The organism is Vagococcus lutrae (assembly GCF_003987555.1).
Classification (GTDB): domain Bacteria; phylum Bacillota; class Bacilli; order Lactobacillales; family Vagococcaceae; genus Vagococcus_A; species Vagococcus_A lutrae.
This window is the reverse complement of record NZ_NGJW01000005.1, coordinates 57672-114684: the sequence shown is the minus strand read 5'-3', so window position 1 is coordinate 114684 and position 57013 is coordinate 57672. Positions and strand designations below refer to the sequence as shown.

Annotated in this window: 66 protein-coding genes (1 of these 66 running past the window's edge); 52 read left to right on the top strand and 14 right to left on the bottom strand. The window is 38.7% G+C overall.

Going from position 1 to position 57013, the window contains the following annotated elements:
- From mnmE to rpmH, 5 genes are all read right to left on the bottom strand, one after another.
- On the bottom strand, nt 1-703 hold the 5' portion of the coding sequence (gene mnmE / locus CBF33_RS05155) for a tRNA uridine-5-carboxymethylaminomethyl(34) synthesis GTPase MnmE (protein ID WP_126762189.1). It extends 689 nt beyond the left edge of the window; the window shows 703 of its 1392 coding nt (coding positions 1-703); it begins with the start codon at nt 701-703; the stop codon falls past the left edge of the window.
- 172 nt (nt 704-875) lie between these two features.
- The gene (gene jag, locus CBF33_RS05150; RefSeq protein ID WP_126762187.1) at nt 876-1610 is read right to left on the bottom strand and encodes an RNA-binding cell elongation regulator Jag/EloR; all 735 of its coding nucleotides are present in this window, start codon (nt 1608-1610) and stop codon (nt 876-878) included.
- Between the two features lie 28 nt (nt 1611-1638).
- Complete coding sequence (locus CBF33_RS05145) at nt 1639-2463, bottom strand: YidC/Oxa1 family membrane protein insertase (protein WP_023606903.1); 825 nt, start codon at nt 2461-2463, stop codon at nt 1639-1641.
- 18 nt (nt 2464-2481) lie between these two features.
- Entirely contained in the window at nt 2482-2829 is a 348-nt protein-coding gene (rnpA, locus tag CBF33_RS05140) for a ribonuclease P protein component (RefSeq protein WP_023606904.1), read from the bottom strand.
- A 139-nt stretch (nt 2830-2968) separates the two neighbouring features.
- Nucleotides 2969-3103, bottom strand: coding sequence for a 50S ribosomal protein L34 (gene rpmH / locus CBF33_RS05135; RefSeq protein WP_023606905.1), 135 nt, complete (start codon nt 3101-3103; stop codon nt 2969-2971).
- 588 nt (nt 3104-3691) lie between these two features.
- On the opposite strand from rpmH, the gene dnaA reads away from it, so the two are divergent.
- From dnaA to dnaB, 11 genes are all read left to right on the top strand, one after another.
- On the top strand, nt 3692-5035 hold the full coding sequence (dnaA, locus tag CBF33_RS05130) for a chromosomal replication initiator protein DnaA (RefSeq protein ID WP_023606906.1): 1344 nt from the start codon (nt 3692-3694) through the stop codon (nt 5033-5035).
- Between the two features lie 165 nt (nt 5036-5200).
- Complete coding sequence (gene dnaN, locus CBF33_RS05125; protein WP_126762245.1) at nt 5201-6331, top strand: DNA polymerase III subunit beta; 1131 nt, start codon at nt 5201-5203, stop codon at nt 6329-6331.
- Nucleotides 6332-6522: 191 nt separating this feature from the next.
- On the top strand, nt 6523-6774 hold the full coding sequence (gene yaaA, locus CBF33_RS05120) for a S4 domain-containing protein YaaA (RefSeq protein ID WP_023606923.1): 252 nt from the start codon (nt 6523-6525) through the stop codon (nt 6772-6774).
- Nucleotides 6771-7901, top strand: a complete 1131-nt coding sequence (gene recF, locus CBF33_RS05115; protein ID WP_126762185.1) for a DNA replication/repair protein RecF — start codon at nt 6771-6773, stop codon at nt 7899-7901. Before yaaA ends, recF begins: the two co-directional genes overlap by 4 nt.
- A complete protein-coding gene (gyrB, locus tag CBF33_RS05110) occupies nt 7898-9853 on the top strand; it encodes a DNA topoisomerase (ATP-hydrolyzing) subunit B (protein WP_126762183.1) in 1956 nt (651 codons plus the stop codon). Before recF ends, gyrB begins: the two co-directional genes overlap by 4 nt.
- Before the next feature lie 23 nt (nt 9854-9876).
- Nucleotides 9877-12354, top strand: coding sequence for a DNA gyrase subunit A (gene gyrA / locus CBF33_RS05105; protein WP_126762181.1), 2478 nt, complete (start codon nt 9877-9879; stop codon nt 12352-12354).
- Between the two features lie 170 nt (nt 12355-12524).
- The gene (gene rpsF / locus CBF33_RS05100; protein WP_126762178.1) at nt 12525-12824 is read left to right on the top strand and encodes a 30S ribosomal protein S6; all 300 of its coding nucleotides are present in this window, start codon (nt 12525-12527) and stop codon (nt 12822-12824) included.
- A gap of 42 nt (nt 12825-12866) precedes the next feature.
- Nucleotides 12867-13370 (top strand): single-stranded DNA-binding protein, encoded by a 504-nt coding sequence (gene ssb, locus CBF33_RS05095; RefSeq protein ID WP_126762176.1) that lies wholly within the window; start codon nt 12867-12869, stop codon nt 13368-13370.
- Nucleotides 13371-13391: 21 nt separating this feature from the next.
- A complete protein-coding gene (rpsR, locus tag CBF33_RS05090) occupies nt 13392-13631 on the top strand; it encodes a 30S ribosomal protein S18 (protein ID WP_126762174.1) in 240 nt (79 codons plus the stop codon).
- 144 nt (nt 13632-13775) lie between these two features.
- The gene (gene rplI, locus CBF33_RS05085; protein ID WP_126762172.1) at nt 13776-14228 is read left to right on the top strand and encodes a 50S ribosomal protein L9; all 453 of its coding nucleotides are present in this window, start codon (nt 13776-13778) and stop codon (nt 14226-14228) included.
- 29 nt (nt 14229-14257) lie between these two features.
- On the top strand, nt 14258-15619 hold the full coding sequence (gene dnaB / locus CBF33_RS05080; RefSeq protein WP_126762170.1) for a replicative DNA helicase: 1362 nt from the start codon (nt 14258-14260) through the stop codon (nt 15617-15619).
- Nucleotides 15620-15691: 72 nt separating this feature from the next.
- On the opposite strand, the gene CBF33_RS05075 is transcribed toward dnaB, so the two are convergent.
- The 4 genes from CBF33_RS05075 to CBF33_RS05060 form a co-directional block, all read right to left on the bottom strand.
- On the bottom strand, nt 15692-17311 hold the full coding sequence (locus tag CBF33_RS05075) for an ABC-F family ATP-binding cassette domain-containing protein (RefSeq protein ID WP_023606932.1): 1620 nt from the start codon (nt 17309-17311) through the stop codon (nt 15692-15694).
- A gap of 140 nt (nt 17312-17451) precedes the next feature.
- Nucleotides 17452-18438: a polyprenyl synthetase family protein gene (locus tag CBF33_RS05070; RefSeq protein ID WP_126762168.1), complete on the bottom strand. Its 987-nt coding sequence runs from the start codon at nt 18436-18438 to the stop codon at nt 17452-17454.
- A 23-nt stretch (nt 18439-18461) separates the two neighbouring features.
- A complete protein-coding gene (locus CBF33_RS05065) occupies nt 18462-19007 on the bottom strand; it encodes a Gx transporter family protein (protein ID WP_023606934.1) in 546 nt (181 codons plus the stop codon).
- An 82-nt stretch (nt 19008-19089) separates the two neighbouring features.
- Nucleotides 19090-20982: an NAD(P)/FAD-dependent oxidoreductase gene (locus CBF33_RS05060; RefSeq protein ID WP_126762166.1), complete on the bottom strand. Its 1893-nt coding sequence runs from the start codon at nt 20980-20982 to the stop codon at nt 19090-19092.
- Between the two features lie 260 nt (nt 20983-21242).
- On the opposite strand from CBF33_RS05060, the gene pplA reads away from it, so the two are divergent.
- The 3 genes from pplA to menA all read left to right on the top strand — a co-directional run bounded on the left by pplA (nt 21243) and on the right by menA (nt 24364).
- Complete coding sequence (gene pplA, locus CBF33_RS05055; RefSeq protein ID WP_126762164.1) at nt 21243-22172, top strand: extracellular electron transfer flavoprotein PplA; 930 nt, start codon at nt 21243-21245, stop codon at nt 22170-22172.
- Between the two features lie 124 nt (nt 22173-22296).
- Nucleotides 22297-23406 (top strand): FAD:protein FMN transferase, encoded by a 1110-nt coding sequence (locus CBF33_RS05050; RefSeq protein ID WP_170167753.1) that lies wholly within the window; start codon nt 22297-22299, stop codon nt 23404-23406.
- A gap of 16 nt (nt 23407-23422) precedes the next feature.
- Nucleotides 23423-24364 (top strand): 1,4-dihydroxy-2-naphthoate polyprenyltransferase, encoded by a 942-nt coding sequence (menA, locus tag CBF33_RS05045; RefSeq protein WP_126762162.1) that lies wholly within the window; start codon nt 23423-23425, stop codon nt 24362-24364.
- A gap of 34 nt (nt 24365-24398) precedes the next feature.
- Here menA and CBF33_RS05040 read toward each other — a convergent pair whose 3' ends face one another.
- From CBF33_RS05040 to CBF33_RS05025, 4 genes are all read right to left on the bottom strand, one after another.
- A complete protein-coding gene (locus tag CBF33_RS05040) occupies nt 24399-25370 on the bottom strand; it encodes a biotin--[acetyl-CoA-carboxylase] ligase (protein ID WP_126762160.1) in 972 nt (323 codons plus the stop codon).
- A 61-nt stretch (nt 25371-25431) separates the two neighbouring features.
- Complete coding sequence (locus CBF33_RS05035; protein ID WP_126762158.1) at nt 25432-26238, bottom strand: ABC transporter ATP-binding protein; 807 nt, start codon at nt 26236-26238, stop codon at nt 25432-25434.
- Nucleotides 26235-27155: an ABC transporter permease gene (locus CBF33_RS05030; RefSeq protein ID WP_237662107.1), complete on the bottom strand. Its 921-nt coding sequence runs from the start codon at nt 27153-27155 to the stop codon at nt 26235-26237. The genes CBF33_RS05035 and CBF33_RS05030 overlap by 4 nt, the downstream gene beginning before the upstream one ends.
- 13 nt (nt 27156-27168) lie before the next feature.
- Nucleotides 27169-28137, bottom strand: coding sequence for an ABC transporter substrate-binding protein (locus CBF33_RS05025; RefSeq protein WP_126762238.1), 969 nt, complete (start codon nt 28135-28137; stop codon nt 27169-27171).
- A gap of 524 nt (nt 28138-28661) precedes the next feature.
- On the opposite strand from CBF33_RS05025, the gene CBF33_RS05020 reads away from it, so the two are divergent.
- The 10 genes from CBF33_RS05020 (at nt 28662) to deoD (ending at nt 39117) form a co-directional block, all read left to right on the top strand.
- Entirely contained in the window at nt 28662-29684 is a 1023-nt protein-coding gene (locus CBF33_RS05020) for a LacI family DNA-binding transcriptional regulator (protein WP_126762156.1), read from the top strand.
- Nucleotides 29685-29816: 132 nt separating this feature from the next.
- Nucleotides 29817-31118 carry a pyrimidine-nucleoside phosphorylase gene (locus CBF33_RS05015; protein ID WP_126762154.1) on the top strand — a complete coding sequence of 434 codons (1302 nt, stop codon included), beginning with the start codon at nt 29817-29819 and terminating at the stop codon, nt 31116-31118.
- 8 nt (nt 31119-31126) lie between these two features.
- Complete coding sequence (locus CBF33_RS05010; RefSeq protein ID WP_126762152.1) at nt 31127-31528, top strand: cytidine deaminase; 402 nt, start codon at nt 31127-31129, stop codon at nt 31526-31528.
- 66 nt (nt 31529-31594) lie between these two features.
- Entirely contained in the window at nt 31595-32674 is a 1080-nt protein-coding gene (locus CBF33_RS05005) for a BMP family lipoprotein (RefSeq protein WP_126762149.1), read from the top strand.
- A 77-nt stretch (nt 32675-32751) separates the two neighbouring features.
- Nucleotides 32752-34296, top strand: a complete 1545-nt coding sequence (locus tag CBF33_RS05000) for an ABC transporter ATP-binding protein (RefSeq protein ID WP_126762236.1) — start codon at nt 32752-32754, stop codon at nt 34294-34296.
- Nucleotides 34289-35347, top strand: a complete 1059-nt coding sequence (locus CBF33_RS04995; protein ID WP_126762147.1) for an ABC transporter permease — start codon at nt 34289-34291, stop codon at nt 35345-35347. Before CBF33_RS05000 ends, CBF33_RS04995 begins: the two co-directional genes overlap by 8 nt.
- Nucleotide 35348: 1 nt before the next feature.
- The gene (locus CBF33_RS04990) at nt 35349-36302 is read left to right on the top strand and encodes an ABC transporter permease (RefSeq protein WP_126762145.1); all 954 of its coding nucleotides are present in this window, start codon (nt 35349-35351) and stop codon (nt 36300-36302) included.
- An 83-nt stretch (nt 36303-36385) separates the two neighbouring features.
- On the top strand, nt 36386-37552 hold the full coding sequence (gene deoB, locus CBF33_RS04985) for a phosphopentomutase (RefSeq protein ID WP_126762143.1): 1167 nt from the start codon (nt 36386-36388) through the stop codon (nt 37550-37552).
- Between the two features lie 18 nt (nt 37553-37570).
- Complete coding sequence (locus CBF33_RS04980; RefSeq protein ID WP_126762141.1) at nt 37571-38392, top strand: purine-nucleoside phosphorylase; 822 nt, start codon at nt 37571-37573, stop codon at nt 38390-38392.
- A gap of 17 nt (nt 38393-38409) precedes the next feature.
- Nucleotides 38410-39117: a purine-nucleoside phosphorylase gene (deoD, locus tag CBF33_RS04975; RefSeq protein ID WP_126762139.1), complete on the top strand. Its 708-nt coding sequence runs from the start codon at nt 38410-38412 to the stop codon at nt 39115-39117.
- 90 nt (nt 39118-39207) lie between these two features.
- Here the strand turns inward: deoD and rpiA are convergent, their stop codons facing one another.
- A complete protein-coding gene (rpiA, locus tag CBF33_RS04970) occupies nt 39208-39888 on the bottom strand; it encodes a ribose-5-phosphate isomerase RpiA (protein ID WP_126762137.1) in 681 nt (226 codons plus the stop codon).
- 317 nt (nt 39889-40205) lie between these two features.
- Between rpiA and rpsL the strand changes: the two genes are divergently transcribed.
- From rpsL to CBF33_RS04830, 28 genes are all read left to right on the top strand, one after another.
- Nucleotides 40206-40622, top strand: coding sequence for a 30S ribosomal protein S12 (gene rpsL, locus CBF33_RS04965; protein ID WP_126762135.1), 417 nt, complete (start codon nt 40206-40208; stop codon nt 40620-40622).
- A 61-nt stretch (nt 40623-40683) separates the two neighbouring features.
- A complete protein-coding gene (gene rpsG / locus CBF33_RS04960) occupies nt 40684-41154 on the top strand; it encodes a 30S ribosomal protein S7 (protein WP_023606955.1) in 471 nt (156 codons plus the stop codon).
- A gap of 92 nt (nt 41155-41246) precedes the next feature.
- Nucleotides 41247-43337 (top strand): elongation factor G, encoded by a 2091-nt coding sequence (gene fusA / locus CBF33_RS04955; protein WP_126762133.1) that lies wholly within the window; start codon nt 41247-41249, stop codon nt 43335-43337.
- A gap of 122 nt (nt 43338-43459) precedes the next feature.
- Entirely contained in the window at nt 43460-44647 is a 1188-nt protein-coding gene (gene tuf, locus CBF33_RS04950) for an elongation factor Tu (protein WP_023606957.1), read from the top strand.
- Between the two features lie 148 nt (nt 44648-44795).
- Entirely contained in the window at nt 44796-45557 is a 762-nt protein-coding gene (locus CBF33_RS04945) for a hypothetical protein (RefSeq protein ID WP_126762131.1), read from the top strand.
- Nucleotides 45558-45779: 222 nt separating this feature from the next.
- Complete coding sequence (rpsJ, locus tag CBF33_RS04940; protein WP_023606959.1) at nt 45780-46088, top strand: 30S ribosomal protein S10; 309 nt, start codon at nt 45780-45782, stop codon at nt 46086-46088.
- A 24-nt stretch (nt 46089-46112) separates the two neighbouring features.
- On the top strand, nt 46113-46742 hold the full coding sequence (rplC, locus tag CBF33_RS04935; RefSeq protein WP_023606960.1) for a 50S ribosomal protein L3: 630 nt from the start codon (nt 46113-46115) through the stop codon (nt 46740-46742).
- A 24-nt stretch (nt 46743-46766) separates the two neighbouring features.
- On the top strand, nt 46767-47390 hold the full coding sequence (rplD, locus tag CBF33_RS04930; RefSeq protein WP_023606961.1) for a 50S ribosomal protein L4: 624 nt from the start codon (nt 46767-46769) through the stop codon (nt 47388-47390).
- Nucleotides 47390-47677 carry a 50S ribosomal protein L23 gene (gene rplW, locus CBF33_RS04925; RefSeq protein WP_023606962.1) on the top strand — a complete coding sequence of 96 codons (288 nt, stop codon included), beginning with the start codon at nt 47390-47392 and terminating at the stop codon, nt 47675-47677. Before rplD ends, rplW begins: the two co-directional genes overlap by 1 nt.
- Nucleotides 47678-47717: 40 nt before the next feature.
- Complete coding sequence (gene rplB / locus CBF33_RS04920; protein ID WP_023606963.1) at nt 47718-48548, top strand: 50S ribosomal protein L2; 831 nt, start codon at nt 47718-47720, stop codon at nt 48546-48548.
- A gap of 50 nt (nt 48549-48598) precedes the next feature.
- A complete protein-coding gene (gene rpsS, locus CBF33_RS04915) occupies nt 48599-48877 on the top strand; it encodes a 30S ribosomal protein S19 (protein WP_023606964.1) in 279 nt (92 codons plus the stop codon).
- Nucleotides 48878-48899: 22 nt separating this feature from the next.
- The gene (rplV, locus tag CBF33_RS04910; protein ID WP_023606965.1) at nt 48900-49247 is read left to right on the top strand and encodes a 50S ribosomal protein L22; all 348 of its coding nucleotides are present in this window, start codon (nt 48900-48902) and stop codon (nt 49245-49247) included.
- Nucleotides 49248-49259: 12 nt separating this feature from the next.
- Nucleotides 49260-49916, top strand: coding sequence for a 30S ribosomal protein S3 (gene rpsC / locus CBF33_RS04905; RefSeq protein ID WP_126762129.1), 657 nt, complete (start codon nt 49260-49262; stop codon nt 49914-49916).
- 2 nt (nt 49917-49918) lie between these two features.
- Complete coding sequence (rplP, locus tag CBF33_RS04900) at nt 49919-50353, top strand: 50S ribosomal protein L16 (RefSeq protein ID WP_023606967.1); 435 nt, start codon at nt 49919-49921, stop codon at nt 50351-50353.
- The gene (gene rpmC, locus CBF33_RS04895) at nt 50343-50531 is read left to right on the top strand and encodes a 50S ribosomal protein L29 (protein ID WP_023606968.1); all 189 of its coding nucleotides are present in this window, start codon (nt 50343-50345) and stop codon (nt 50529-50531) included. The genes rplP and rpmC overlap by 11 nt, the downstream gene beginning before the upstream one ends.
- A gap of 23 nt (nt 50532-50554) precedes the next feature.
- A complete protein-coding gene (gene rpsQ, locus CBF33_RS04890) occupies nt 50555-50818 on the top strand; it encodes a 30S ribosomal protein S17 (RefSeq protein ID WP_023606969.1) in 264 nt (87 codons plus the stop codon).
- A 53-nt stretch (nt 50819-50871) separates the two neighbouring features.
- The gene (rplN, locus tag CBF33_RS04885) at nt 50872-51240 is read left to right on the top strand and encodes a 50S ribosomal protein L14 (RefSeq protein WP_023606970.1); all 369 of its coding nucleotides are present in this window, start codon (nt 50872-50874) and stop codon (nt 51238-51240) included.
- A gap of 33 nt (nt 51241-51273) precedes the next feature.
- Nucleotides 51274-51585, top strand: a complete 312-nt coding sequence (gene rplX, locus CBF33_RS04880) for a 50S ribosomal protein L24 (protein WP_023606971.1) — start codon at nt 51274-51276, stop codon at nt 51583-51585.
- A gap of 26 nt (nt 51586-51611) precedes the next feature.
- Entirely contained in the window at nt 51612-52151 is a 540-nt protein-coding gene (gene rplE / locus CBF33_RS04875) for a 50S ribosomal protein L5 (protein ID WP_023606972.1), read from the top strand.
- 18 nt (nt 52152-52169) lie between these two features.
- Nucleotides 52170-52355 (top strand): type Z 30S ribosomal protein S14, encoded by a 186-nt coding sequence (locus CBF33_RS04870; RefSeq protein ID WP_016184192.1) that lies wholly within the window; start codon nt 52170-52172, stop codon nt 52353-52355.
- 34 nt (nt 52356-52389) lie between these two features.
- The gene (rpsH, locus tag CBF33_RS04865; RefSeq protein WP_023606973.1) at nt 52390-52788 is read left to right on the top strand and encodes a 30S ribosomal protein S8; all 399 of its coding nucleotides are present in this window, start codon (nt 52390-52392) and stop codon (nt 52786-52788) included.
- 29 nt (nt 52789-52817) lie between these two features.
- Nucleotides 52818-53354: a 50S ribosomal protein L6 gene (gene rplF, locus CBF33_RS04860; RefSeq protein WP_126762127.1), complete on the top strand. Its 537-nt coding sequence runs from the start codon at nt 52818-52820 to the stop codon at nt 53352-53354.
- Nucleotides 53355-53388: 34 nt separating this feature from the next.
- A complete protein-coding gene (gene rplR, locus CBF33_RS04855; protein WP_023606975.1) occupies nt 53389-53745 on the top strand; it encodes a 50S ribosomal protein L18 in 357 nt (118 codons plus the stop codon).
- Between the two features lie 20 nt (nt 53746-53765).
- Complete coding sequence (rpsE, locus tag CBF33_RS04850) at nt 53766-54266, top strand: 30S ribosomal protein S5 (RefSeq protein WP_023606976.1); 501 nt, start codon at nt 53766-53768, stop codon at nt 54264-54266.
- A 13-nt stretch (nt 54267-54279) separates the two neighbouring features.
- Entirely contained in the window at nt 54280-54459 is a 180-nt protein-coding gene (gene rpmD / locus CBF33_RS04845; RefSeq protein WP_023606977.1) for a 50S ribosomal protein L30, read from the top strand.
- A 41-nt stretch (nt 54460-54500) separates the two neighbouring features.
- The gene (rplO, locus tag CBF33_RS04840; RefSeq protein WP_023606978.1) at nt 54501-54941 is read left to right on the top strand and encodes a 50S ribosomal protein L15; all 441 of its coding nucleotides are present in this window, start codon (nt 54501-54503) and stop codon (nt 54939-54941) included.
- The gene (gene secY / locus CBF33_RS04835) at nt 54941-56239 is read left to right on the top strand and encodes a preprotein translocase subunit SecY (RefSeq protein ID WP_023606979.1); all 1299 of its coding nucleotides are present in this window, start codon (nt 54941-54943) and stop codon (nt 56237-56239) included. The genes rplO and secY overlap by 1 nt, the downstream gene beginning before the upstream one ends.
- A gap of 45 nt (nt 56240-56284) precedes the next feature.
- Nucleotides 56285-56935, top strand: coding sequence for an adenylate kinase (locus CBF33_RS04830; protein ID WP_126762125.1), 651 nt, complete (start codon nt 56285-56287; stop codon nt 56933-56935).
- Nucleotides 56936-57013 lie beyond the last annotated feature (78 nt).

Here is a 57013-nt window from a genome sequence, read left to right as displayed (position 1 = left end):
TCGGTCGACCGATAATCGCTGTAGCTAGGCCTTCTCGTAATATTTTCCCTTGTTGAGCCGTACGTAAGAGTTCTAATATCTGCGTACGTACACTTGTTGCTTTCTCCACTAACAAGCGCGATGTCATCTCTTCAACATCATCGTACTCTGGGTAATCTATATTAACTTCAACTTGAGCCAACGTTTGTAAAATCTCTTGACGTAATAAGCGGATTAAATGTGACAACTGACCGTCAAGCTGTTCAACTGCAAGATGCATGGCTTTATCTGTTTTAGCTCGAATCAAATCCATAACAGCTTCAGCTTGTGACAAATCTATCCGTCCATTTAAGAACGCACGCTTGGTAAACTCACCCGGTTCTGCTAAACGAGCACCTTCTCGCAATAACAGTTGTAAAATTTGATTCGTGACTACCATCCCACCGTGACAGTTGATTTCAATAACATCTTCACGCGTAAACGTACGAGGAGCACGCATAACGGTCACCATGACTTCATCCAAGACGGTATCACGACGTACGTCCTTAATATGTCCGTAATGAATCGTATGCGAAGTAACGCTCGCTAAATCAACATTTGACTGAAATACACGATTAGCAATACTGAATGCTTCTTCTCCACTTAAACGAACGATACTAATTGCGCCTTCTCCTGGTGGAGTTGAAATGGCAGCAATCGTATCAAATTCTATAATATTAGCCATTAACTTTCGTCCTTTCTTTTTTAGGCACAAAAAAAGTGCCCACTTCACCCCTTTAAATAAGGTGAATTAGCACTTTGACTGCTACTTCAATTGCTTTAAATCATACCGTAATCTCTCTTTTTTTGCAAGTAAAAAACCAGTCGGCATAAAGCTGCTCGACTGGTTAAACATCTTATGATCGACGGGGTGACACGACGAGATAACGATGTGGTTCTTCCCCTTCTGAATGAGTTTCAATGCGTTTATTAGCAGATAAGATACCATGGATCATTTTACGCTCAAACGCTGGCATTGGCTCTAAAAAGACGGGTTGTTGCGTATCCAATGCTTTGCGTGCTGCTTGCTTAGCCATACGTCCTAGTGTGGCTTCACGACGTTCACGATAATCGCCTACATTGACCACAACCGACATGCGTTGATCAGCCGTGCGATGGATAAAGACTTGCGCTAAATACTGAATAGCGTTGAGTACCCGACCATGTTTGCCGATTAAACGACCAGCTTGTTTAGATTCGAGATGTAAAACAGTATGGTCAGAGTGACGCTCGATTTTTACTAAGGCCGGTGCGCCTAACCCTTGTGAAATTTCAGTTAGATAAACAGCCAAAGCTTTCAGTGTCTCTTCTTCTGATAAACGTTCAGTTGGCGCGTCTTTGACTTCTTGCGGTTCTGTCGTTGTTGGTCTTTCGACTTTCTCTACCTCAACAGCCGGTGCTGTTTCGACTTGCGACTCTACCTTTTGCTCGTGCGGTGTTACTTCCACAATAGCGGCTTGTTTACCAAAACCAAGAAAACCTTTCTTTGCTTCTTGAACAATACGAATCGACGCTGTTTCTTTAGTTAAACCTTGTTCTTTTAATCCTTTGGCAATAGCTTCTTCGACAGATATACCTTCATACTTTGACATAAGATAACCTCCTGTTGAGCTTGATTGATTAACGTTTATTACGTTTTTTCTTCGGACTTTGAGCACGTCTTAAAGCACGTTCTAATTCTTTTTGTTTTCTTTCCTCTTCTTCACGTTCACGTCGTGCTTGGAAAGGATTATTAATGATTAACGTTTGAACCACTTGGAACGCATTTGAAATAACCCAGTAAAGAGATAAACCACTTGCTAAGCGAACTCCCATTAATAAAATCATCGCGGGCATCATGTAGTTCATCACTTTCATCGATGGATTAGCTTCTAATTGATTCATACTCGCTAATTTCGTACTGATAAACGTTAGAATAGCTGCCAAGACTGGTAAAATGTACGTCGGGTCAATCTTCCCTAACTCCAACCATAAAAACTGACCTTCTGTTAAGGCTGGAACCCGAGAGATTGCTTGCCAAACGGCCATTAAAATAGGCATTTGGACTAATAATGGTAAGCACCCTGCAAAAGGATTGACGCCATGCTCATCATATAAACGTTGTTGCTCTTCTTGCAACTTACGAACGGTATCAGGATCTTTAGATGAATACTGCTCTTGCAATTCTTTAATCTTCGGTTGTAGCTCTTGTGTCTTCTTCATACTCTTATTTTGATAGTTCATCAATGGGAAAAGAATGATTCGAACTAACAAAGTAAATAGGATAATACCAACACCGGGATTTCCAAAAGATAAGAACTGAATGACACGGGCAAAGTTATAAACGATATAACGCTCCCAAATTCCTGTACTATTTACCGAAACATCTGTCGTACCACACGCTGTCAAAATCACGACTAAACTCGTTAGCCCTAAAAATAATAAAAGCTTTTTCTTATTCTTCATTTCTTGACTCCTCTTATTTTATTGCTTGTCTTTCCATATATCAGCAAGTCTTAAAACATGATGAAGATTTTTTTCCATCTCATAATAAGAAAGATTGGCAGCTTGAGGACGTGCAATCAAAATAATATCGATATCCGGAGGTAACTCAGCAAATACCCCTTGCATAGCTTGTCTTAAGTAGCGTTTTACTTGGTTACGTTTGACAGCATTGCCTAGTTTTTTCCCCACGGATAATCCGACTCGCGGATGATGATATTGATTATGATGCCGGATATAAATAATCAAATGTCGATTGGCAAAAGAGTTTTTTAACTGCATAATCTCTCGAAACTCTTTTTCCTGCTTAATTCGAAATTTTTTCTTCATCCGTCACTCACATCCTCTCAGTCTTTATCACGATAGACTCTCTCATCAATAATAGCATAATTTTAAAAAAATACATCACGCGATTAAAAGAAACTTGTCATTTAAAAATAAAAAAAAACCACTGAATAGGTTCAGCGGCTTATGAAGATAATACTTTTCTTCCTTTACGGCGTCTGTTTGCTAAAACTCTACGGCCATTTTTAGTACTCATGCGTTTACGGAATCCATGAACTCGTTTATGTTTACGTTTGCTTGGTTGATAGGTTCTTTTCATTTCGAGGCACCTCCTAATTAAGATATATCCACTCTATTTCTATTATTAGTTAGATAGACTTTAACAGTATACGAAAAAAGAGCTCTCCTGTCAACTCTTTATTGCAATCCTATCATTTTTTCATCGTGTTTTTATTTTTACTTTCGGTCATTGCTCTCTTCTTTTTTTACAAAAAATCATTCCCGAAAATTAACTTCTGTGTTTTTTGTTAATATTTTATGCAAAAAGTTTTCCACAATCTGCTATTTACTTTGTGACTTCCATGCGGAAAAGATTTTGATTATGAGAAGTTAATCAGAAGTTAGTTTTAGGTTATACACAAGTTAAACACTGTATATAAACTTATCCACATTCTTGCAATAACGTGTGGATTAACTCTCAAAACCCTTGATATAACAACTTATAGTTATCCACAACATTTTCACAATATATATTTTACCGTAAACTTATTCACAGCGATAAATCTTCTTGTGGATAAGTTTTGATTTTCTTGTGAATTTCTTTTCCACAAATTTTTATCAACAGTGGAAAACTTTTATTTTTAATGCTAAAATGAAAAAGATGATGATTGTAAGGAGGGACGCAAATATGCCAAATATTGAATATATTTGGAAAGAACTAGAAGATACTTATCGGAAAATCTTAACCACCCCTAGTTTTAATGCCTGGATTGAACAAGCGACACCGATTAGCTTAGAAAATGGTATTTTAACGATTAAAGTACCTTCAACCCTTCACAAAGATTATTGGGAAAAAAATCTCTCAACAAAAATTGTGGAAACTGGCTTTAAACTTACTGGTGAAGAAATTACTCCAGTCTTTATTATTGAAAACGAACAACCTCAACCAGAGGAACCTCTGATTGATAGCCATACAATTAATGACCAACAAGCGCAAGAAAATAGTAAAAAAGCGTTACTGAATCCTAAATATACATTTGATACTTTTGTTATCGGAAAAGGAAATCAAATGGCACATGCGGCTGCGTTGGTCGTAGCAGAAGATCCGGGTTCTACCTATAATCCGCTCTTTTTCTATGGTGGTGTGGGATTAGGTAAAACACACTTAATGCATGCGATTGGGCATCAAATGTTATTAAATCAACCGAACGCGAAAGTAAAATATGTGAGTAGCGAAACGTTCGCCAATGATTTTATTAACTCGATACAAAATCGAACGTCAGAAGAATTTCGTCAAGAATACCGCAATGTTGACTTGCTGCTAGTTGACGACATTCAATTTTTCGCAGATAAAGAAGGAACGCAAGAAGAGTTTTTCCATACCTTTAACTCACTTTATAATGATGGACGTCAAATTGTTTTAACAAGTGATCGTTTACCAAATGAAATTCCAAAATTACAAGAACGTCTCGTTTCACGCTTTGCTTGGGGACTTTCAGTCGATATTACCCCACCCGATTTAGAAACACGTATTGCTATTTTAAGGAAAAAAGCAGACGCTGAACGTTTAGAAATACCAGATGATACATTAAGTTACATAGCAGGACAAATTGATTCTAATATTAGAGAGTTAGAAGGAGCATTGGTACGTGTGCAAGCATACGCTACTATGAATGGTGCTGATATTACAACAAGTTTAGCAGCCGATTCATTAAAAACACTACGACCATTAGCACCACATCAACAACTCTCTATTTTAGCGATTCAAGAAGCAGTCTGTGCTTACTATCATATTGATTTGAAAGATTTAAAAGGAAAACGACGCGTTAAAAAAATTGTTTTGCCACGTCAAATCGCCATGTATCTCTCACGCGAGATGACGGATAATTCTTTGCCAAAAATCGGAGCGGAGTTTGGTGGGAAAGACCACACTACCGTTATTCACTCTCACGAAAAAATCCAGCAATTATTAGAACATGATACGACCGTTCAAAAAGAAATAAATGATATCAAAAATCAGCTAACACAGTAATTGTGGAAAAGAACAAAAAACAACTTTAGTTTTCCACAGGTTATCCACAAGTGGAAAACCCTTTAATACCATTTGCTGAATCCACATATCCACACTATCAACAGTGCCTACTACTACTATTATTTATTAATATATAAAGAATAAAAGAAAGGATTTTCAACTATGATGAAATTCTCAATAAATCGCAATGCTTTTATGAACGAATTATCAATTATTCAACGAGCAATTAGTTCTAAAACAACTATTCCTATTTTAACGGGTGTCAAAATTGTTCTATCAGAAGAAGGTTTATCTCTAACTGGTAGTAATGGCGATATCTCAATCGAAACATTTTTATCTCATGAAGATGAAAAAGCTGAAATGGTCATTGAACAAACAGGAGCTATTGTTTTACAAGCACGTTTTTTAGGTGAAATTATCCGAAAACTACCTGATACGCGCTTCTCTTTTGATTTACAAGAAAACAATCAGATTCATTTAACATCTGGCGCAGCTGATTTTATGATAAACGGCTTAGATGCTGATCAATATCCACACTTACCTGCGATTGATGAGGCAGAACAGTTAAAATTACCTGTAAGAGTGTTAAATAAACTGATTAATGAAACAGTTTTTGCTGTTTCCGCTCATGAAAGTCGTCCAATTTTAACAGGTGTTCACTTAACTATTCATCCAGAAGAATTAAAAGCTGTCGCAACAGATAGTCATCGACTTGCTCAAAGAAAGATACCACTAGGGGGTATGGCGAAAGAGCTAGATATGGTTATTCCTGGTAAAAGTTTGATTGAATTATCTCGCTCATTTACAGATGAAGAGGAAGAAGTCGAAGTCAGTGTCATGGAAAATCAAGTTTTATTTAAAACAGATAGCATGCACTTTTACTCTCGCTTGTTAGAAGGTAAATATCCAGACACAGATCGTCTCATTCCTAATGAATTTAATACAGAGATTAGTTTTGATGTGCCGGCGTTATTAGCTGCGATTGAACGTGCGTCTCTTTTCTCTCATGAAGGACGTAATAATATTGTCAAATTAGTCATTAATGCCGATGATGTGACATTGTATGGTAACTCACCAGAAGTCGGAAATGTTCAAGAGCAATTAGTCTTTCAAGAAGTGTCTGGAGATCCTTTAGAAATTTCCTTTAATCCAGACTATATGAAAGCAGCGCTCAAAGCGTTTGGAGATACAGCTATTACCATTAAGTTTATCTCTCCTCTTCGTCCGTTTACGTTAGAACCTAAAGATAGTGATATTTCATTTGTGCAACTGATTACACCAGTACGAACAAGTTAGAAAAAAACTGCTGTTAAATCAGCAGTTTTTTATTATTTGCCCTAATTTTTCGTTTTTAGGCGTTTTTAATCATTTAAGGTAAAAAGATATCTAAATGATTAAATCTCTTAAAAGGGAAATGATTAGGGTTTATTTGTTTTTTTGCTTAAAAAAGGCTATAATAGTAAGGAAGAAAAAAAGAAGGTGAGAAATTGAAAACACAGTTTATGTTGGAAACGCCGTATATCACCTTGGGACAATTTTTAAAAGAAATTAATGAAATTTCTAGTGGTGGAATGGCAAAATGGTACTTGCAAGAACATGTCGTGTTTGTTGATGGTGAGTTAGAAAATCGACGTGGTCGAAAATTATACGCAGGATCAATGGTGGAGTTACCTGAAGTAGGTACTTTTTTTATGGAAAAAAAACCTTCTGAAACAGCTGAAGAGGCTTCAGAAGAATGAGAATAACACAATTAGAGTTGTTGGACTATCGCAACTATGCGGCAGCTTCTCTCTCTTTTAATAAAGATTTGATTGTTTTTCTAGGTGAAAATGCCCAAGGAAAAACAAATGTTTTAGAAAGTCTGTATGTCCTTGCTATGACGCGTAGTCATCGCAGTCAGCATGAAAAAGAACTTATTCGGTGGGAGCAACCATTTGCTAGAATACGAGGGATTTTAGCTAAAAAAAACTATACGACAGAGCTCGAAATAGTTATTTCTAATAAAGGACGTCGCACGAAGCGCAATCATATCGAACAAGCTAAGTTAAGTGACTATATTGGAGAGCTAAATGTCGTGCTATTTGCACCGGAAGACCTTTATTTAATAAAAGGTTCTCCACAAAATAGACGAAAATTTATTGATATGGAATTAGGGCAAGTAAATCCTAGTTATTTATATCATTTAAGTGTTTATCAAAATGTATTAAAGCAGCGAAATCGCTATTTAAAAGAAAATGGACGTCAACAGAAAAAACTAGACGAAACCTATCTAGAAGTCTTAACAGAGCAGTTAGCAGCAGCTGGGGCTCATGTGATACATGAACGGTTGATGTTTATTCAAAAGTTAGAGCAGTGGGCGCAAGAAATTCATGGTGAAATTACGAATCATCGCGAGAAGTTAACGATGCAGTATCAGCCTTCTTTTGTTTTAGAGGAGGCACAGACAGTAGCTGAGATAGAGGCCCTGTTTTTAGAGGCATTATCACACCAACGGTCGCGTGAATTAATGCTTCAAACAACGTCGTTAGGACCACATCGCGATGATGTTATTTTTTTTATAGACGGACAAAATGTTCAGACATATGGCTCTCAAGGTCAACAACGAACAACGGCTTTGAGTGTCAAATTAGCTGAAGTGGAGCTTATTCATGAACAGATAGGGGAGTATCCCATCTTACTTTTAGATGATGTGATGAGTGAGTTAGATGATGAGCGACAAGTTCATTTGTTGGCAGCAATCGAGGGAAAAGTTCAAACATTTGTGACGACGACTACCTTGAATCATTTAACCAATAAGTTGCTCTCACATCCAGAGATTTATTTAGTAAAAGATGGACAGGTGGAAAGGAAAAGTGAAAACGCATGACAGAAAAAGAACATCATGAGGTGAATCTTCCTTCAGAACATGAGTATGATGCGAGTCAGATTCAGGTTTTGGAAGGGTTGGAAGCGGTTCGGAAACGACCGGGAATGTATATTGGAACAACAAGTAGTCAAGGTCTACACCATTTAGTATGGGAAATTGTCGATAACTCGATTGATGAAGCATTGGCAGGTTATTGTGATGAGATTAATGTTTTAATCGAAAAAGATGGCAGTATTACAGTGATTGATAATGGACGAGGGATTCCTGTAGATATCCAAGCGAAAACGGGTCGTCCAGCAGTGGAAACAGTCTTTACAGTGCTTCACGCCGGAGGTAAGTTTGGCGGAGGTGGCTATAAAGTATCTGGTGGACTTCATGGAGTAGGTTCATCTGTAGTAAATGCTTTATCTGAACGTTTAGATGTTAAAGTTTACAAAGATGGTAAAATACATTATCAAGTCTTCGAAAAGGGCTTGGTGGCTACGGATTTAGAAGTCATTGGAGAAACGGATCGCAATGGGACAACGGTTCACTTTATACCTGATGCCGAGATTTTTAAAGAAACTGTCGAGTTTGAATTTGATAAATTAGCCACACGTATGCGTGAGTTGGCGTTTTTAAATCGTGGGTTGATGTTAACAATTGAAGACTTACGTGAAGGAAAAGAGCAAAAGAAAGAGTATCACTATGAAGGTGGGATTAAGAGTTACGTTGAACACTTAAATCATAGTAAAGAAACACTTTTTAATGAGCCAATCTACATTGAAGGGGAACAAGATGATATCGTGGTGGAAGTGGCTATTCAGTACACAGATGGCTTCCATACGAACTTATTAAGCTTTGCGAATAATATTCATACTTATGAAGGTGGAACGCATGAGGTGGGCTTTAAATCCGCTTTAACGCGTGTCATTAATGACTATGCTCGCAAGCAAAATATTATGAAAGAAAATGATGATAATTTATCAGGGGAAGATGTTCGTGAAGGCATGACAGCCGTTATTTCAATTAAACATCCTGAGCCTCAATTTGAAGGGCAAACCAAAACAAAATTAGGGAACTCAGAAGTACGGGGGGTTACCGATCGATTATTTTCAGAAGCGCTATCTAAGTTTCTTTTAGAAAATCCGACAACGGCTAAACAAGTCGTAGAAAAAGGGGTATTGGCTTCCAAAGCACGTATGGCAGCGAAACGTGCTCGTGAGATGACACGTCGAAAAGGTGCACTTGAAATTAGTAGCTTGCCAGGTAAATTGGCCGATTGTTCTAGTCGAGATCCAGAAAAATGCGAGTTATACATTGTCGAGGGGGATTCTGCTGGAGGTTCAGCTAAGCAAGGACGAGATCGTGAATTCCAAGCGATTTTACCTATTCGAGGTAAAATTTTGAACGTTGAAAAAGCGTCAATGGATAGAATTTTAGGGAATCAAGAAATTCGATCACTGTTTACTGCAATGGGGACTGGTTTTGGTGATGATTTTGATGTCGCTAAAGCACGTTATCATAAATTAGTAATTATGACGGATGCGGATGTGGACGGTGCGCATATTCGTACATTGCTTTTAACACTGTTTTATCGTTACATGCGTCCAATTGTTGAAGCAGGTTATGTTTATATTGCACAGCCTCCTTTATATCAAGTAAAACAGGGGAAAAAAGTGCATTATATTCAGCCAGGAAAAAATGCAGAACAAGATTTGGCCGATACTTTAGCAAGCTTACCTGCAACGCCAAAACCAAGTATTCAGCGTTATAAAGGTCTTGGAGAGATGGACTATCATCAATTATGGGAAACAACGATGGACCCTGAAAATCGCGTGATGTTGCGTGTCACAATTGATGATGCGATTAAAGCCGATCAAGTGTTTGAAATGTTGATGGGGGATCGTGTAGAACCTCGTCGTGAATTTATTGAACAGAATGCACGTTACGTGAAAAACTTGGATATATAAAAAGAGAGTAGGGAAAAAGGCTCATGTCAGAAGAGAGAAAAGAAAATATAGTCGATGTGAATCTTACAAGTGAGATGCAAGACTCCTTTATAGATTATGCGATGAGTGTTATCGTTTCACGTGCTTTACCAGATGTCCGTGACGGGTTGAAGCCTGTTCATCGTCGTATTTTATATGGGATGCATGAATTGGGGATTACGCCGGATAAACCACATAAAAAATCGGCGAGAATTGTTGGGGATGTAATGGGTAAATATCACCCACATGGTGACAGCGCGATTTATGAATCAATGGTGCGGATGGCTCAGCCATTTAGTTATCGCAATATGTTAGTAGATGGTCACGGTAACTTTGGTTCAGTAGATGGTGATGGCGCAGCGGCTATGCGTTATACAGAAGCGCGAATGAGTAAGATAGCGATGGAACTGTTACGTGATTTAAATAAGGATACAGTAGATTTTCAAGGAAACTATGATGATTCTGAAAAAGAACCGACTGTTTTACCCGCACGTTTTCCAAACTTACTCGTAAATGGAACGACGGGAATTGCCGTAGGGATGGCAACTAATATACCACCACATAATTTAGGAGAAGTAATTGCAGGGATTAATGTGTTGATGGACAATCCTGAGGCAACAACAGCTGACTTAATGGAGATGATACCTGGACCAGATTTTCCAACAGGGGGATTAGTCATGGGGAAATCAGGTATTCGTCGTGCTTATGAAACGGGTCGTGGTTCGATTACTGTGAGAGCTAAGGTAGAAATCGAAGAACAAGCTAACGGTCGCGAGCGTATTTTAGTGACAGAATTACCTTACATGGTAAATAAAGCTAAATTGATCGAACGTATTTCGGAATTGCATCGAGACAAACGAATTGAAGGGATTACCGATTTGCGAGATGAATCATCACGTGAAGGAATGCGGATTGTGATTGAAATTCGCCGAGATGTATCAGCTTCTGTTGTACTGAACAATTTATATAAAATGACCGCCCTTCAAAGTTCATTTGGCTTTAATATGTTGGCGATTGTAAATGGCGAACCAAAGCTATTAAGTCTGAAAGCTATTTTAGAGCATTATTTGGCTCACCAAGAAGAAGTAATCCGTCGCCGTACTCAGTTTGATAAAAAGCGTGCGGAAGCTCGTGCGCACATTTTAGAGGGCTTACGCGTGGCGTTAGACCATATTGATGAGATTATTTCGATTATCCGTTCATCTGCATCAGATGATATTGCTAAAAATGCGTTAATAGAGCGTTTTGAATTTTCTGAAAAACAAGCACAAGCTATTCTTGATATGCGCTTGCGTCGCTTAACAGGCTTAGAACGCGATAAGATTGAAAATGAATATCAAGAATTGTTAAAACTTATTGCTGATTTGGCTGACATTTTAGCCAATCATCAACGGGTGCTAGATATTATTCGAACAGAATTGCAAGAAATTCAAGATAAATATAGTGACCCACGTCGTACTGAGCTATTAGTAGGCGAAGTGTTGAGTTTAGAAGATGAAGATTTAATTGAAGAAGAAGATAGTGTCATTACGTTGACGCATAACGGATATATTAAACGTCTACCAAGTAGTGAATTTAGAACGCAAAAGCGTGGTGGACGTGGTGTGCAAGGTATGGGCATGCATGACGATGACTTCATAGAAAATCTCGTGTCTTGTTCAACGCATGATACGTTACTGTTCTTTACGAATACTGGGAAAGTATACCGCGCAAAAGGCTATGAAATCCCTGAATATGGTCGAACAGCAAAAGGAATTCCAATTATTAATTTATTAGGAATTGATTCTAATGAAAAAATCCAATCTGTGATTTCGGTAGAAAAGTCAGACAAAGAGAATAGTTATTTATTCTTTACGACGAAACATGGAACGGTTAAAAGAACGACAACCGAAGCGTTTGCGAATATTCGCAGTAATGGCTTGATTGCTATTGGTTTACGAGATGGCGACGAAGTCATGAACGTGACGGTGACAAATGGTGAGCAAATCATCATTATTGGTACACACTTAGGTTACTCGGTCACATTTAAAGAAACAGATGTCCGTAACATGGGACGTACGGCAGCTGGTGTGCGAGGTGTTCGTTTACGTGACGGTGACTACGTTGTCGGCATGTCAACTCTAACAGAAGACAATGAAGTATTGATATTAACAGAGAATGGTTATGGAAAACGAACGGCATCGTCTGAATATCCAGTTAAAGGGCGCGGTGGTAAAGGGATTAAGACTGCCAATATTACAGATAAAAATGGGCCTCTTGTTTCAGTAACGACTGTAGAAGGTGATGAAGATGTCTTAGTGATTACGAACCAAGGTGTGATTATTCGTTTTGATGTTGATTCTGTTTCGCAAACAGGACGTGCGACACAAGGTGTTCGCCTCATTCGTTTAGAAGAAGGCAGCAAAGTTGCCACAATGGCGATTATTGAAGAAGACGAAGAAGATGAAATTGAAACGTCTACTGAGGAATTAACAGAGGAATAAACATTTAAAACAGACCAGTATGAGTAACTGGTCTGTTTTTATAGAGAAAGGTAAAATAAACTTGATAATTTTAACAAAAAGTAGTATAGTATTTAGATGTGAGTAGTCTAAGATTACTCTTCCTTGCTCTATGACATCATAGAGCCAGAGACCACAAGGAGGTGAAATCAATGAGTCAAGTAACGAATTATGAAATTACGTATATTATTCGACCTAACATTGATGAGGAAGCTAAAAGTACTCTTATCGCACGTTTTGATGATATTTTAAAACAAAACGGTACAGAGGTTTTAGAATCTAAAGGATGGGAAAAACGACGTTTAGCGTATGAAATCAACGATTTCCGTGAAGGATTTTATCACATCGTTAAAGTTTCTTCCGAAGATGCTAATGGTATCAACGAGTTTGACCGTTTAGCTAAAATCAATGATGATATTTTACGTCATATGATTGTCAAAGAAGAAAACTAAAAATGTTTCACGTGAAACATTCCGGTGAAAGGAGATGGAAAAATGATTAATAATGTCGTACTAGTAGGTAGATTAACTAAAGATCCAGATTTGCGTTATACAGCAAATGGTGTCGCTGTTGCAACATTCACCTTGGCAATCGATCGTCCATTTACAAATCAAAGTGGTAATCGTGAAGCAGATTTTATCAACACGGTGATTTGGCGAAAGCCCGCAGAGACATTGGCTAATTATGCACGAAAAGGAACTTTAATTGGTGTTGTAGGACGTATTCAAACACGTAACTATGAAAACCAACAAGGTCAACGTGTCTATGTGACAGAAGTGGTAGCAGATAGTTTCCAATTCTTAGAGTCGAAGTCAGTCAATGAACAACGACGTCAAGGCTCTGGTTCAGATTTTGGTGCTCAACCTAATAATAACCAAAGTTTTAATCAGTCATCATCTTCAATGCCTCAACAAGGTATGCCGGATTTTGGTCGTGATTCAGACCCATTCGCATCATCAGCTAAGATAGATATCTCAGATGATGATTTACCATTCTAAACCGAACAGGAGGAACAATAAATGGCTCAACAACGCAGAGGCGGAAAACGACGTCGTAAAGTGTGTTATTTCTGTGCTAACCACGTCGATCATGTCGATTATAAAAACGTTGAATTGCTTAAAGGTAAGTTTGTTTCAGAACGCGGTAAAATTTTACCACGTCGTGTAACAGGTACTTGTGCAAAACACCAACGTACTTTAACAACATCTATTAAACGTGCTAGAATTATGGCACTTTTACCATTTGTTACAGAAGAGTAAAAATAAGTGAGAAGGTTTGATTTCAAACCTTCTTTTTATTTTATCTAAAAATGTTTCACGTGGAACATTTTTATGTCTAACTCGCTATTATTAAATAAAAATGGTAAAATAAAAGGTAGAATATTTCATGAGAGGTGTAGTAGAATGAAAGTCATTTTATTAAAAGATGTTAAAGGTCAAGGGAAAAAAGGTGATGTAAAAGAGGTGTCACCTGGCTATGCTCAAAACTTTTTAATCAAAAAAGGATTAGCAAAAGAAGCTACCAATGCTAGTATGAGTGAACTTGCTGCTAAGAAAAAAGCAAAAGAAAAAGAAGAAGCTGAATTGAAAGCAGCGGCAGAAGATATTAAAAAACAAATAGAAGCGGAAGGTTTTGAAGTTGTATTAACAGCAAAATCTGGTGAAGATGGTCGCTTATTCGGTTCTATTACGACGAAACAAATAGCAGAAGAACTAAATAAGCAACATAAAATTAAAGTAGACCGTCGTAAAATGGAGTTGGCGAACCCAATTCGCAGTCTGGGCTATACGAATGTTCCTGTAAAGCTATACCCAGATGTTAATGCGAAGTTACGTGTTCATGTTAAAGCACAATAATGCATACATACTAGAGAGGGATAGAAATCATGAATGATATAGTACAAGATAGGATGCCACCTCAAAGTATGGAGGCCGAACAAGCTGTTCTAGGTTCGGTCTTTTTAAATGCCGACGCGATTATTGAGGCGATGGAGTTTATCACAGACCAAGATTTCTATCGACGTAGTCATCAACTTATTTTTCAAACGATGTTGACATTAAATGATCGTAATGAAGCGATTGATTTAATCACAGTGAAAGAGCAGCTAGATAGTTTGAATTTATTAGAAGATGTTGGCGGAGTTGGGTATCTGACAGAATTAGCCATGGCTGTACCGACGGCCGCAAATGTTGGGCATTATGCGAAAATTGTAGAACAAAAAGCATTGTTGCGCAATTTGATTCAAACAGCGACAGATATTGTGACAAAAGGGTTTGAGCAAGGTGATGAAGTCGAAACGATTTTAGATGAAGCTGAGCGCATGATTATGGAAGTTTCTGAACGTCGCAATCGGTCTGGTTTTTTAGCTATTGCCGATGTATTAAATACAACCTTTGCTGAAATCGACCGGCTCTCTCAATTGCAAGAAGAGATTACAGGCTTACCTACTGGCTATCATGCTTTAGATAAAATGACGGCAGGCTTACAACCTGAGGAATTAATCATTTTAGCAGCACGTCCAGCAGTTGGTAAAACAGCCTTTGCTCTAAATATTGCCCAAAACGTGGGAACGAAGACGGATAAAGCGGTTGCAATCTTTAGTTTGGAGATGGGGGCGGAATCACTGGTGAATCGGATGTTGTGTGCAGAAGGCACGATAGACGCCAGTCATTTACGAACAGGTCAACTGACTGAAGAAGAGTGGGGTAATCTTGTCATGGCGATGGGAAGCTTATCGCAAGCTGATATTTACATTGACGACACGCCGGGAATTAAAATTTCAGAAATTAGAGCGAAATGTCGAAAGTTAGCACAAGAAAAAGGTAATCTTGGTTTAGTGCTAATTGACTATTTGCAGCTGATAGAAGGAACTGGACGAGAGAATCGCCAACAAGAAGTATCGGAGATTTCACGACAGCTTAAAAAATTGGCGAAAGAGTTAAAAGTTCCTGTTATTGCTTTGTCACAGCTTTCTCGTGGTGTTGAACAACGACAGGATAAACGACCAGTCCTAAGTGATATCCGTGAGTCTGGATCTATCGAGCAAGATGCGGATATTGTCGCCTTTTTATATCGTGATGATTATTACCAACGTGACTCAGACGAAGATTCAGAAGAACATGAAGATAATAATATTATTGAAGTGATAATCGAGAAGAACAGAAGTGGCTCTCGAGGCACTGTCGAATTACTCTTCATCAAAGAATATAATAAATTTTCTTCTATCACGACACGAACGGAGTATTAGTAGTATTATAGGAGACAATGATAATAATAGGCACGTCCCATATTGAAATGGGACGTGCCTGTTTGTTTTATCTTAATATAAAGCAGCGACTTGTTTTTGGACACGTTCATTTTCCAAAAATTCATCGTATGTCGCATCTGGGAAATCAACCATTCCTTTGTCTGATAAGACAATCATGCGATTTGCTAATGTTTGGATAAATTGATGGTCGTGCGAAGCAAAGAGTAAAGAACCTTTGAAAGCAATTAAGCCATCGTTTAGAGCCGTGATCGATTCTAAATCCAAGTGATTTGTTGGATCATCAAGAACGAGGACGTTGGCTTTAGATAGCATTAATTTAGATAGCATACAACGTACTTTTTCGCCCCCTGAGAGAACGTTGACTGGTTTCATGACATCTTCCCCAGAGAAAAGCATACGGCCTAAGAAACTACGTAAGAAGGTGTTGTCGTCCTCTTCTTTTGAAGCGTATTGACGTAACCATTCTAGAATAGGTAAGTTTGAATCAAATTCTGCCGAGTTATCTTTTGGTAAATACGCTTGAGAAGTAGTTACGCCCCAACGTACAGTACCAGTATCTGGTTCCATTTCACCCATTAAGATTTTAAAGAGTGTCGTCTGAACGACGTCATTTTGTGCAAGAAAAGCGACTTTGTCGTCTTTGTTTAAAGTGAAAGATATATTATCTAATATTTTCTTACCATCGATTGTTTTCGAAATGTTCTCAACATGGAGTAGGTCGTTTCCGATTTCACGTTCTGGTGAGAATCCTACGAATGGATAGCGACGTGAAGAAGGTTGAATGTCATCAATGGTAATTTTTTCTAACATTTTTTTACGCGAGGTTGCTTGTTTAGATTTAGAAGCATTCGCGCTAAAACGTGCGATAAATTCTTGTAATTCTTTTACTTTTTCTTCTTTTTTAGCATTTTGATCCGCTTGTAATTTAGCTGCAAGTTGACTAGATTCTAACCAGAAATCGTAGTTACCAACATAAAGTTGAATTTTACCGAAATCTAAGTCGGCCATATGCGTACAAACGGTATTTAAGAAGTGACGGTCATGTGAAACGACAATGACTGTGTTATCGAAGTTAATTAAGAACTCTTGTAACCAAGCAATCGACTGGGTATCCAAACCGTTTGTCGGCTCATCAAGTAGTAGAACATCGGGATGTCCGAAAAGAGCTTGTGCGAGTAAGACTTTCACCTTATCCCCTGCAGAAAGTTCAGCCATTTTTTGGTCGTGAAGTGTTTCTGGAATATTTAATCCCTGTAATAAACTGGCCGCTTCAGGCTCTGCTTCCCAACCGTTTAACTCAGCGAATTCACCTTCTAATTCAGCCGCACGAACGCCATCTTCATCAGAAAAATCCTCTTTCATATAAATAGCATCTTTTTCTTTCATGACTTCATATAAACGATCGTGTCCCATAATAACGGTTTCTAGAACTGTAAAATCTTCATAGTCAAAGTGATTTTGTTTAAGTGTAGCAAGACGTTCGTCGGGACCGAGTGTGACATTACCAGTGGTAGGTTCTAAAGACCCATCTAAAATTTTTAAAAAAGTGGATTTGCCGGCACCATTTGCACCGATTAACCCATAACAATTTCCGGGAGTAAATTTAATATTAACATTATCAAATAATTTACGATCAGGTAATTGCAAACTGACATCTGTTACTGTGATCATTAGGTAATCTCCTTTTGTATCCTATATTTAGTTGCTTCTCAAGTATTATAACGGTGTCCACAGTGTTTAGCAAGATAGAGCTGTTTTTCATATCAGAAAACAAGGCAAAAAAATAAGAGAAAACGTCTTGGCGTTTTCTCTTATTGCGTTCGTTTTAATAAATGCTCGGTCAAACGATAAATCATATCTGTGACTTCTGGATTAATGGAACGTAATGATTTTAGGCTTTTTAAAGCAGCTGTGGTATATTTCTCAGCATATTGTTTGGCTTGTGTCACTCCGTTTGCCGTATGAACTAGTTGATAAAGCTCATGTGTTTCTTGTTCCGTCAGTTGTTCTTTTTTATATAATAATGGCAATATCTCAGTAGGATTTTCTTGAATCGCACATAATAAAGGTAAGGAATAAACCCCCTGTTTGACGTCTTCAAGGACGGGCTTTCCTAACTGTGTTTCTGTTTCACTATAATCTAAAATATCATCCATGATTTGAAAGGCCATCCCAACATTTAATCCAATGTCTTTTGCTTTTTTTGTGACTGTTTTACTCGCTTGTCCTTCAAAGGCGCCTAAAAAACAAGCGAGAGAAAACAGTTCCCCTGTTTTACCTGCGATATTATCTAAATATGTTTCAATAGGTAAGTCAGTTTGATACCGAGTATCCATCTGTCCTATTTCGCCAGATAAAATTCGGTCCATACTATCGATGTTTAATTCCATACTTTTTAAATCGGATGCATAGCGAGCAAGTATTTTAAAACATGAGACGAACAAGTAGTCACCTGCATAAACTGCGACATCTTTTCCAAATGTCGCTTGGATAGAAGGGTGTGACCGGCGAGTGGCAGCTTCATCTACGATATCATCATGGATTAATGTAGCGGTATGTAGGGTTTCGACTGACGCCGCTAAAGCCATCATTTTTTGTCGGTCTGTTTCTTTTCCATAGTAAGAAAAGAGTAGCAAATAAGCAGGACGCAACATTTTTCCACCCGAGTGCATCATCGTTAAAATTGCCGCTTCAACTTCTTTATTCGCTAGATTTACCGACTGTTGCATAATGGTCAGTGTTTGTTTTAATTCTTTTTGTAGTTGAGGGTATTCATTCCATAGTGGGTGTATCATCACCTTAGACACTCCTTATGATTCGGCTACGTCTGAGTAGACGCGCTATATTCCTTTTTAAATTGTTCTAATGTTTTAACATGTTCTAAAAGATAGTTAGCAGCAATCCCGACGGCAATCCCTGCTAAAATACCAATCATTGAAAGAATCGGCAAATACATCATAACTGCCCATGAACGTGCAATAAAGCTAGCAACGAGCAGTTGACCTACATTATGAAGAAAGCCTCCTGTCGCACTAATGCCAATGACACTGACACGGTCAGGGCCTAGCATTTTCACTAAAAGCATTCCAAAGTAACTAAGAAAAGCCCCTGCTGCACTATAAAGCAACGTAGAAACAGTGCCACCTAATAGGGTGGTTAAAATTAAACGTAAACAAACGAGAAAAAAGCTCTCACGTTTTGGCATTGTAAAAATAGCGATAATTGTGATGAGATTAGCCAGACCTAGTTTAGCCCCAGGCGCAATTGCAAAAGGAAAAGGAATCATATTTTCTAAAAGCCCGATAATGACACCTTGCGCGACGAGTAGAGAAATATAAATAAGTTGTCGGTTTTTATTTGGCTGCATGTGAGTGTCTTCCTTTCTTTTCATCACTAATATAAAAGAAAAGTTCTAGGGTAATCCCTAGAACTTTTGAAATAGACGTGTACTAATGACCGTACAGTGATTTGGTTTCACCGTACCACCATTTGCCTAATGTTCGTTGTAGCCAAGGTACTACCCATTTATCTAAACCAAGTGCACGTCCAGAACCATTCATTAAGGCAAAAGCAACTGGGATGAACCAAATATTAACCCAATAGAACATGCCTGATAAACAGAAAGCAGCAACCAAAGCGATTGTTGTCGCATTCGCTAACCATGTAAATAGTCCAACGATAATAGCGAGTGCAATTAGAATTTCAAAAATTGTCATGAATTTTTGGAAGAATAGCGCAACTTCGCGATTAGGTACCATAAATTCCATTAATGAGGCAAACCATTTTGGCATATGGTCAAAAACAAGCATTGGCTCTTCACCATAGGCATAACTTAAACCAAAGTGAGCGACAGTTTCTGCTCCTCCAGCTGCCGCTTCTGAGGCCCCAGATGTTGCGTCAGCTGCTTGTAACCAAGGGAATGGGAATGCCACTTGGTCAGTAAACCATGACCCTTCTTTGAACCAAGTTGCAGGTTTTAAGTAATCACCGTTACCCACGACTTTCTTCATCGCTTCAACGAGCCAAACAAGACCGTAAAAGACACGTAAAGGTACTGACCATAAAACGTTACTATTGCGAGAAGAATGTCCACGTGTGACGTTTCGTTCATTTTCAACACGGAAGAACTCATGCATCATGTATTGGAACATATAATAGCCAGAGCGGATATCAAAGAAATATTTTAAGTTAACAATATGTTTCATTATAATTGCAAGAAAACCACTTAAATGGATTTTTTCAAATAAGCAAGCAACCCCATATTTAGAACCGATAGAAACCATGAAACCTTGGTAATTGCCTTTGTATGCTTTCTTCTCTGTGCCATTTATTTCAGCAACAATATTAGTTGCGGCATATTGTCCTGTTCCTTCAGCAGCTTGAACAATCTGTGGTGTCGGTGTGTTTTCGAACTCTTCATAATAAACTAAGTCCCCAACTACGTAAATACCTTTATCTTCATAACCTTTGGCTTGCAAGTATTCATTCGCCACTAAACGATTCGCACGACCTGTTTCCATATCGAACTCTTTCGCGTCGCTATTACCTTGCACACCTGCTGTCCAAATTAAAGTATGTGTCGGAATTTTTGAGCCATCTTTTAAGGTAATATCTGTGGCACCGACTTCTACGATAGGTGAGCTCTTGATGATTTCGACTTCTTTTTTATTTAAGAAGCGTTCAGCAATCGCTGCATCGTTACGATCTAACATATTTAAAATAGTAGGAGCTGCTTCGACTACTTTTAAAGTAATCTCATCAGGTGAAATCTTATGTTTTTTCGCGATAGGTTCGCGCATGTCGATTAATTCCCCAACCATTTCAATACCGGTAAAGCCAGAACCGCATACGACAAATGTCAACATGCTACGACGGACTTGTTCGTCGGGTTCTACCGCTGCCTTAGCAACAGTGTCTTCAATGTGGTGACGTAAACGGATAGCGTCCTCCATTGACCATAGTGTAAAACCATGTTCTTTTACTCCAGGAGTTCCAAAATCGTTTGGTTCTCCTCCCATACCTAACATGAGGTAATCAAATGGATATTCACCGTGTTCGGTAATCACCACTTTATTGTCTTTATCAATGTTGGTCACATTATCTGTGACTAATTTCACATTCTTGCGACGTGAGAATAAACGTTGTAAATCATATTGAATCGCTTCAGGTTCAACGCGTCCACCTGCAACTTCATGTAACTCTGTCATCATGGTCTGATAAGTGTGACGGTCTATTAAGGTAATCTCGACATCTTCATGTTTTTTAAGCTTTTTTGATAAATGCTTTGTACCGAATACGCCGGCATACCCTGCCCCAACAACGACAATTCGTGTTTTTGACATCGCTTTTCGCTCCTTTTCTTTTAGTTATAAAATAATAGTGTAGCTACTATTTTATCATAATCGTACATATTATAAAGCCATTCTTGTTAAATGTCTATCAAAAACCATAGGATAGAAGTAGAAAAACAAACGAGGGACAAAAAAAGTATGTGAATTTCATGAGAAAAAAAGGGATATTGATTGCTTTTATAAATAAGATGCGTTAAAATATCTTTGTAAGTTAATTCACATAACATAAAAGAAAAGGGCGGTCTTATCTTATGAAGAAAAAGAAATTAATTTCAGGTTTAGCTATTTTAGCAATGTCTTCTTTATTATTAGTAGCATGTAAGAGTGACGATCAAAAAGAAGCTGAAAAAACAGATGCGACACAAGAAACAGTAGCAAAAGATAAAGAAGAGTCAAAAGAAGAAGCAAAAGAAATGACACAAGTTGCAGGTGGCGAGTTAAAAGACGGTACTTACACACTTGAAGAGAAAAACTACTCTAATGACTATCGTACAGTATTTTCAATCGTTGTGAAAGACGGTAAAATCACAGAGTCAAACTATGACAATGTGAATGAAGCGGGCGAATCAAAAGTAGAAAACAAAGAGTACGATGATATGATGAAAGATAAGTCTGGTACAGGTCCTTCAGAATTCATTCCAGCATTAAATGAAGCGTTAGTAGATAAACAAAACGCAGGCGATGTTGAAGTCGTAACAGGTGCCACTCATTCAACAGATAGCTTTAAAAACTATGCACAACAATTAATCCAAGCAGCTCAAACTGGTAATACGGATAAAATTGAAATTGACAATGGGGCAGATTTGAAAGACGGTACTTATACATTAGAAGAGAAAAACTACTCTAACGACTACCGTGTTGTATTCTCAATTGTTGTTAAAGATGGTAAGATTGCAGAATCAAACTATGACAACGTGAATGAAGCTGGCGAATCAAAAGCTGACAATAAAGAATACGATGATATGATGAAAGACAAAGCAGGTACTGGTCCTTCAGAATTTATCCCAGCATTTAATAAAGGGTTAGTGGACAAAGGAGCTCCAGCTGAGATGGATGCTGTAACTGGTGCAACTCATTCATTCCACACATTCCAAATGTACGCAGAACAATTAATCAATGCTGCTGAAAAAGGTAACACAGATAAAATTGAAGTCGACAACATTGTCATGGCTGAAAAATAATTCAGAAATGCGTCAAAACGGAACTAGGCCTTTTGGTTAGTTCCGTTTTTTCTATTGTTTAAGTGCAGACTTTCTTCTCAAGAAAAAGCATAGTAAACTATAATAACAGAAAGAAGGGAAGAAAATGAAACGAAATAAATGGCAAACAGCTATCATGATAAGTTTGACGGCCCTTATGTTAGTAGGATGTCGCACGACACCTACAACAAAAGAAGCCGACTCAAATACGACGACTTCGCAAAAAGTCAATAAAGAACCTTATTCAGAGCAGCAATTTTTAATGGGGACTTATGTCCGCGTTCAAATTTTTGATGAAGGCAAAAAAGAGGTATTAGATGACGCCTTTGCACGAGTGAAAGAGCTAGCAGATAAAACAACGGTTAATGAACCAGATGCTGACAAGTCAGAAGTCGCTGAAATTAACCGTCAAGCAGGCGTTCAACCAGTAAAAGTATCAGAGGATGTTTTTCGCTTGATTGAAAAAGCTTATCAATATAGTGAAGAAGCAGATCAAGGATTCGATTTAAGTATTGGTCCGATTACGCAGCTTTGGCATATCGGTTTTGACGACGCTCGTAAACCTAGTCAAGCAGAAATAGATGAAGCGCTAGCGCTTGTTCGTCATGAAGATGTGCAACTAGATAAAAAAAATCAGACGGTGTTTTTAACGAAACCAGGGATGTCGCTTGATTTAGGTTCGATTGCAAAAGGGTTTATCGCAGATGAAGTCGTGGATGTATTAAAAGAGCACGGGGTGACAACAGCGATTGTTGACTTAGGAGGTAACGTTGTCGTCGTTGGAACTAGTCCGAAAAAAGAAGGGCAGCCATGGACGGTCGGTATTCAAGATCCAAATCAGAGTCGTAATAAAGTTGTGGGTACGGTCCCAGCACAAGATCGATCACTTGTAACGTCGGGTATTTATGAACGCGTCTTAGAAGTAGACGGGAAAACGTATCATCATTTATTTGATCCGACGACGGGGTATCCGTTTGAAAATCATATTGCAGGTGTGACGATTATTTCGAAAAAATCAGTGGATGGAGATGGTTTATCGACTGCTATTTTCTCAATGGGGTTAGAAGAAGGCCTGGATTATATTGAAAGCATGAAAGATGTCGAAGCTTTATTTATCACAACGGATGACGAGATTTATATGAGTAGTGGACTAAAGGATACGTTTAAATTGAATGAGGAGTCAGGCTATACGGTAAAAAAATTAGCGAATCAGTAAGTTGGGAGTCAGGGGAATGACGGTAAAAGTTTTTTTAAAATTAGTAGAAATTCAAACGAAATTAGCAAGTTTGTTTCCATTCTTAATCGGTGTTTTATTTTCAATGGTATATTTTCATTCGTTTCATCCGATGAATACGTTAATCTTTTTTATAGGTATGTTATTATTTGATATGGCGACAACAGCTATTAATAATTTTATGGATTATAAAAAAGCAAAAGATGATGTGTATAAATATCAGGTGAATATTGTTGGACAAGCGGGTTTACGGGATAAGCAAGTTCGGCGTTTAATATATAGTATGATTGGCATTGCTTTTGTTATCGGCTTGATTTTAACCTATCAGACAGGTTGGCTGATGTTAGTAATGGGGGGCGTTGCGTGTTTTATTGGAATATTTTACACGTTTGGTCCTGTTCCATTATCGCGTATGCCACTTGGGGAAATTTTTAGTGGAGTGACCATGGGTTTTGGAATTTTTATAATGACCATCTATATCAATACGTATCAACAGCGTTTTGTCTATCTTGACTTACATGATTGGCAATTTACTGTTTTTGGTGATTTTCGTCAATTAATTCCGATTGCCTGGGCATCGCTTCCTATGATTTTTAGTATTGCCAATATTATGTTAGCGAACAATCTATGCGATTTAGAAGAAGATATTCAAAATCATCGCTACACACTGCCTTATTATATAGGAAAAGAAAATGGTGTACGCTTATTTAACTTTTTAGCATACAGTCCTTATCTCACGATTTTAGTGGGAATCTTTTTCGGCGTATATCATTGGATTGTCTTAGGTGTTTGGTTAACGTTTCCTCTGACAAGAAAATTAACCCAGCAATTTAATCAAAAGCAAATTAAGAGCGAAACGTTCGTTGTTTCGATAAAAAACTTAGTCTTACTAAACACGGCTCAAGTGGTAACCTTAGCGCTTAGCTTATGGCTCGTATAAAAAGCAGGAGAATGATAGTCATTCTCCTGCTTTTTTACTGATAATGAAGACTGACTTCGCCAGAGGACAAAGCAATCACGTCTTGATTTGGAAGTTCGACTAACAATTCTCCACTATCTGAGATGCCGATCGCTTTTCCTTGTAATCGTTGTTGTTGATAATCGAATGAGACTATCTGACCGATAATAAATGAACGAGCACGATAGTCTGATAGATACCGTTCCGGATGGTCTTTTAAGTCATAAAAGGCGGTTAAAAAGTGCGCCACAAGCTGATGACGGTGAAAAGCTTTAGGGGCTCCTTGTGGGAAAATAGACCCAGCTTTAGACTGTAATTCTAATGGAAAATGAGAGGTCGGCACGCTGACATTCGTCCCAATCCCTATAATAATACCGTCGACCATTCCTGTTTCAAAGTTGGTCGTTGCTTCTGAAAGTACGCCTGTTACTTTTTTGCCCTCAATATATAAGTCATTAACCCACTTAATTGCCACTGTTTTATTCGACACAGCTTCTATCGCTTGAGCCATTGCCACTGCCGTAATTAACGTATAATGTACGAGTTCAGATACTGGCTGTGGCTGATGAATATATAGACTCATATAAAGGCCATCTTCTGGAGTTGAAAAGTAAGAACGCTGAAAACGACCGCGCCCAGCTGTTTGATTCTCTGCTAGTAGAAGCGTATCCCGCTCTATCCCGTCAATTGCTCGTCGCTTTAAAACGGAATTGGTAGAATCGACTTCATTTTCAACGAGAATCTCTATAGTTTGTAGAGAAGGGGGTAAAAGTTTTCGGATGCCTTCTGCGTTTAAACGTTCTCGTGAGAAGTAAGTATATCCAACATTGGATTTTGCTTGTATATCATGTCCTTCTTGTTTTAACTGTTGAATGGCTTTCCAAATGGCAGTGCGTGAAACAGATAAACGTTCGGCCATTTCCTCACCTGAAAGAGGTTGTTCATTTTGTGAAAGAAGTAAGGCTAGTACGTTGTCTTTAGTTGTCATAAGTCACCTCATCGTTTCATATATGTTATTACTTTAACATAACCAACAATTATCGACTACTTTATGTTAACAACAAACTATCATCTGTCAATGCTTCATCACTACGTTCTTCAAATAATTGAAGTAATTGTGGGACAGTTAACTCGGCTTTTTCACGTCCAGAAACGTCAACGACGATTTTTCCTTGATGTAGCATAATTAAACGATTACCGTAGCGAATCGCATCATTCATATTATGCGTAATCATAAAGGCTGTTAGTTCCTGCTCGTGAATAAGTTGTTCCGTCAAGGTCATAACGGTTTTGGACGTTTGAGGGTCGAGTGCAGCTGTATGCTCATCTAAAAGCAATAAATCTGGTTGAATGATTGTCGCCATTAATAACGTAATAGCTTGACGTTGTCCTCCAGAAAGTAATCCGATTTCTGTTTGCAATCGTTCTTCTAATCCTAATTGCAAAGTAGCCAATTTTTCTTTTAAAAAAGCGCGTTGTTGTTTTTTCACGCCTCGACTTAGCGTTCGCTTCCTTCCTCTTTTTAAAGCAATGGAAAGATTTTCTTCAACGGTTAATCGTACTGCGGTTCCCATTTTAGGGTCTTGGAAGACGCGACTGATTTTAGCGGCCCGTTTCACGACATTTTGCTTCGTTATATTTTCTCCGTGAAGATGAATCTGTCCTTCATCTGGACGTAAAGAGCCGGCTATTGTATTGAGTAATGTCGATTTTCCTGCGCCATTTCCTCCGATAATGGTAATAAAGTCGCCCTTGTGAATAGCTAAATCGATTCCTCTAAGAACCGGATTTTCATTGACAGTGCCTTTTTCAAAGGTTAAATGTAAGTTATCAAGAGTAAGTAAAGGCTGACTCATGCTCGTGTCCCTCCTTTTTTAATAGGCCATTTTTCTCTTATAAGTGGAAAAGATAGGCAAATGATTAGGATGAGTGCTGAGAAAAATTTGTTGTCATTTGCTTCAATAGGAAATTCTAAAATAATTGCTAAAATGAAGCGATAAATAACAGCACCTAGAACAATAGTCGCTAAACGCCACAAGAGTGGTTGGCTAGCAAAAAGAACTTCTGAAATAATAATAGCCGCCAAGCCAATAACAATGGTGCCGACACCCGAATTCAAATCAGCAAAGCCATTATTTTGCACGAGTAGCGAACCACTAAGGGCAATACAGCCATTAGCGATCATATAGCCTAAAATTTTAGTGGAATGCGTGTGAATCCCATTTGCTTCACTCATATCAGGATTGTCTCCTGTGGCTATAATAGCTAAACCAATTTCCGTTCGGAAGAAGAGATAAAGTAGTAAGATGACCAGTAAGACAACTATGCCTCCAACGAGAATGATGGTCGTATTTTTACTTAATTGTAGCGTCTCACTTATTGAAAAAAGAGTTTTTTCACCAATTAAAGGAATATTTGGCTTCTTTCCCATTACGCGTGAATTAATTGAATATAAAGCGGTCATGGTAATAATTCCTGTTAGTAAGGCAGGGATTCTAAGCTTAGTATGGATAAGACCGGATACTAAGCCGGCAATCAATCCGCCTACGAATGCGGCTAAAGTTGCCCAAATAGGAGACCACTGATGAATAATGAGTGTCGCTGTAATAGCACCACCTAGTGGAAAGGTTCCTTCCGTCGTCAAATCGGCGACATCTAAAATCCGATAGGTGATGAATACACCAATACCGAGCAACGCCCAAAGCAAACCTTGGGCGAGCGAGGTAGTGAAGATACTAGGTAAATTGTAAAAAATAGAGATGAGACTGCTCACGTAAAATCCTCCTTTATTTTGGTTCTTTTATCGTTTCTGGATCAATACCTAAGGCCTTTGCCATGTCCTTGTTCACTTCAAGTTTTAAGTCACGAGATGTTTCAACGGGATAGTCGGTTGTTTGGCGTTCACCTTTTAAGATTTTAGCGGCCATGTCGCCCGTTTGTTTTCCTAAAGCATGATAGTCAATACCAAACGTCGCTAAACCTCCATCTTGAACCATTTCAATTGAGCCCGCTACGACAGGAATTTGTTTTTCTTTCGCTACGTCTCCTACGAGCGTCATAGCACTTGCAAAGGTGTTATCTGTTGGAATATAAATCCCATCTACGTCCTTTGCTAAACTTTCTGTCACTTGTTGCACGTCATTTGTCGTGTTAGCTGTTAATTCTTTCACCGCAATCCCTTGTTTTTCTAAATAAGCTTTGGCTTGTTTGGCTTGTAAAACAGAGTTTGCTTCTCCGCCATTATACATAATTCCGATTTTCTCTGCTTTTTTGGCGACGCTGATTAAAAGATCGAGTTGCTTTTCAATAGGTACTTGATCCGATACCCCTGTTAAGTTACCACCAGGAGATTCATTAGATTTGACGAGTTTAGCTTCTTCTAAGTCAGTTACAGCTGTCACGACAATCGGAATGTCGCTACTAGCACTGAGTAAGGCTTGAGCAGCAGGCGTTGCGATACCTAGTAACAAATTAGGTCGTTCTTTGACAAGTTTTTGACTCATTGTATTGAGTTGGTCTTGTGCACCTTGAGCATTTTGATAAGTGACGGTGAGATTGTCGCCTTCTTTGAATCCATTTTCTTCCAAACCTTCAATAAATCCTTGATAGCTTGCATCTAGCGAGCCGTGTTCGACAACTTGTAGGACACCCACTTGATAATGTCCTTCTTTTTCCCCCTTATTTTCCTGAGAGCTACATGCCGCTAAACCAATAAGACTCACCATAGCAGCAGAAAGTAAAAGTTTTAATTTCATTGATTGTTTCATAAATATTCCTCCTTCATGTTGTTTACTCTGGTTATAAGACAACAAAAAAACCATTTAGAAAAAAATTCTAAATGGTTTGTCTTCATCAATAATCCTTACGAGCTCTGATAAGGAGATAATAGGTTAGCCACTTAGATTTTTTTCAATCCTATGTGGCTTTTTGTCAACACAAATTGCTTTAGCCATCATAGATACATGTTTGTTTGTATCCATGATTGCATGTCTACAAACACTATCTAAAGAAGCTAAAGAAAAAGTTTGTGCTATTCAATTTTAAGTGTGATTTGATGTTCATATCAAAATCCTCCTTAAAAGAATTAAGTTAAGTATAAAGTAGGGGGGAGAATACGTCAAGAACAAAAATGAAAAATTCCTCATTTTTTTCTCATTATCATTTTGTCTATGAAAAACGATAACGAGAAAAGACGCGTATCTTTCATAAAGAAAGCTATTACATTATGAGAGAGTATGCTATGATTTAACTGTATTAAAAAGGAGGACAGCCAATCAAAATGAAAATGACAATCCGAGACATTGCCGAAGCAGCGGGCGTATCTACGACGACTGTTTCGCAAATTTTAAATAATAAAGGCAGTCGTTTTAGTGAAAAAACACGTGAAAAAGTAATGGCAATCGTTGAAGAGTTTAATTATAAGCCTGATTTTTTCGCTCAAAATATGGTCACCAAAAAATCGCAAACAATTGGTATGATTGTGCCGGATGTGACAGATTTTTTCTTTTCCAAGTTAATTGAAGGGGTAGAAGCTTATTTAAATTCACTCGGTTATATGATTCTTTTATGTAATTCCAACCACCAAGCAGAATTAGAAGATAAATATTTTGAAGAATTAGTTCATCGCTCGGTAGAAGGTGTTATTATTGCGACCCCTAATCAACTATCTGATAGTATTTTGAAACACGAACGCATTTTAAACAAGTCGATGTCATTAATACTTGTAGATATGGGCCGTAATAAGCGAACGGAAGGCAAATTACTTGTTGAAGAGTATGAAGGGGTCTATCATGCTACACGTTATTTAATCGAAGAAGGTCATGAAGCTATTGGGTTTTTACAAGAGGTAGGCGACTACTATCAATTATCAGAACGTATTACAGGATATCTAAATTGCTTGGAAGACCATCATATTGCAGCACAATCAAGCTGGGTACAGAGTGGTCCTTTAACAATTGAAGGTGGTTACTTAGCAACGAAGGCGTTACTGACGACAGCCGTTACCCCTATTACTGCGTTAGTGTGCTCGAACGATCAAATGGCAGTAGGTGCTTATCAAGCGATTAACGAGCAAGGATTAAAAATACCAGAGGATATTTCAGTTATTGGTTTTGATGGATTGGAAATTAGTCGTTATATGGCACCCGCGTTAACCACGGTTCATCAGCCCATCTTTGAGATTGGTTATACTGCAGGAGAGTTTATAATGGGAGCAATCGACTCACCACAGCGAAAGATACCTAATAAAATATTTGAAACCAAATTAATTAAGCGTGATTCGGTAAAACGGTTGACTCGTTAGGATTAAGGTGTTAATATCTATATGTAAGCGTTTAAATTAAAAAACGCTTAATTGGTAAAACGATTTACCAATTAAAGTTTTCTATTTTATATTCGGTTTCGTTATAATAAGAGTGTGCAGGAGGAACGTATTATGAGAATGGTGGATTTAATTGCGAAAAAGCGTGACGGGGAGGTTTTAAGTCAAGAAGAAATCCAGTTTATTGTTTCTGGCTACACGGATCATTCTATTCCAGATTATCAAATGAGCGCGTTGCTTATGGCAATTTTCAATCAAGACATGACAGATGAAGAAATTACGCATCTAACGTTAGCCATGGCGAATTCAGGTGAAGTTATCGACTTGTCTTCTATTAATGGAATTAAGGTAGACAAACATTCGACAGGTGGCGTTGGTGATACGACAACCATCGTACTAGCACCGCTAGTTGCCAGTGTAGGTGTTCCAGTTGCTAAGATGTCAGGTCGTGGACTTGGTCACACGGGTGGGACGTTAGATAAGTTAGAAGCGATTCCCGGGTTCCAAATTGAAATACCTAATCAGCAATTTATTGATTTAGTTAATGACACACAGGTGGCTGTAACAGGTCAATCAGGTGATTTAGCACCTGCTGACAAACGGATGTATGCATTGCGAGATGTAACAGCTACGGTCGATTCTATCCCACTAATTGCTAGTTCTGTTATGAGTAAAAAAATTGCTTCAGGTGCCGATGCTATCGTTTTAGACGTGACATTAGGTGATGGGGCATTTATGAAAAATCAAGCAGATGCTGAACGTCTAGCACATACAATGGTTCGTATTGGTAATTTAGCAGGTCGTAAGACAATGGCAGTGATTTCTGACATGTCGCAGCCTCTAGGTGAAGCAATAGGGAACACGTTAGAAGTGGTCGAAGCGATTAACACCTTGAAAGGCGAAGGACCAGAAGATTTACAAGAAATGGTGTATGTTTTAGGTAGTCAAATGGTCGTATTAGCTGAAAAAGCAGACACACTTGAAGAAGCACGTAAGATGTTAGAAGACGCACTTCACTCTGGGAAAGCACTTGCGAAGTTTAAAGAAATGATTCGTAATCAAGGTGGCGATGACAGTGTCGTGGATCACCCAGAAAAAATGCCACAAGCGAAATATGTGACACAGGTGTTAGCACCTAAGTCAGGTTATGTGCGTGACATTCATGCTGAAAGTATCGGGGTTGCTGCTATGTTATTAGGAGCAGGACGCAAGACAAAAGAAGATGTCATCGATTACAGTGTTGGCTTAGTGTTAAACAAAAAAGTCGGGATGTCAGTTGAAGCGGGCGAACCGTTAGTCACTGTGTATAGCAATCGTGAAGATGTTGAAGACGTTAACCAAATGATATTGGACAATATCGAAATTGGTGATGCTATTGAAGAACCAATGCTTGTAAGAGGCATCATTACTGAATAGCGAAAAGGATGGATAGACAAATGAAAGAAACTTGGATTTCAGAAGCTCAAAACGCAATGACCCATGCACACGTTCCATATTCTCATTTTCCAGTAGGCGCTTGTCTAGTTACAAAAGAGGGTGAGATTTACACCGGTTGTAATATTGAAAATGCTTCTTTTGGCTTATCAAATTGCGCTGAACGAACGGCTTTTTTCAAAGCGGTATCAGAAGGGCGCAAGGAATTTCAACATTTAGTTATAACGGGTAACACTAAAGAACCAATCTCTCCTTGTGGGGCTTGTCGTCAAGTTATGGCGGAGTTTTGTGAGCCGGATATGCCAGTGACGCTTGTCAGTGAATCTGGCGAAACTAAAGAAATGACTGTAAAAGAATTGATACCATATACGTTTACCGATGCACAGCTATAATCAATCTGATTTAACCAGCTAAGTAATTAGCTGTTAAATAAAAAAATACATAGGGGGCTTTACAAGATGAAGACATCTAAAAAGATCGGTTTAGGATTGCTAACTTTAGGATTGGCAGTCGGTTTAGCAGCATGTGGCAACAATGATAAGAAAGGAACAGCTTCTTCTGATGCAGGAAAAGACGGCAGTTCTGATGACTTTTCAGTTGCACTCGTAACAGACCTAGGTGGGGTAGATGACAAATCATTTAACCAATCAGCTTGGGAAGGTTTACAAGAATGGGGTAAAGAAGCAGGTAAAGAAAAAGGTGTTGGCGGATACGATTATAAACAATCAGACTCTGATGCAGACTTCTTACCTAACTTAAACGCAGCGATTGACGATGGATTCGACACAGTATTTGGTATTGGATTTAAATTACAACCAGCTATCGAAGAAGTAGCAAAAGCAAATGCAGATACACACTTCGTTATTATTGATAGTGTGGTAGAAGGTCAAGATAACGTAGCATCTGTTTTATTTAAAGACCATGAAGCAGCGTACTTAGCAGGTATCGCAGCAGCTAACGCAACAAAATCTAAAAAAATTGGTTTCGTTGGTGGACAAGAAGGAGACGTTATTGGACGTTTTGAAGCTGGTTTCGTTGAAGGGGTAAAATCTGTTGACGACAGCATTAAAGTTCAAGTGAAATATGCAGGTTCATTTGGTGACGCAGCAAAAGGTAAATCAATTGCAGCAGCTATGTATCACGACGGTGTGGACGTAATTTTCCATGCTTCAGGTGACACAGGACAAGGTGTCTTCTCAGAAGCAATCGACGTTATGAACACAAAACCAGAAAATCCAGTATGGGTTATCGGTGTTGACCGTGACCAAGAAGAAGAAGGCGAATACGCTGACGGTAACGTAACATTAACATCTACACTTAAAGGTGTAGGAACATCTGTTAAAGATATTGCACAAAAATCAGCTGACGGCAACTTCCCTGGTGGCGAATTAATGGTTTACGGATTGAAAGAAGGCGGCGTTGACTTGACAGATGGACAATTAGACGACGTTAATCCAGAGATTAAAGAAGCAATCAAAGAAGCAAAAGAAAAAATTATTGCTGGTGAAATTGAAGTGCCAGACAAACCAGCTAAATAATCTGCACATGTAGGTATGGACCCAACGATTATAGTTAGGAAGTGAAAACAGTGAATGAGTCACAATACGTGATTGAAATGGAAGGCATCACCAAAGCTTTTGGTACTTTCAAGGCAAATGACAATATTAATTTAAAAGTAAAAAAAGGTGAAATTCACGCGTTATTAGGTGAGAATGGAGCAGGCAAGTCTACTCTGATGAATATTTTATCTGGTTTACTAGAACCGACTTCTGGAACGATTAAGATTAATGGTAAAGAAGTCCAAATTGCTAACCCAACTGTTGCAAATGAGTTAGGAATAGGAATGGTTCACCAACATTTTATGTTAATTGACAATTTTTCGATTGCAGAAAACATTATTCTTGGGAGCGAACCAACGAATGCTGGGATGATTGACAAGAAAAAAGCGTATGACGACATTGTCGCTGTTTCTGATCGTTATGGTTTTAAAATCGTACCGAATGAGTTGGTTAGTAACATTTCTGTCGGGATGCAACAACGGGTAGAGATTATCAAGACGTTGTATCGCGGCGCGGAAATTTTAATTTTTGATGAGCCGACGGCCGTTCTAACGCCGCAAGAAATAGATGAATTAATGTCTATTATGCATGGCTTAGTGGCAGAAGGTAAGTCCATCATTATTATTACGCATAAGTTAGATGAAATTAAAGCTGTAGCAGATCGTTGTACAGTTATTCGTCGAGGCAAGAGTATTGATACGGTAAACGTGGCAGACGTAACGTCTCAAGAACTTGCTGATTTAATGGTAGGTCGTTCGGTGTCGTTTAAGACACCGAAAGGTCCTGCTGTTCCTAAAGAGCCTGTTTTGAAAGTGAAGGATTTAGTTGTCAAAGAGAACCGTGGTTTAGATGCGGTAAAAGGTTTAACTTTAGAAGTTCGTGCAGGAGAAGTATTGGGTATTGCCGGAATTGACGGCAATGGTCAAAGTGAGTTGCTTCAAGCGATTACAGGTATGCGTAAGGTAGAAAGTGGGACGATTGAGATTAACGGAAAAGATATGACCAATCAACGCCCACGTACGATTACAGAGAATAGTACCGCACATGTTCCTGAGGACCGTCATAAGTTTGGCTTAGTATTACCTATGACACTTTCAGAAAATATCGCACTACAAACTTATTACAAGGAACCTTTAAGTAAAAATGGTTTACTAAATTATCAATTAATCAATTCACATGCGCGTGAGTTGATAGAAGAATTTGATGTACGAACACCAAATGAGTTGGTACCGGCAAGTGCATTATCGGGTGGTAACCAACAAAAAGCGATTATCGCACGTGAAATTGATCGCGACCCTGATTTACTTATCGTTGCACAGCCAACACGTGGTTTGGACGTAGGGGCAATTGAATACATCCATAAACGTTTAATTGAACAACGTGATCATGGAAAAGGTGTCTTGTGTGTGAGTTTTGAGTTAGATGAAATTTTAAACGTGTCAGATCGTATCGCGGTTATGTTTGATGGTCAAATCGTCGGTATCGTAGACCCTAAAGAAACAAGTGAACAAGAATTGGGACTACTGATGGCAGGGATGACCTTAGAAGAAGCACGAAAAGAACTAAACGGAGAGCAGGAAGGGGTGGAAGTGAATGGGTAATCAACATTCTAAATGGAAGAATCTAGCGGTTCCTGTTATTTCCGTCTTAGCTGGTTTATTACTAGGGGCTATCATTATGTTAGTATCTGGCTATAATCCAGTTGAAGGTTATGGCGCAATGTTAAAAGGCGCTTTTGGTCGAACTTATAATATTGGAGAAGTGTTACGTTTAGCGACACCTTTAATTTTAACAGGATTAGGGTTCTCGGTAGCGAACACGGCAGGATTTTTTAATATTGGTTTAGCAGGTCAGGCTCTATGCGGTTGGATAGGTGCTATTTGGATAGCGATGACATTTCCAGACTTACCACGTATTGTGTTAGTGCCATTAGCGATTATTGTAGGAGCTCTAGCAGGAGCTATTTGGGCAGGAATTGCCGGGTATTTACGTGCACAGTTTGGTACGAGTGAAGTTATTGTGACAATCATGTTAAACTACACGATTTTATACATTAGTAATCACTTAGTACGAAATGTTTTTACAGACAGTGCAGATGCGACACCAAAAATTGGTGAAAATGCGTCTTTAAGAATGCAATTCTTAAGTGATATGTCTGGTGGCTCTCGTTTAAATGGTGGGATTTTCTTAGCAGTATTAATGATTATTCTTGTCTGGATTTTAATGAAACGAACGACCACAGGGTTTGAACTTCGTGCTGTAGGGATGAACCCATTTGCCTCAGAGTATGCAGGGATGAGTGCAAAACGTAATATTGTATTAGCTATGGTCATTTCTGGTGCGTTAGCTGGTATGGGTGGTGTCGTTGAAGGGTTAGGAACATTTGAAAACCTATATATCTTAGATGCAGCCCCTCAAATCGGTTTTGACGGGATGGCGGTTTCATTACTAGGTGGCGGAAATCCAATTGGTATTCTGTTATCAGCTATTTTATTCGGTATATTGAAGATTGGTGGATTGAAAATGCCAAGTGTCGGTATTCCAAATGAGATTGTCGACATTGTAGTAGCGTCTATCATCTTCTTTGTTGGGATTAGTTTTGCTATTCGTTTTATTATGGATAAATTGAGCGTAAAGAAAGGAGAGGCTTAATATGGTAGGAACATTAGCGATTATTGTATCTTCAGCTTTAGTGTATTCCGCTCCTCTCATCTTTACAGCCTTAGGTGGTACTTTTTCAGAACGAAGCGGTGTTGTTAACGTTGGGTTAGAAGGAATTATGACAGTAGGAGCTTTTAGTGCGGCGATTTTCAACTTGAACACGGCACACATCTTTGGTGTTTGGACGCCGTGGATTGCGATGTTATTCGGTGGCTTGATTGGACTTTTATTCTCCATTATCCATGCGGTAGCAACGATTAATTTACGTGCAGACCATATTGTCAGTGGTACGGTTATTAACTTAATGGCACCGGGTCTTACGGTATTCTTAACAAAGCAACTTTTTGATGGAAAAGGTCAAACAGAAATTATTCGTCAACGTTTTGGTAAGATTAGTTTTCCGATTTTAAAAGATATTCCGGTATTAGGTGATATCTTCTTTAAAAATACTTCTGCACCAGCGTATGTGGCAATTGCCATCGCGTTTCTTGCTTACTTTGTCATTTTTAAAACAAAGTTTGGTTTAAGATTACGTTCAGTTGGTGAAAACCCACAAGCTGCGGATACTTTAGGAATTAACGTCTATGCCATGAAATATGCAGGGGTTTTAATTTCTGGTTTCCTAGGTGGTATGGGTGGAGCGGTTGTTGTACAAGCTATTTCTGGTCAGTTCTCAGTTTCAACGATTGCTGGACAAGGCTTTATTTCAATGGCTGCGATGATTTTTGGTAAATGGAATCCAATCGGCGTGATGGGCGCAGCGTTCTTTTTCGGTCTATCACAAAGTCTAGCGATTATCGGTAGTCAAATTAGTTTCTTATCTGGGCTACCATCTGTTTACTTACAAGCAGCACCATATGTGTTAACGATTCTTGTGCTTGTCATCTTCATTGGAAAATCACAAGGACCAAAATCAATCGGTGTCACATATGTAAAATCTAAATAATAACAGACGTGCCAAGTAGTGATAGTTCATCATTGCTTATGGCACGTTTATTATAAACAAAATTATATGAAAGAAGGCATATTATGTTTAAACGTGTACATTTAATTGTCATGGACTCAGTAGGAATTGGAGAAGCGCCAGATGCGCATAAATTTGGAGATGTGGGTAGTCACACGTTAGGGCATATTGCTGAAAAGGCTGGTTTAGCTGTTCCAAATATGGAGCAACTAGGTTTAGGTACAATCGAACCGTTAACAGGCGTTAAAGCAGTGTCAGATCATGAAGGGTATGCGACAAAATTAGAAGAGATTTCAGTCGGTAAGGATACGATGACAGGTCATTGGGAAATCATGGGATTAAATATTCAAACCCCTTTCCGTGTGTTTCCAGAAGGGTTTCCTCAAGAATTGTTAGATAAAATATCTGAATTCTCAGGACGTGGTATTGTTTGTAATTTACCGTATAGTGGGACAGCTGTTATTGATGATTATGGTGAGCATCAAATGAAAACAGGTGACTTGATTGTTTATACGTCAGCAGACCCTGTGTTACAAATTGCTGCTCATGAAGATATTATTCCATTAGAAGAGCTATATCGTATTTGTGAGTATACGCGTGAAATTACAAAAGATGATCCTTATATGATTGGTCGTATTATTGCACGTCCATATGTGGGAGAACCAGGTAACTTTAAACGAACAGCTAATCGTCACGACTACGCCTTAGATCCATTTGGTCATACTGTGTTAGATTCACTAAAAGAAGCAGGCAAAGATGTTATTGCCGTTGGTAAAATTAATGATATTTTTAACGGGCAAGGGATAACCGACTTCGTTCGCACAAAATCTAATATGGATGGTGTTGACCAACTATTAAACGTGATGGCGCGTGATTTTGAAGGTTTAAGTTTTACTAATTTAGTGGACTTTGATGCGTTATTTGGTCATCGTCGTGATATTAAAGGCTATGCTCAAGCGTTAGAAGAGTTTGACGCACGTCTTCCTGAAATTATGGAAGCATTAGAGGAAGACGATTTATTACTTATTACGGCCGATCATGGTAACGACCCAAGTTTTGAAGGGACAGACCACACACGTGAATATGTTCCGTTATTAGCCTATAGTAAGAAATTTAAGGGGCAAGGTGCTTTACAACAAGGCTATTTCTCTGATATTGCAGCAACTATTGCGGATAACTTTGAAGTACCAGCAACTGAAAATGGTCAGAGCTTTTTACAAGAATTAAAATAAGTTAAAGGGGTCAAAAAAATGGCAGAAAAATTAAGTGTAAAATTACAAGAAACAGCAGCATATATTCGTGAACAAGGAGTTAAAGAGGTAGAATTTGGTTTGATTCTAGGTTCTGGTCTAGGTGAATTAGCCGATGAAATTGAAAATCCTGTTGTGATTCCTTATGAAAAAATTCCTCATTTCCCAGTTTCAACAGTTGTTGGGCATGCAGGTCAATTAGTTTATGGTGATTTATCAGGGAAAAAAGTCTTAGCGATGCAAGGACGCTTCCACTACTATGAAGGAAATAGTATGCAAGCGGTGACGTTCCCCGTTCGTGTGATGAAAGCACTCGGTGCTCACTCGATGGTAGTAACGAATGCTGCGGGTGGTGTAAACACTTCATTTACACCAGGAAACTTAATGTTAATCACAGACCAAATCAACTTTACAGGCACTAACCCTCTGATTGGTGAGAATGATGATGATTTAGGACCACGTTTCCCAGATATGTCAGAGCCTTACGACAAAGCTTATGGAAAAGTAGCGCGTCAAGTTGCAGACAAACTGAAAATCACGTTACAACAAGGGGTTTACATGGGATATTCAGGCCCTACGTATGAAACACCAGCTGAAATTAGAATGTCTCGTATGATGGGAGCGGACGCGGTTGGAATGTCTACCGTTCCAGAAGTAATTGTAGCGCGCCATATGGATATGCGTGTGTTAGGTGTTACATGTGTGACAAACTTAGCAGCTGGCATGCAAGCTAATTTAAACCATGAAGAAGTAGTTGAAACGACTGAGCGTGTTAAAGCTGACTTTAAATCACTAATCAAAGAAACTTTACAAAACTTATAAAAGAAAGAGTGAAATAAATGAGTGTTCATATTGGAGCGAAATCAGGTGAAATAGCGGAGCGTATCTTGTTACCAGGAGACCCGTTGCGTGCTAAGTATATCGCAGAAACTTTCTTGGAAGATGCTCAATTATACAATGAAGTTCGTGGAATGTTAGGCTACACAGGTATGTACAAAGGGGTTCGTGTGTCCGTACAAGGTACAGGAATGGGAATGCCTTCTGCTGCTATTTATGCGAATGAATTAATTCGAGAGTATGGTGTTAAGAAATTAATTCGTGTGGGTACGTGTGGTTCAATTCAAAAAGACGTTCACGTTCGCGACTTAGTATTAGCACAGGCAGCGGCTACGCCGTCATCGATTATTCGCAACGATTTTCCTAAATATGATTTCCCACAAATTGCTAACTTTGACTTGTTATTAGAGGCTTATCAAATTGCAAAAGAAAAAGGCTTTAATATTCACGTCGGAAACGTGCTGTCAGATGATGTTTTTTATAAAGATAGCATGGACGATGTGATGAAGCTAGGTGAGCATGGTGTATTGGGTATCGAGATGGAAGCAGCCGTCTTGTATTACTTAGCAGCGAAGTATCACGTTCAAGCATTAGCCTTGATGACAGTGAGTGACCACATTATTACTGGTGAAGAAACTTCAGCAGAAGAACGTCAAAAGACATTTGATGAAATGATGATTGTGGCGTTGGATACAATTATTAAAGACTAAGTTGAATATTAAATGGTGTCCTATGTCTACCATTTAATTAATAAAAAAATGCGTCTCCTTTAAAAGGGAGGCGCATTTTTTCTGCTCAATTTAGTTTGCATGTTTTTGAATGGTCTCAATACCTGATTCTTTTCCAATAATGACCGTATCTACGATGGATAAAAATAATCCATGTTCTACCACTCCAGGTAAGCTATTCAACCAATCAGCTAAGCGGCGTGGTTCGGCAATCACTTGGCAATGTAAATCAATAATATAGTGCTTTCCATCTGTGACGATAGGGTTATTATCCGCATCCACGCGTAAAACGGGATTTAGACCTTCTTTTTCAAACAAATGCACTAATTGTTGTGAACCATAGGGCATAACCTCAACAGGTAGAGGAAAAGCACCTAATTGTTCCACCCATTTTGATTCATCCACAATCCAAATATTATGACGTGAATAAGTGGCTACAATTTTTTCAAAAAGAAGGGCTGCACCTCCGCCTTTAATTCCTTCAAATTGTGGATTGACCTCATCTGCTCCGTCAATCGTTAAATCGACATGAGTGACTTCATCAATACTTTTTAGTGGAATACCTAAACCTTCTGCTTGTTGGCGTGTTGCTTCTGAAGTCGTTACACCAACCACAGATAAATTTTCTTCTTTAATCCGACGCCCTAATTCTTCAACCATGTAATAAGCGGTAGAACCTGTTCCAAGTCCAACAATCATTCCTTCTTCAATATAAGATGCTGCTTCAATCCCGACCATTTGTTTTAAATTCATCGTCTATTAGCTCCTTTAAATCCTGATTTAATCCTTGCTAGTCTTAGTATACTGATTTTTCCAAAAAAATGATAGCGTTATTAAAACTTAGTCGATAAAAAAGTATCAGAAATGGTTGACACCTCTTTTTTTATGTGATACGATTTTTAAGGTGCTTTATGTACAGGTTTCTATTTTATGATAGACGTTCTGACTGTCATAGAAAGCATTTGATAGTGTTAAATAGCGTTGCAAGGAGACTTGCATTCTTTTTATCACAAAAAAAGAACCACCAGGATGTGTGGTACTAGAAAGCCAGTAGGGAAGGAGGAAACAAGATGCCAACAATTAATCAATTGATACGTAAATCACGTCAATCAAAACCAACAAAATCTGACTCACCTGCATTAGGTAAAGGTTATAACAGTCTAAAAAAATCTCATACTAACACTAACTCTCCTCAAAAACGTGGAGTATGTACACGTGTGGGTACAATGACACCTAAAAAACCTAACTCAGCTTTACGTAAATTTGCTCGTGTTCGTTTATCTAACAACATTGAGGTAACAGCGTATATCCCAGGAATTGGTCATAACCTACAAGAACATAGTGTTGTGTTAATTCGTGGTGGTCGTGTAAAAGACTTACCAGGGGTACGTTATCATATTGTTCGTGGTGCGCTTGATACAGCCGGTGTTACGGATCGTAAACAAAGCCGCTCTAAATATGGTGCTAAAAAACCTAAAAAAGCTTAATTAAAATTAAATTTTACTATTATATATATAAAGAGAAAATTATTTGGAAGGAGGAAGTTGAATGCCTCGTAAAGGTCCTGTTGCAAAACGTGAAGTTTTACCAGATCCGATTTTTCATTCAAAAGATGTAACACGCTTAATTAACCGCGTTATGGTTGACGGTAAACGTGGAACAGCTTCAAACATCGTTTACAGTGCGTTTGATATTATTAAAGAATCTACAGGTAACGATCCATTAGAAGTTTATGTACAAGCTTTGGATAACGTAAAACCTGACTTAGAAGTTAAAGCTCGTCGTGTAGGTGGTTCTAACTATCAAGTACCGGTTGAAGTTCGCCCTGAACGTCAAATCACTTTAGCATTACGTTGGATTGTAAACTTCTCACGTAACCGTGGAGAACATACAATGGAACAACGTCTAGCGAAAGAATTGATGGATGCTGCTAACAACACTGGCGCTTCTGTTAAGAAACGCGAAGAAACACACAAAATGGCAGAAGCAAACAGAGCGTTTGCACACTATCGCTGGTAATATCCTCGAGTGTTTGGTGGGTTTGCCTATCAAACACGACTTAATTGTATCGAGATTAACTGAATCACTGACATAAGAGAGGAGAAACAAGAATGCCTAGAGAATTTTCGCTAGAAAACACTCGTAATATTGGGATCATGGCTCATATTGATGCTGGTAAAACAACCACAACAGAGCGTATCCTATATTATACAGGTCGTATCCATAAAATTGGTGAAACACATGATGGTGCTTCACAAATGGACTGGATGGAGCAAGAACAAGAACGTGGTATTACGATTACATCGGCAGCAACAACTGCTCAATGGAAAGGTCACCGCGTAAACATCATTGACACCCCTGGTCACGTGGACTTCACTGTAGAAGTAGAACGTTCATTACGTGTATTAGACGGTGCGGTTACTGTTTTAGATGCTCAATCAGGTGTTGAGCCTCAAACAGAAACAGTGTGGCGTCAAGCTACAACATACGGTGTACCACGTATGGTATTCATCAACAAGATGGATAAAATTGGTGCAGACTTCCTATACGCAGTTGGAACACTGCATGAGCGTTTGCAAGCAAATGCGCATCCAGTACAATTGCCAATCGGTTCAGAAGATAACTTCACAGGAATCATCGACTTAATCAAGATGAAAGCTGAGATTTATACTAATGACATCGGAACAGATATTCGTGAGGAAGAAATTCCAGAAGAATATGCTGAATTAGCGCAAGAGTGGCGCGAAAAATTAGTAGAAGCAGTTGCTGAAACTGATGAAGATTTAATGATGAAATATTTAGAAGGCGAAGAAATATCTGAAGATGAATTAAAAGCAGCTATTCGTCGTGCGACAATCGCAGTTGAATTCTATCCAGTATATTGTGGTTCTGCCTTCAAAAATAAAGGGGTTCAATTAATGCTTGATGGCGTTATTGACTACCTACCATCACCAACAGAAGTTGCTGACATTACAGGTATTATTCCTGATACTGAAGAAGAAGTTGTTCGTGAATCAAGTGACGAAGCTCCTTTCTCAGCGTTAGCCTTCAAAGTTATGACTGACCCATTCGTAGGTCGTCTAACATTCTTCCGTGTGTACTCTGGTGTCTTAGAATCAGGTTCATACGTTAAAAATGCAACAAAAGGTAAACGTGAACGTGTTGGTCGTATCTTACAAATGCACGCAAACTCTCGTGAAGAGATTTCAACTGTATATGCAGGAGATATTGCAGCAGCTGTTGGACTTAAAGACACAACAACAGGTGACTCATTGTGTGACGAGAAACATCCAGTTATCTTAGAATCAATGGAATTCCCTGAGCCAGTTATCGAAGTTGCGATTGAGCCTAAATCAAAAGCAGACCAAGATAAAATGGGCGTTGCGTTACAAAAATTATCTGAAGAGGATCCTACTTTCCGTGCGTCAACAAACACTGAAACAGGTGAAACAATCATCGCAGGTATGGGTGAGCTTCACTTAGACGTTATCGTTGACCGTATGAAACGTGAATTTAAAGTAGAAGCTAACGTTGGAGCACCTCAAGTTTCTTACCGTGAAACATTCCGTGCACCAATGGTACAAGCTGAAGGTAAATTCGTACGTCAATCAGGTGGTAAAGGACAATACGGACACGTTTGGATTGAATTTACACCAAACGAAGAAGGTGGCGGTTTCGAATTCGAAAACGCAATCGTCGGTGGTGTCGTTCCTCGTGAATACATCCCTGCTGTTGAAGCTGGATTAAAAGCTTCAATGGAAAACGGAATTTTAGCTGGTTATCCTTTAGTTGACATTAAAGCAAAACTTTATGATGGTTCATACCATGACGTCGACTCAAGTGAAACAGCTTTCCGTGTGGCAGCTTCTATGGCATTACGTGCCGCTGCTAAAAAAGCACAACCTGCTATTTTAGAACCTATCATGGCAGTAGAGATTGTTATTCCAGAAGATCACTTAGGTGATATTATGGGACACGTAACAGCTCGTCGTGGTCGCGTTGAAGGTATGGAAGCTCGTACAGGTGGCTTACAAGTCGTACGTGCGATGATTCCTTTATCAGAAATGTTTGGCTATGCGACAACATTACGTTCTTCTACACAAGGTCGTGGTGTCTTTACAATGGTATTTGACCATTACGAAGATGTTCCAAAATCTATTCAAGAAGAAATCATTAAGAAAAATGGTGGCTCTGCAGAATAATAGCCCTTGCTATCTTTTCTGAGAAAAATCATGTAAACTGTAATTGAGATAAAGCGGTCAGGCGCTCTGATCGCTTATCCATAAAAAAATAAAACATATATTTTTAGGAGGATTTATTTAAAATGGGAAAAGAAAAATTTGACCGTTCTAAACCACACGTTAACATTGGTACAATCGGACACGTTGACCATGGTAAAACAACATTATCAGCTGCTATCGCAACTGTTTTAGCTAAACACGGACATGGTGAAGCTCAAAACTATGCTGACATTGATAACGCGCCAGAAGAAAAAGAGCGTGGAATCACAATCAGTACTTCACACATCGAGTATGAAACAGAAAACCGTCACTATGCACACGTGGACTGCCCAGGACACGCGGACTATGTTAAAAACATGATCACTGGTGCTGCTCAAATGGACGGAGCTATCTTAGTAGTTTCTGCTGCTGATGGTCCAATGCCACAAACTCGTGAGCACATTCTTTTATCTCGTAACGTTGGTGTACCATACATCGTTGTTTTCTTAAACAAAATGGACATGGTTGACGACGAAGAGTTATTAGAATTAGTAGAAATGGAAGTTCGTGACTTATTAAGCGAATACGACTTCCCAGGAGACGATACACCAATCGTTGCTGGTTCTGCTTTGAAAGCTTTAGAAGGCGTTGAAGAATATGAGCAAAAAATCTTAGACTTAATGGCTGAGGTTGATGCATACATTCCAACTCCAGAACGTGACCATGACAAACCATTCATGATGCCAGTTGAGGACGTATTCTCAATCACTGGTCGTGGTACTGTTGCTACAGGTCGTGTTGAGCGTGGTACAATCAAAGTTGGTGACGAAGTTGAAGTTATCGGTATTGCAGAAGATATCGCTAAAACAACTGTTACTGGTGTAGAAATGTTCCGTAAATTATTAGATTACGCTGAAGCTGGAGACAACATTGGTGCATTATTACGTGGTGTTTCACGTGAAGACATCCAACGTGGTCAAGTATTAGCAGCTCCAGGAACAATCACTCCACATACTAAATTTAACGCTGAAGTTTACGTTTTAAGTAAAGAAGAAGGCGGACGTCATACACCATTCTTTGGTAACTACCGTCCACAATTCTACTTCCGTACAACTGACGTAACTGGTGTTATCGAATTACCAGAAGGAACTGAAATGGTTATGCCTGGGGACAACGTAACAATCGACGTTGACTTAATTCACCCAATCGCTATCGAAGAAGGAACTCGTTTCTCAATTCGTGAAGGTGGCCGTACAGTAGGTTCAGGTGTTGTATCTAAAATCTTGGCTTAATTTTTAAAAAATTAAGACTGTCAAATATATATGTATTCGTCCGTAAGGAGCTAAGGAAACTTAGCTCCTTTTTTTGAACAATTACTATTGTACATTCTTGGTAGTTAAGGTATCATTTAAACTGATAAAAGAAAAGTGAGGGATGGGTGTGCAAAGTAAAAAGAAGCTATTTTTGTTACTAGTCGTTTCGATGGTGTTTGCAGTTGCCTCCATATTAGTTGGATGGGTATACGCAGAAAAACGTGATCAAGCGATAGTTGCAGGGGACAAAACAATAGCCACTACTGAAAAGAAAAACACTAATAAAAAAGCGAACAAAAAAACATCAAACAACGTAACGCTTGCTGATTTGTTTGATGGTGACGATCACATTTACTTAAATGAGCAACTAACAGTGGATATGATTAAAACTGCCAAGAAAAATCTGCCAGCTGAAGAACAAGGGCTTGTAGACCAAGCTAAAGCAAAGTTTAATGTCTTGCATACAGTGAATGGGTTGTTTACAGAGGCGCCATTAAAGGGACGTGTCGTAAATGAAGAAGCGACCATGCTAGATGATGTCACAGATAAAGAAAAAGAGAGTGCGATGGAGTTAGTCAACGGTTTGCCTGATGACGCATTTTCAGCAACGCTAATGGCAGTTTTACAAGGTGATGAGCCAGTTGCAACTGAAGATGAAAATGTCAGTGCTTCTTGGGATACGACAGAAGCGGATGTCGCCTATGCGGACCAAATGTTAGCCAACGTAGTGAAAGATGGTGAAGTCATTACCGGCTTTACTATGGAAGCTTATCAAAATGCACGTACAGCTATTGACGCACTTCCGGAAGGTTCTGATAAGAAAGCAATGAAAAAAGAACTGAAAAAAGTAGAAGATGCGATGACGAGTATGGGTATTCCTTTTGAATAAAGAAAATAATTAAGAAAAAAGCTTGCAATCAAGCTTTTTTTTTAGTATACTTTTAAAGGTGTCGCGTACAAATAGTACAAAACACATTAGCAATCAAGCGAGATTGCGTGGCAAAGAAACGAAAGGTTGCGACACGCCCGGAAGCATTGCCATAGAAGGGTGATGTCGGATATTTTCGCGGAGCTATGTCTACTTTTCAAAATAGGCGAAGGAGGGAAAAAAATGGCAAAACAAAAAATTCGTATCCGTTTAAAAGCATATGAGCATCGTATTTTAGATCAATCAGCGGAGAAAATCGTAGAAACAGCAAAGAGAACAGGGGCTGACATTTCAGGTCCGATTCCTTTACCAACAGAGCGTTCTGTTTATACAGTTATCCGTGCGACTCATAAATACAAAGACTCACGTGAGCAATTCGAAATGCGAACTCACAAACGTCTAATCGACATTGTGAACCCAACACCGAAAACAGTTGACGCTTTAATGAAGCTAGACTTACCAAGCGGTGTGAATATTGAAATTAAATTATAATAATAAGATGATGGAGGTGTACTCATGACCAAAGGAATCTTAGGAAAAAAAGTAGGAATGACACAAATTTTCACTGAAAATGGTGAATTAATCCCTGTAACAGTAATCGAAGCAACACCTAACGTGGTAATGCAAGTGAAAACTGTTGAAACAGATGGTTACGAAGCCGTTCAATTAGGTTTCCAAGACCAACGTGAAATTTTGTCAAACAAACCTGCTAAAGGTCATGCTGTAAAAGCAAATACGACTCCTAAGCGCTTCATTAGAGAGTTTAAAGATGTTGAGCTAGGAGAATTCGAAGTAGGAAACGAAGTAAAAGTGGATGTATTCCAAGCAGGAGACATCGTAAACGTAACAGGTACAACGAAAGGTAAAGGATACCAAGGGGTTATTAAACGTCATGGTCAAGCTCGTGGACCAATGAGCCACGGTTCTCGTTACCACCGTCGTCCTGGGTCAATGGGTCCAGTCGATCCGAATCGCGTGTTTAAAAATAAAAAATTAGCAGGTCAAATGGGTGGCGACCGTGTCACAATCAAGAACTTAGAAGTTGTTCGTGTTGACCTAGATCGCAATGTTATCTTAGTAAAAGGTAATGTTCCAGGATCTAAAAAATCATTAGTTCAAATCCAGTCAGCGAAAGCGGCTAAATAATTGTTGGAGAGGAGGAACTAAGGGATGACTACTGTAGCATTATTTAAACAAGATGGTACTAAAGCTGGTGACGTTGAATTAAACGATGCAATCTTTGGTATCGAACCAAACGAAAGCGTAGTTTATGACGCTATCATCATGCAACGTGCTTCTTTAAGACAAGGAACACACGCTGTAAAAAACCGCAGTGCTGTACGCGGAGGCGGACGTAAACCATGGCGTCAAAAAGGTACAGGACGTGCTCGTCAAGGATCAATCCGTTCACCACAATGGCGTGGAGGCGGCGTTGTCTTCGGACCAACACCACGTTCATACAGCTACAAACTTCCTAGAAAAGTTCGTCGTTTAGCAATTCGTTCTGTTTTATCAGAAAAAGTTGCTCAAGATAGTTTGATGGTAGTAGATGCTTTAAGCTTCGACGCACCAAAAACGAAAGAATTTAAAGAAGTATTAAATAAATTAGATGTAAACAACAAAGTATTAGTTGTATTAGAAGAAGGAAATGACTTTGCAGCTTTATCAGCTCGTAACTTACCAAATGTTTCTGTCATTTCAGCAGATAACGTCAGCGTCTTAGATGTTGTTTCAAACGACACTATGTTAATGACACAAGCTGCTCTTACTCAATTAGAGGAGGTGCTTGCATAATGGAATTATTAGATGTAATTAAACGTCCAGTTATTACCGAAGCCTCTATGTTAGCGATGGACGAGAAAAAATACACATTTGATGTAGATACTCGTGCTAACAAAACACTCGTAAAGCAAGCTGTTGAAGCGGCTTTTGGAGTAAAAGTTAAAAATGTTAACATCATGAATGTTAAACCTAAATTCAAACGTATGGGTCAATTTGGCGGACATACAAACAAACGTCGCAAAGCAATTGTGACATTAACTGAAGACTCAAAAGATATCCAATTATTCGATGCAGAATAGCATCTAACCTGTATAATTTTTAAAGTAGGAGGGAAAAGACGTGGCGATTAAAAAGTATAAACCAACCACAAATGGTCGTCGTAATATGACAAGCTTAGACTTTGCTGAGATTACTACTAATCAACCAGAAAAAAGCTTGTTACAACCGATGAAGAACAATGCTGGTCGTAACAACATGGGCCGCATTACAGTTCGTCACCATGGTGGCGGTCACAAACGTCAATATCGTTTAATTGACTTTAAACGTGTGAAAGACAATGTCGAAGCAACTGTTAAGACAATCGAATACGATCCAAACAGAACAGCTAACATTGCATTAATTCACTATGTAGATGGAGTTAAATCATACATCTTAGCACCAAAAGGATTAAAAGTAGGAGATAAAGTAATTTCAGGTGATGACGCTGATATTAAACTAGGAAACGCTTTGCCATTAGCAAACATTCCAGTTGGTACAGTTATTCATAACATTGAAATGAAGCCTGGTAAAGGTGGACAATTAATCCGCTCAGCTGGTACAAAAGCTCAAGTACTAGGTAAAGAAGGTAAATATGTTTTAGTACGTTTGAACTCTGGTGAAGTACGTATGATCTTAGGAACATGTCGTGCAACAATTGGTTCAGTCGGAAACGAACAACATGAATTAGTAAACATTGGTAAAGCTGGACGTAACCGTTGGAAGAGAAAACGCCCAACAGTACGTGGTAGCGTAATGAACCCTAACGATCACCCACACGGTGGTGGTGAAGGTAAAACTCCAATCGGTATGCCTTCTCCAATGACTCCATGGGGCAAACCAACACTTGGATACAAAACACGTAAGAAATCTAAAAATGACAAACTTATTGTGCGTCGTCGTAAATCTAAATAATTTAAAACCGGCATGTTAACGTGTCGGTAGAATCTGAGAGGAGGTTCAACATGGGACGCAGTCTAAAGAAAGGACCATTTTGTGACGAACATTTAATGTCAAAAGTGGTTGCTCAAAAAGATGTTGAAAAGAAAAAAGTCATTAAAACATGGTCTCGTAGATCTACAATTTTCCCGAATTTTGTAGGATACACCATTGCTGTTTATGACGGAAGAAAGCATGTTCCAGTCTACATTCAAGAAGATATGGTTGGACATAAATTAGGTGAATTTGCACCAACAAGAACATTCCGTGGCCACTCTGGCGACGATAAGAAAACAGGCCGTTAATACGTGAGGGGAGGAATTGCAAATGACAGCACAAATTACTTCAGCAAAAGCAACTGCTAAAACAGTTCGTACTTCACCTCGCAAAACACGTCTAGTTATTGACTTAATTAGAGGGAAAAGTGTGGCAGAAGCTATTTCAATTTTGAAATATACGCCTAACAAAGCTGCTGGAATCATTGAGAAAGTCTTAATGTCCGCAGTTGCAAATGCAGAAAACAATTATGATTTAGATGTTGAAAACTTGGTAGTGTCAGAGGCTTTTGTAAACGAAGGACCAACAATGAAACGTTTCCGTCCACGTGCAAAAGGATCAGCGTCACCAATCAACAAAAGAACTAGCCACATTACTGTAGTAGTGGCAGAGAAATAGGAGGGACGATCAGTGGGTCAAAAAGTACATCCAATAGGAATGCGTGTTGGCGTTATTCGCGACTGGGAAGCTAAGTGGTATGCTGAAAAAGAATACGCTGAATACTTACACGAAGACTTAAAAATTCGCGAATTTATCGCGACAACACTTGCTGACGCCGCTGTGTCTAAGGTTGAAATCGAACGTGCTGCAAATCGCGTCAACGTTTCAGTCCACACAGCTAAACCAGGTATGGTGATTGGTAAAGGCGGATCAGAAGTTGAGAAATTACGTAAAGAATTAAATAAATTAACTGGTAAACGAGTTCACATTAACATTATCGAAATCAAAAAACCAGATTTGGATGCTAAGTTAGTAGCAGAAGGAATCGCACGTCAATTAGAAAACCGTGTTGCTTTCCGTCGTGCACAAAAACAAGCTATCCAACGTACTATGCGTGCTGGAGCTGATGGAATTAAAACATTAGTATCTGGACGTTTAAACGGTGCTGATATCGCACGTTCAGAAGGGTATTCAGAAGGAACAGTTCCTTTACATACTCTAAGAGCAGATATCGACTATGCTTGGGAAGAAGCAGACACAACATACGGAAAACTAGGAGTTAAAGTGTGGATTTATCGTGGAGAAATTCTTCCAGAAATCAAAAACACTGAGAAAGGAGGGAAATAGACATGTTAGTACCTAAACGTGTAAAATACCGTCGTGAGTTTAGAGGAAAAATGCGTGGCGAAGCCAAAGGTGGTAAAGAAGTAGCTTTTGGAGAATACGGTTTACAAGCATTAGATTCAGCTTGGATTACTAACCGTCAAATCGAAGCTTCTCGTATCGCAATGACTCGTTTCATGAAACGTGGTGGGAAAGTATGGATCAAAATTTTCCCTCATAAGTCATATACAGCAAAAGCTATCGGCGTTCGTATGGGTTCCGGTAAAGGGGCTCCAGAAGGATGGGTAGCACCAGTAAAACGAGGAAAAATCATGTTTGAAATTGCTGGCGTTCCTGAAGATGTAGCACGCGAAGCATTACGTCTAGCGTCACATAAATTGCCAGTTAGAACTAAATTTGTAAAACGTGAGGAAATGGGTGGTGAATCGAATGAAGGTTAAAGACATTAAAGGATTATCCACTGCTGAAATGCTAGAAAAGGAAAAAGAATTTAAAGAAGAATTATTTAACTTAAGATTCCAACTAGCAACAGGTCAACTTGAAGATACATCACGTATTAAGAAAGTACGCCAATCGATTGCACGTATCAAAACAGTTTTGCGCGAGCAAGAGAAGTAATAGTGGAAGGAGGCCATTAACGTATGACTGAAAGAAATGAACGTAAAGTTTACCAAGGACGTGTCGTATCAGACAAGATGGATAAAACCATCACAGTTGTTGTAGAAACACGTAAAACACATAAAGTTTACGGTAAACGTGTGAAATATTCGAAGAAATACAAAGCTCACGATGAAAATAATGTTGCAAAAACAGGTGACATCGTGCGAATTATGGAAACTCGTCCATTATCCGCTACAAAACGTTTCCGTTTGTTAGAGGTAGTAGAAGAAGCAGTTATCATCTAAGCGAGATTTTCCTATATAGATTGAAAGTTTAAATCTGAAAGGAGGATACAATAATGATCCAAACAGAAAGTCGTTTAAAAGTAGCTGACAACTCTGGCGCACGTGAAGTGCTTGCTATTAAAGTGTTGGGTGGCTCTGGTCGTAATAATGCCAATATTGGTGACATAATTGTTGCGTCGGTTAAACATGCAACGCCAGGTGGAGTTGTTAAAAAAGGTGAAATCGTCAAAGCAGTTATCGTAAGAACAAAAACAGGAGCTCGTCGTGCAGACGGTTCATATATAAAATTTGATGAAAATGCATGTGTGATTATCCGTGATGATAAGAGCCCTCGTGGTACTCGTATCTTTGGACCAGTTGCACGTGAATTACGTGATAATAACTTCATGAAAATTATTTCATTAGCACCAGAAGTATTATAATCAATTGTTAGCTAAAGGAGGTGCGAGACAAAAATGTTTGTAAAAAAAGGCGATAAAGTAAAAATTATCACTGGTAAAGATAAAGGAAAAGAAGGCGTTGTTTTAACAGCTTTCCCTAAAAACGACCGTGTCATCGTTGAAGGTGTGAACATGGTTAAAAAACATCAAAAACCAAGCGCAACTGTTCCTCAAGGAGGAATTGTCGAACAAGAAGCATCTATTCACGTATCGAATGTCATGGTGGTTGATCCATCTACAAACGAACCAACACGTGTTGGATACAAAGTGGTTGACGGTAAAAAAGTGCGTGTTTCTAAAAAAACAGGTGAAGTTTTAGATAAATAATTGGTAAGGAAGGAGGAACCGTTAGAATGAACCGCCTTAGAGAAAAATATGTAAATGAAGTAACACCATCTTTGATGGAAAAATTTAATTACTCTTCTATTATGCAAGCACCAAAAGTTGAGAAAATTGTAATCAACATGGGTGTTGGTGACGCAGTATCTAATGCTAAAAACTTAGATAAAGCTGTTGAAGAATTAACCCTAATTTCAGGTCAAAAACCTGTAATTACGAAGGCAAGAAAATCAATTGCTGGTTTCAGATTACGTGAAGGAATGCCTATCGGATGTAAAGTAACTTTACGTGGCGAAAGAATGTATGAATTCTTAGACAAACTAGTAACTGTTTCCTTACCTCGTGTACGTGACTTCCACGGTGTCAGTGCCAAATCATTTGACGGACGCGGAAACTACACATTAGGTGTTAAAGAGCAGTTGATTTTCCCAGAAGTAGACTACGATCGCGTAGATAAAGTACGTGGTATGGACATCGTCATTGTTACAACAGCCAACACAGACGAAGAGTCTCGTGAGCTATTGTCACAACTTGGCATGCCATTCCAAAAATAATTAAAGGAGGCGAACTACTTGGCTAAAAAATCAATGATTGCTAAAAACAAACGTCCAGCTAAATTCTCAACTCAAGAATATACGCGTTGTGAACGTTGTGGTCGTCCACATTCAGTTTATCGCAAATTCAAACTATGCCGTATTTGCTTCCGCGAACTTGCCTATAAAGGACAAATTCCCGGCGTGAAGAAAGCTAGCTGGTAACAAAAAACCCGCATAGAAGGAGGTTAATAGTTCAATGGTCATGACAGATCCTATCGCAGATTTCTTAACACGAATTCGTAATGCCAACATGGTAAAACACGACATGTTAGAAGTACCTGCATCAAAAATCAAACATGATATCGCAGAAATCTTGAAAAAAGAAGGTTTCGTCCGCGATGTAGAATATATTGAAGATGACAAACAAGGCATCATTCGCGTTTTCTTAAAATATGGTCGTAATGAAGAACGTGTTATTACAAACCTAAAACGTATTTCAAAACCTGGATTACGTGCTTATGTTAAAGCGAATGAAGTTCCTAAAGTATTAAACGGCTTAGGTATTGCAATCATTTCTACTTCTGAAGGTGTTATCACTGATAAAGAAGCAAGAGAGCGTAATATCGGCGGCGAAGTACTCGCTTACGTATGGTAAGATAAATAGAAAATAAGGAGGTGTCTTGAGTGAGTCGTATTGGTAATAAACCTGTTGTCATTCCTGAAGGTGTCACAGTGACAAAAAATGGAAATGATATTACTGTTAAAGGTCCTAACGGAGAATTAACACGTACATTTGTACCGAATATTGCTATTTCTATCGAAGGAAACGAAGTAGTATTTACAAGAGAAAATGACGAAAAAACAAATCGTTCATTACACGGAACAATGCGTTCAAACCTTGATAACATGATTATCGGTGTGAGCAAAGGTTTCGAAAAACAATTAGAATTAATCGGGGTTGGATACCGTGCTCAATTACAAGGAACAAAACTTGTCTTGAACGTTGGTTACTCTCACCCAGTTGAATTTGATGCACCAGAAGGCATCACAATCGAAGTTCCTTCTAACACTCAAGTAATCGTTAAAGGAATCAATAAAGAGCATGTTGGCGAATTAGCTGCTAACATTCGTGGAGTACGTCCTCCAGAGCCTTATAAAGGTAAAGGAATTCGCTATGTTGGTGAATTTGTAAGACGTAAAGAAGGTAAGACTGGTAAATAATCGCCAGTAACATAAAATATAAGAGGTGACAATTGTGATTTCAAAACCAGATAAAAACAAAGTACGTCAAAAGAGACATGGTCGCGTACGTAAAAATATCTCTGGTACTGCTGAGTGCCCACGCTTAAACGTGTTTCGTTCTAATAAAAACATCTACGCTCAATTAATTGATGACGTAGCGGGTGTGACGCTAGCAAGTGCCTCTACCTTAGATAAAGAAATTTCAGGTGGAAATAAAACTGAGCAAGCATCAGCTGTAGGTGCGCTAGTCGCAAAACGTGCAGTCGATAAAGGTGTTAAAGAAGTCGTATTTGACCGCGGTGGTTATTTATACCATGGTCGCGTTGCTGCTTTAGCAGAAGCTGCTCGTGAAAACGGACTAGAATTTTAGGAGAAGGAGGAACACCATTCATGGTTTATATTGATCCAAAAGGGTTAGAATTAGAAGACCGTGTCGTATCGATCAACCGCGTTACGAAAGTAGTTAAAGGTGGACGTCGTTTACGTTTCGCTGCTTTAGTTGTTGTGGGTGATAGAAATGGTCACGTAGGATTTGGTACAGGTAAAGCACAAGAAGTACCTGAAGCAATCCGTAAAGCAATCGAAGACGCTAAGAAAAACTTAATTGAAGTCCCAATGGTTGGTTCTACAATCCCTCACGAAGTTATTGGCGTATACAGTGGTGGACGTACATTAATGAAACCTGCTGTTGCCGGTTCTGGTGTCGCTGCTGGTGGACCAGTTCGTGCGATTTTAGAGTTAGCTGGTGTTGCGGATGTTACAAGTAAATCACTTGGTAGCAACACACCAATTAACGTGATTCGTGCAACATTAGAAGGACTATCTCGTCTAAAACGTGCTGAAGAAGTAGCAGAACTTCGCGGAAAATCCGTAGAAGAGATTATTGGATAAGGAGGACAATGTCATGGCAGAATTAAAAATTACATTAAAACGTAGTGTAATCGGACGTCCTCAAAACCAAAAAGATACTGTGAAAGCTCTTGGTTTAAAGAAAATTAACAGTGTGGTTGTAAGACCAGCTAATGATGCTGTTAAAGGCATGATTAATACTGTTTCACATTTAGTGGACGTTGAAGAAGTTTAAACAAATCATTTTAAATCAATAAAGAGGAGGTGCCTAGAGACATGAAACTTCACGAATTAAAACCTTCTGAAGGATCTAGACATGTACGTAATCGTGTAGGTCGAGGAACTTCATCTGGTAATGGTAAAACTGCTGGACGCGGTCAAAAAGGACAAAAAGCACGTTCAGGTGGTGGCGTACGCTTAGGCTTTGAGGGTGGACAAACACCTTTATTCCAACGCTTACCAAAACGTGGTTTTACAAACATTAACCGTAAAGAATACGCTGTTATCAATTTAGATGTATTAAACAAATTTGAAGACGGCGCAGAAGTAACACCTGCATTACTAGTAGAAGCTGGAATCATCAAAGATGAAAAATCTGGCGTTAAAGTACTAGCTAATGGTGAATTGACGAAAAAATTAACAGTGAAAGCTGCTAAATTTTCAAAAACTGCTCAAGAAGCAATTGAAGCTGCTGGCGGTTCAATCGAGGTGATTTAATGTTTAAATTATTGAAAGATGGCATGAAGGTTAAAGACATTCGTCATCGCATTTTCTTTACATTATTCATCTTGTTTGCATTTCGTTTTGGTGCTCATATCACAGTACCAGGCGTTGACATCAAAGCACTTGCTAACTTAAGTGATAATCCGTTATTTAACATGATTAACACAGTTAGCGGGAGCGCGATGGAGAACTTTTCACTATTTGCTTTAGGTGTATCACCGTACATTACGTCTTCTATCATTATCCAATTGTTACAAATGGATATTGTACCGAAGTTTGTAGAGTGGTCAAAGCAAGGTGAAGTAGGCCGTCGTAAATTAAACCAAGCAACACGTTATTTGACACTTGTCATGGCGTTTTTACAATCAATTATGATTACAGCCGGATTTAATCAATTCGCTGGAGTTGGGTTCGTTAAGACACCCGATGCCAAAACGTACATGATGGTGGGAATTATTTTAACAGCTGGAACGATGTTAGTTACATGGATGGGAGAACAAATCACTGATAAAGGCATTGGAAACGGTGTTTCAATGATTATCTTTGCCGGTATTATTTCAAGAATACCGAAGGGGATCGTTTCTCTTATTGAAGATCGCTTAATTAATATCAAACCAGAAGACCGGATGATGAATATTTTATTCTTAGTCCTACTTGTGGTAGCAATATTAGCAATCGTAACGTTTGTAACGTACTTCAACCAAGCTGAAAGAAAGATTCCAATTCAATATACCAAACGTGTAGCTGGCGCACCTCAAAGCAGCTATTTACCTTTAAAAGTGAATGCCGCAGGGGTTATACCAGTTATTTTTGCGAGTTCCTTGTTAGCAACACCTAATGCGATTATGCAACTATTTAGCGCAACTAAAGGAAGTGCAACATGGTTTAAAGTAGTTCAACACATGTTTGACTATTCAACACTTGGTGGGGGTATTTTCTATACATTGCTTATCGTAGGTTTTACTTTCTTCTATGCCTTTGTACAGGTGAATCCTGAGAAAGTAGCAGAGAACTTACAAAAGCAAGGAAGTTACATCCCAAGTGTACGACCAGGAGCATCAACTGAAAATTATATTTCATCTTTATTAATGCGACTAAGTGCAGTAGGATCTCTATTCCTAGCTGCCGTAGCTATCTTACCTGTTATTGCACAAAAGCTTTGGGACTTACCGACAGCCATTGGTTTAGGTGGAACAAGTCTTTTGATTGCTGTAGGGGTAGCATTAGAAACAGCTAAACAATTGGAAGGTTTGATGATGAAACGTCAATATACTGGTTTCATTGTGGAATAGTCATTGATGCATAATCATTCAAATCCTTTACAGGAGGAAACCGATATGAATCTGATTATTATGGGATTACCTGGTGCAGGTAAAGGAACACAAGCCGAACGAATTGTAGATACTTACAATATCCCACATATTTCAACTGGAGATATGTTTCGTGAAGCGATGGCTAACGGTACAGAATTAGGAAAACAAGCGAAAGCTTATATGGACGAAGGTTCATTAGTTCCGGACGAAGTAACCAATGGCATTGTTAAAGAACGCTTAGCTCAAGCTGATACAGAAAAAGGCTTCTTGTTGGATGGTTTCCCAAGAACCATTGAGCAAGCTTATGCACTTGAAGAAATTTTAAACGACTTAGGCAAACAACTTGATACTGTCATCAATATACATGTTGAAGAAGATGTTTTAGTGGACCGCTTAGCCGGTCGTTTTATGTGTAAAGATTGTGGGGCAACTTATCACAAAGTGAACCATCCACCAAAAGTGGAAGGAACATGTGATCGTTGTGGCGGCCATAATTTTTATCAACGTGAAGACGATAAACCTGAAACAGTCAAAAATCGCTTGAAAGTAAACGTTGCCGGTAGTGCACCGATACTTGAGTTTTATAACGAAAAAGATCTTCTTCAAACATTAGACGGAAATCGTGAAATCGAAGACGTTTTTGTAGATGTGAAAAAGATTATTGACAATCTGTAGATAACAGAATCTATCAGGAAAGAATGGTTCAAGTTGCTTCATAATGTTGCTGTATCATGGTATAATAGACAGGTTGAA

What these genes read in the sequence shown, in the direction of transcription:
- jag (WP_126762187.1), bottom strand. Translation starts at nt 1,610, where the DNA reads ATGTCAAAGTATGAAGGTATATCTGTCGAAGAAGCTATTGCCAAAGGA.
- CBF33_RS05145 (WP_023606903.1), bottom strand. Translation starts at nt 2,463, where the DNA reads ATGAAGAATAAGAAAAAGCTTTTATTATTTTTAGGGCTAACGAGTTTA.
- rnpA (WP_023606904.1), bottom strand. Translation starts at nt 2,829, where the DNA reads ATGAAGAAAAAATTTCGAATTAAGCAGGAAAAAGAGTTTCGAGAGATT.
- rpmH (WP_023606905.1), bottom strand. Translation starts at nt 3,103, where the DNA reads ATGAAAAGAACCTATCAACCAAGCAAACGTAAACATAAACGAGTTCAT.
- dnaA (WP_023606906.1), top strand. Translation starts at nt 3,692, where the DNA reads ATGCCAAATATTGAATATATTTGGAAAGAACTAGAAGATACTTATCGG.
- dnaN (WP_126762245.1), top strand. Translation starts at nt 5,201, where the DNA reads ATGAAATTCTCAATAAATCGCAATGCTTTTATGAACGAATTATCAATT.
- recF (WP_126762185.1), top strand. Translation starts at nt 6,771, where the DNA reads ATGAGAATAACACAATTAGAGTTGTTGGACTATCGCAACTATGCGGCA.
- gyrB (WP_126762183.1), top strand. Translation starts at nt 7,898, where the DNA reads ATGACAGAAAAAGAACATCATGAGGTGAATCTTCCTTCAGAACATGAG.
- gyrA (WP_126762181.1), top strand. Translation starts at nt 9,877, where the DNA reads ATGTCAGAAGAGAGAAAAGAAAATATAGTCGATGTGAATCTTACAAGT.
- rpsF (WP_126762178.1), top strand. Translation starts at nt 12,525, where the DNA reads ATGAGTCAAGTAACGAATTATGAAATTACGTATATTATTCGACCTAAC.
- ssb (WP_126762176.1), top strand. Translation starts at nt 12,867, where the DNA reads ATGATTAATAATGTCGTACTAGTAGGTAGATTAACTAAAGATCCAGAT.
- rpsR (WP_126762174.1), top strand. Translation starts at nt 13,392, where the DNA reads ATGGCTCAACAACGCAGAGGCGGAAAACGACGTCGTAAAGTGTGTTAT.
- rplI (WP_126762172.1), top strand. Translation starts at nt 13,776, where the DNA reads ATGAAAGTCATTTTATTAAAAGATGTTAAAGGTCAAGGGAAAAAAGGT.
- dnaB (WP_126762170.1), top strand. Translation starts at nt 14,258, where the DNA reads ATGAATGATATAGTACAAGATAGGATGCCACCTCAAAGTATGGAGGCC.
- CBF33_RS05075 (WP_023606932.1), bottom strand. Translation starts at nt 17,311, where the DNA reads ATGATCACAGTAACAGATGTCAGTTTGCAATTACCTGATCGTAAATTA.
- CBF33_RS05065 (WP_023606934.1), bottom strand. Translation starts at nt 19,007, where the DNA reads ATGCAGCCAAATAAAAACCGACAACTTATTTATATTTCTCTACTCGTC.
- CBF33_RS05060 (WP_126762166.1), bottom strand. Translation starts at nt 20,982, where the DNA reads ATGTCAAAAACACGAATTGTCGTTGTTGGGGCAGGGTATGCCGGCGTA.
- pplA (WP_126762164.1), top strand. Translation starts at nt 21,243, where the DNA reads ATGAAGAAAAAGAAATTAATTTCAGGTTTAGCTATTTTAGCAATGTCT.
- CBF33_RS05050 (WP_170167753.1), top strand. Translation starts at nt 22,297, where the DNA reads ATGAAACGAAATAAATGGCAAACAGCTATCATGATAAGTTTGACGGCC.
- menA (WP_126762162.1), top strand. Translation starts at nt 23,423, where the DNA reads ATGACGGTAAAAGTTTTTTTAAAATTAGTAGAAATTCAAACGAAATTA.
- CBF33_RS05040 (WP_126762160.1), bottom strand. Translation starts at nt 25,370, where the DNA reads ATGACAACTAAAGACAACGTACTAGCCTTACTTCTTTCACAAAATGAA.
- CBF33_RS05035 (WP_126762158.1), bottom strand. Translation starts at nt 26,238, where the DNA reads ATGAGTCAGCCTTTACTTACTCTTGATAACTTACATTTAACCTTTGAA.
- CBF33_RS05025 (WP_126762238.1), bottom strand. Translation starts at nt 28,137, where the DNA reads ATGAAATTAAAACTTTTACTTTCTGCTGCTATGGTGAGTCTTATTGGT.
- CBF33_RS05020 (WP_126762156.1), top strand. Translation starts at nt 28,662, where the DNA reads ATGAAAATGACAATCCGAGACATTGCCGAAGCAGCGGGCGTATCTACG.
- CBF33_RS05015 (WP_126762154.1), top strand. Translation starts at nt 29,817, where the DNA reads ATGAGAATGGTGGATTTAATTGCGAAAAAGCGTGACGGGGAGGTTTTA.
- CBF33_RS05010 (WP_126762152.1), top strand. Translation starts at nt 31,127, where the DNA reads ATGGATAGACAAATGAAAGAAACTTGGATTTCAGAAGCTCAAAACGCA.
- CBF33_RS05005 (WP_126762149.1), top strand. Translation starts at nt 31,595, where the DNA reads ATGAAGACATCTAAAAAGATCGGTTTAGGATTGCTAACTTTAGGATTG.
- CBF33_RS05000 (WP_126762236.1), top strand. Translation starts at nt 32,752, where the DNA reads ATGGAAGGCATCACCAAAGCTTTTGGTACTTTCAAGGCAAATGACAAT.
- CBF33_RS04995 (WP_126762147.1), top strand. Translation starts at nt 34,289, where the DNA reads ATGGGTAATCAACATTCTAAATGGAAGAATCTAGCGGTTCCTGTTATT.
- CBF33_RS04990 (WP_126762145.1), top strand. Translation starts at nt 35,349, where the DNA reads ATGGTAGGAACATTAGCGATTATTGTATCTTCAGCTTTAGTGTATTCC.
- deoB (WP_126762143.1), top strand. Translation starts at nt 36,386, where the DNA reads ATGTTTAAACGTGTACATTTAATTGTCATGGACTCAGTAGGAATTGGA.
- CBF33_RS04980 (WP_126762141.1), top strand. Translation starts at nt 37,571, where the DNA reads ATGGCAGAAAAATTAAGTGTAAAATTACAAGAAACAGCAGCATATATT.
- deoD (WP_126762139.1), top strand. Translation starts at nt 38,410, where the DNA reads ATGAGTGTTCATATTGGAGCGAAATCAGGTGAAATAGCGGAGCGTATC.
- rpiA (WP_126762137.1), bottom strand. Translation starts at nt 39,888, where the DNA reads ATGAATTTAAAACAAATGGTCGGGATTGAAGCAGCATCTTATATTGAA.
- rpsL (WP_126762135.1), top strand. Translation starts at nt 40,206, where the DNA reads ATGCCAACAATTAATCAATTGATACGTAAATCACGTCAATCAAAACCA.
- rpsG (WP_023606955.1), top strand. Translation starts at nt 40,684, where the DNA reads ATGCCTCGTAAAGGTCCTGTTGCAAAACGTGAAGTTTTACCAGATCCG.
- fusA (WP_126762133.1), top strand. Translation starts at nt 41,247, where the DNA reads ATGCCTAGAGAATTTTCGCTAGAAAACACTCGTAATATTGGGATCATG.
- tuf (WP_023606957.1), top strand. Translation starts at nt 43,460, where the DNA reads ATGGGAAAAGAAAAATTTGACCGTTCTAAACCACACGTTAACATTGGT.
- rpsJ (WP_023606959.1), top strand. Translation starts at nt 45,780, where the DNA reads ATGGCAAAACAAAAAATTCGTATCCGTTTAAAAGCATATGAGCATCGT.
- rplC (WP_023606960.1), top strand. Translation starts at nt 46,113, where the DNA reads ATGACCAAAGGAATCTTAGGAAAAAAAGTAGGAATGACACAAATTTTC.
- rplD (WP_023606961.1), top strand. Translation starts at nt 46,767, where the DNA reads ATGACTACTGTAGCATTATTTAAACAAGATGGTACTAAAGCTGGTGAC.
- rplW (WP_023606962.1), top strand. Translation starts at nt 47,390, where the DNA reads ATGGAATTATTAGATGTAATTAAACGTCCAGTTATTACCGAAGCCTCT.
- rpsS (WP_023606964.1), top strand. Translation starts at nt 48,599, where the DNA reads ATGGGACGCAGTCTAAAGAAAGGACCATTTTGTGACGAACATTTAATG.
- rplV (WP_023606965.1), top strand. Translation starts at nt 48,900, where the DNA reads ATGACAGCACAAATTACTTCAGCAAAAGCAACTGCTAAAACAGTTCGT.
- rplP (WP_023606967.1), top strand. Translation starts at nt 49,919, where the DNA reads ATGTTAGTACCTAAACGTGTAAAATACCGTCGTGAGTTTAGAGGAAAA.
- rpmC (WP_023606968.1), top strand. Translation starts at nt 50,343, where the DNA reads ATGAAGGTTAAAGACATTAAAGGATTATCCACTGCTGAAATGCTAGAA.
- rpsQ (WP_023606969.1), top strand. Translation starts at nt 50,555, where the DNA reads ATGACTGAAAGAAATGAACGTAAAGTTTACCAAGGACGTGTCGTATCA.
- rplN (WP_023606970.1), top strand. Translation starts at nt 50,872, where the DNA reads ATGATCCAAACAGAAAGTCGTTTAAAAGTAGCTGACAACTCTGGCGCA.
- rplX (WP_023606971.1), top strand. Translation starts at nt 51,274, where the DNA reads ATGTTTGTAAAAAAAGGCGATAAAGTAAAAATTATCACTGGTAAAGAT.
- rplE (WP_023606972.1), top strand. Translation starts at nt 51,612, where the DNA reads ATGAACCGCCTTAGAGAAAAATATGTAAATGAAGTAACACCATCTTTG.
- rpsH (WP_023606973.1), top strand. Translation starts at nt 52,390, where the DNA reads ATGGTCATGACAGATCCTATCGCAGATTTCTTAACACGAATTCGTAAT.
- rpsE (WP_023606976.1), top strand. Translation starts at nt 53,766, where the DNA reads ATGGTTTATATTGATCCAAAAGGGTTAGAATTAGAAGACCGTGTCGTA.
- rpmD (WP_023606977.1), top strand. Translation starts at nt 54,280, where the DNA reads ATGGCAGAATTAAAAATTACATTAAAACGTAGTGTAATCGGACGTCCT.
- rplO (WP_023606978.1), top strand. Translation starts at nt 54,501, where the DNA reads ATGAAACTTCACGAATTAAAACCTTCTGAAGGATCTAGACATGTACGT.
- secY (WP_023606979.1), top strand. Translation starts at nt 54,941, where the DNA reads ATGTTTAAATTATTGAAAGATGGCATGAAGGTTAAAGACATTCGTCAT.
- CBF33_RS04830 (WP_126762125.1), top strand. Translation starts at nt 56,285, where the DNA reads ATGAATCTGATTATTATGGGATTACCTGGTGCAGGTAAAGGAACACAA.